Source organism: Streptomyces sp. NPDC005820, from assembly GCF_040630255.1.
Lineage (GTDB): Bacteria > Actinomycetota > Actinomycetes > Streptomycetales > Streptomycetaceae > Streptomyces.
The window spans coordinates 1-56,134 of the sequence record NZ_JBEXXE010000030.1 but is presented as its reverse complement, the minus strand read 5'-3'; the positions used below and the strand labels follow the sequence as shown (position 1 = coordinate 56,134).

General features: G+C 71.9%; 53 protein-coding genes and 1 pseudogene (1 of these 54 cut by a window edge). 33 read left to right on the top strand and 21 right to left on the bottom strand.

The window, feature by feature from the left end; translation table 11 throughout:
* Nucleotides 1-1,266, bottom strand: the 5' portion of a protein-coding gene (locus ABZ464_RS32480; protein ID WP_359282823.1) for a PH domain-containing protein. Its footprint begins 78 nt before the window's first position; 1,266 of the gene's 1,344 nt are visible here — the first part of the coding sequence; its start codon is at nt 1,264-1,266; its stop codon lies off the left edge, out of view.
* Nucleotides 1,263-1,787: a PH domain-containing protein gene (locus ABZ464_RS32475; RefSeq protein WP_359282820.1), complete on the bottom strand. Its 525-nt coding sequence runs from the start codon at nt 1,785-1,787 to the stop codon at nt 1,263-1,265. Before ABZ464_RS32475 ends, ABZ464_RS32480 begins: the two co-directional genes overlap by 4 nt.
* Nucleotides 1,788-1,819: 32 nt before the next feature.
* Here ABZ464_RS32475 and ABZ464_RS32470 point away from each other — a divergent pair, with 32 nt between their 5' ends.
* Nucleotides 1,820-2,971, top strand: a complete 1,152-nt coding sequence (locus ABZ464_RS32470; RefSeq protein ID WP_359282817.1) for an NADH-quinone oxidoreductase subunit D — start codon at nt 1,820-1,822, stop codon at nt 2,969-2,971.
* Between the two features lie 3 nt (nt 2,972-2,974).
* Here ABZ464_RS32470 and ABZ464_RS32465 read toward each other — a convergent pair whose 3' ends face one another.
* Complete coding sequence (locus ABZ464_RS32465) at nt 2,975-4,021, bottom strand: SAM-dependent methyltransferase (RefSeq protein ID WP_359282814.1); 1,047 nt, start codon at nt 4,019-4,021, stop codon at nt 2,975-2,977.
* A 118-nt stretch (nt 4,022-4,139) separates the two neighbouring features.
* Between ABZ464_RS32465 and ABZ464_RS32460 the strand changes: the two genes are divergently transcribed.
* Both ABZ464_RS32460 and ABZ464_RS32455 read left to right on the top strand, forming a co-directional pair.
* Nucleotides 4,140-5,342 carry a sensor histidine kinase gene (locus ABZ464_RS32460; protein WP_359282811.1) on the top strand — a complete coding sequence of 401 codons (1,203 nt, stop codon included), beginning with the start codon at nt 4,140-4,142 and terminating at the stop codon, nt 5,340-5,342.
* Nucleotides 5,343-5,429: 87 nt separating this feature from the next.
* Nucleotides 5,430-6,101, top strand: coding sequence for a response regulator transcription factor (locus tag ABZ464_RS32455; protein WP_359282809.1), 672 nt, complete (start codon nt 5,430-5,432; stop codon nt 6,099-6,101).
* Nucleotides 6,102-6,119: 18 nt separating this feature from the next.
* Here ABZ464_RS32455 and ABZ464_RS32450 read toward each other — a convergent pair whose 3' ends face one another.
* From ABZ464_RS32450 to ABZ464_RS32440, 3 genes are all read right to left on the bottom strand, one after another.
* Nucleotides 6,120-7,226 carry a DUF5937 family protein gene (locus ABZ464_RS32450; protein WP_359282806.1) on the bottom strand — a complete coding sequence of 369 codons (1,107 nt, stop codon included), beginning with the start codon at nt 7,224-7,226 and terminating at the stop codon, nt 6,120-6,122.
* Between the two features lie 123 nt (nt 7,227-7,349).
* Nucleotides 7,350-8,336, bottom strand: coding sequence for an aldo/keto reductase (locus tag ABZ464_RS32445; protein ID WP_359282804.1), 987 nt, complete (start codon nt 8,334-8,336; stop codon nt 7,350-7,352).
* A 31-nt stretch (nt 8,337-8,367) separates the two neighbouring features.
* The gene (locus ABZ464_RS32440; RefSeq protein WP_359282802.1) at nt 8,368-9,129 is read right to left on the bottom strand and encodes an alpha/beta fold hydrolase; all 762 of its coding nucleotides are present in this window, start codon (nt 9,127-9,129) and stop codon (nt 8,368-8,370) included.
* A 283-nt stretch (nt 9,130-9,412) separates the two neighbouring features.
* On the opposite strand from ABZ464_RS32440, the pseudogene ABZ464_RS32435 reads away from it, so the two are divergent.
* The 11 genes and pseudogenes from ABZ464_RS32435 to ABZ464_RS32385 all read left to right on the top strand — a co-directional run.
* Nucleotides 9,413-9,628, top strand: a pseudogene (locus tag ABZ464_RS32435) (hypothetical protein); the annotation flags it as partial.
* 57 nt (nt 9,629-9,685) lie between these two features.
* Nucleotides 9,686-10,633: a DUF2520 domain-containing protein gene (locus ABZ464_RS32430; RefSeq protein ID WP_359282800.1), complete on the top strand. Its 948-nt coding sequence runs from the start codon at nt 9,686-9,688 to the stop codon at nt 10,631-10,633.
* On the top strand, nt 10,630-11,631 hold the full coding sequence (gene panC, locus ABZ464_RS32425) for a pantoate--beta-alanine ligase (protein ID WP_359282798.1): 1,002 nt from the start codon (nt 10,630-10,632) through the stop codon (nt 11,629-11,631). The genes ABZ464_RS32430 and panC overlap by 4 nt, the downstream gene beginning before the upstream one ends.
* Nucleotides 11,628-13,343 (top strand): L-aspartate oxidase, encoded by a 1,716-nt coding sequence (locus ABZ464_RS32420; protein ID WP_359282795.1) that lies wholly within the window; start codon nt 11,628-11,630, stop codon nt 13,341-13,343. The genes panC and ABZ464_RS32420 overlap by 4 nt, the downstream gene beginning before the upstream one ends.
* Nucleotides 13,344-13,348: 5 nt before the next feature.
* Nucleotides 13,349-14,335, top strand: coding sequence for a carboxylating nicotinate-nucleotide diphosphorylase (gene nadC / locus ABZ464_RS32415; protein WP_359282792.1), 987 nt, complete (start codon nt 13,349-13,351; stop codon nt 14,333-14,335).
* Nucleotides 14,336-14,351: 16 nt separating this feature from the next.
* Nucleotides 14,352-15,149 (top strand): type III pantothenate kinase, encoded by a 798-nt coding sequence (locus ABZ464_RS32410; protein WP_359282790.1) that lies wholly within the window; start codon nt 14,352-14,354, stop codon nt 15,147-15,149.
* Between the two features lie 131 nt (nt 15,150-15,280).
* Nucleotides 15,281-16,009 (top strand): hypothetical protein, encoded by a 729-nt coding sequence (locus tag ABZ464_RS32405; protein ID WP_359282954.1) that lies wholly within the window; start codon nt 15,281-15,283, stop codon nt 16,007-16,009.
* A gap of 79 nt (nt 16,010-16,088) precedes the next feature.
* Nucleotides 16,089-16,268, top strand: coding sequence for a hypothetical protein (locus ABZ464_RS32400; protein WP_359282788.1), 180 nt, complete (start codon nt 16,089-16,091; stop codon nt 16,266-16,268).
* 127 nt (nt 16,269-16,395) lie between these two features.
* Nucleotides 16,396-16,839 carry a BlaI/MecI/CopY family transcriptional regulator gene (locus tag ABZ464_RS32395; RefSeq protein ID WP_359282785.1) on the top strand — a complete coding sequence of 148 codons (444 nt, stop codon included), beginning with the start codon at nt 16,396-16,398 and terminating at the stop codon, nt 16,837-16,839.
* 9 nt (nt 16,840-16,848) lie between these two features.
* Nucleotides 16,849-17,406: an amino-acid N-acetyltransferase gene (locus ABZ464_RS32390; RefSeq protein ID WP_359282782.1), complete on the top strand. Its 558-nt coding sequence runs from the start codon at nt 16,849-16,851 to the stop codon at nt 17,404-17,406.
* Nucleotides 17,407-17,631: 225 nt separating this feature from the next.
* Nucleotides 17,632-17,967 carry an Lsr2 family protein gene (locus ABZ464_RS32385; protein WP_359282779.1) on the top strand — a complete coding sequence of 112 codons (336 nt, stop codon included), beginning with the start codon at nt 17,632-17,634 and terminating at the stop codon, nt 17,965-17,967.
* On the opposite strand, the gene ABZ464_RS32380 is transcribed toward ABZ464_RS32385, so the two are convergent.
* On the bottom strand, nt 17,946-18,560 hold the full coding sequence (locus ABZ464_RS32380) for an SCO3374 family protein (RefSeq protein WP_359282777.1): 615 nt from the start codon (nt 18,558-18,560) through the stop codon (nt 17,946-17,948). The genes ABZ464_RS32385 and ABZ464_RS32380 overlap by 22 nt on opposite strands.
* Before the next feature lie 430 nt (nt 18,561-18,990).
* Between ABZ464_RS32380 and ABZ464_RS32375 the strand changes: the two genes are divergently transcribed.
* Entirely contained in the window at nt 18,991-21,516 is a 2,526-nt protein-coding gene (locus ABZ464_RS32375; RefSeq protein ID WP_359282774.1) for an ATP-dependent Clp protease ATP-binding subunit, read from the top strand.
* A 74-nt stretch (nt 21,517-21,590) separates the two neighbouring features.
* On the opposite strand, the gene ABZ464_RS32370 is transcribed toward ABZ464_RS32375, so the two are convergent.
* Nucleotides 21,591-22,223 carry an HAD family acid phosphatase gene (locus ABZ464_RS32370; protein ID WP_359282772.1) on the bottom strand — a complete coding sequence of 211 codons (633 nt, stop codon included), beginning with the start codon at nt 22,221-22,223 and terminating at the stop codon, nt 21,591-21,593.
* Nucleotides 22,224-22,756: 533 nt separating this feature from the next.
* On the opposite strand from ABZ464_RS32370, the gene ABZ464_RS32365 reads away from it, so the two are divergent.
* The gene (locus ABZ464_RS32365) at nt 22,757-23,329 is read left to right on the top strand and encodes a M23 family metallopeptidase (protein WP_359282770.1); all 573 of its coding nucleotides are present in this window, start codon (nt 22,757-22,759) and stop codon (nt 23,327-23,329) included.
* Between the two features lie 13 nt (nt 23,330-23,342).
* On the opposite strand, the gene ABZ464_RS32360 is transcribed toward ABZ464_RS32365, so the two are convergent.
* A complete protein-coding gene (locus tag ABZ464_RS32360) occupies nt 23,343-23,930 on the bottom strand; it encodes a TetR/AcrR family transcriptional regulator (RefSeq protein ID WP_340377001.1) in 588 nt (195 codons plus the stop codon).
* A gap of 135 nt (nt 23,931-24,065) precedes the next feature.
* On the opposite strand from ABZ464_RS32360, the gene ABZ464_RS32355 reads away from it, so the two are divergent.
* From ABZ464_RS32355 to ABZ464_RS32340, 4 genes are all read left to right on the top strand, one after another.
* On the top strand, nt 24,066-25,640 hold the full coding sequence (locus ABZ464_RS32355) for an MDR family MFS transporter (protein WP_359282767.1): 1,575 nt from the start codon (nt 24,066-24,068) through the stop codon (nt 25,638-25,640).
* A 96-nt stretch (nt 25,641-25,736) separates the two neighbouring features.
* Nucleotides 25,737-26,156, top strand: a complete 420-nt coding sequence (locus ABZ464_RS32350) for a helix-turn-helix transcriptional regulator (protein ID WP_359282764.1) — start codon at nt 25,737-25,739, stop codon at nt 26,154-26,156.
* A 70-nt stretch (nt 26,157-26,226) separates the two neighbouring features.
* Nucleotides 26,227-26,661 carry a VOC family protein gene (locus ABZ464_RS32345; RefSeq protein ID WP_359282761.1) on the top strand — a complete coding sequence of 145 codons (435 nt, stop codon included), beginning with the start codon at nt 26,227-26,229 and terminating at the stop codon, nt 26,659-26,661.
* Nucleotides 26,658-27,545 carry a class I SAM-dependent methyltransferase gene (locus tag ABZ464_RS32340; protein WP_359282759.1) on the top strand — a complete coding sequence of 296 codons (888 nt, stop codon included), beginning with the start codon at nt 26,658-26,660 and terminating at the stop codon, nt 27,543-27,545. The genes ABZ464_RS32345 and ABZ464_RS32340 overlap by 4 nt, the downstream gene beginning before the upstream one ends.
* Nucleotides 27,546-27,611: 66 nt before the next feature.
* On the opposite strand, the gene cseC is transcribed toward ABZ464_RS32340, so the two are convergent.
* The 5 genes from cseC to ABZ464_RS32315 all read right to left on the bottom strand — a co-directional run bounded on the left by cseC (nt 27,612) and on the right by ABZ464_RS32315 (nt 32,310).
* A complete protein-coding gene (gene cseC / locus ABZ464_RS32335; RefSeq protein WP_359282757.1) occupies nt 27,612-28,946 on the bottom strand; it encodes a two-component system sensor histidine kinase CseC in 1,335 nt (444 codons plus the stop codon).
* A 22-nt stretch (nt 28,947-28,968) separates the two neighbouring features.
* Nucleotides 28,969-29,667, bottom strand: coding sequence for a two-component system response regulator CseB (gene cseB, locus ABZ464_RS32330; RefSeq protein ID WP_359282755.1), 699 nt, complete (start codon nt 29,665-29,667; stop codon nt 28,969-28,971).
* A 202-nt stretch (nt 29,668-29,869) separates the two neighbouring features.
* Complete coding sequence (locus ABZ464_RS32325; RefSeq protein WP_359282752.1) at nt 29,870-30,556, bottom strand: hypothetical protein; 687 nt, start codon at nt 30,554-30,556, stop codon at nt 29,870-29,872.
* Complete coding sequence (locus tag ABZ464_RS32320; protein ID WP_055631904.1) at nt 30,541-31,083, bottom strand: SigE family RNA polymerase sigma factor; 543 nt, start codon at nt 31,081-31,083, stop codon at nt 30,541-30,543. The genes ABZ464_RS32325 and ABZ464_RS32320 overlap by 16 nt, the downstream gene beginning before the upstream one ends.
* A 303-nt stretch (nt 31,084-31,386) precedes the next feature.
* Complete coding sequence (locus ABZ464_RS32315; RefSeq protein WP_359282748.1) at nt 31,387-32,310, bottom strand: A/G-specific adenine glycosylase; 924 nt, start codon at nt 32,308-32,310, stop codon at nt 31,387-31,389.
* A 249-nt stretch (nt 32,311-32,559) separates the two neighbouring features.
* Here ABZ464_RS32315 and ABZ464_RS32310 point away from each other — a divergent pair, with 249 nt between their 5' ends.
* On the top strand, nt 32,560-33,381 hold the full coding sequence (locus ABZ464_RS32310; RefSeq protein WP_359282745.1) for a hypothetical protein: 822 nt from the start codon (nt 32,560-32,562) through the stop codon (nt 33,379-33,381).
* 463 nt (nt 33,382-33,844) lie between these two features.
* Here ABZ464_RS32310 and disA read toward each other — a convergent pair whose 3' ends face one another.
* Together disA and radA are read right to left on the bottom strand one after the other, a co-directional pair.
* A complete protein-coding gene (disA, locus tag ABZ464_RS32305; protein ID WP_359282742.1) occupies nt 33,845-34,969 on the bottom strand; it encodes a DNA integrity scanning diadenylate cyclase DisA in 1,125 nt (374 codons plus the stop codon).
* A gap of 81 nt (nt 34,970-35,050) precedes the next feature.
* A complete protein-coding gene (gene radA, locus ABZ464_RS32300) occupies nt 35,051-36,460 on the bottom strand; it encodes a DNA repair protein RadA (protein ID WP_359282739.1) in 1,410 nt (469 codons plus the stop codon).
* A 259-nt stretch (nt 36,461-36,719) separates the two neighbouring features.
* Between radA and ABZ464_RS32295 the strand changes: the two genes are divergently transcribed.
* Nucleotides 36,720-38,468, top strand: a complete 1,749-nt coding sequence (locus tag ABZ464_RS32295; RefSeq protein WP_359282735.1) for a hypothetical protein — start codon at nt 36,720-36,722, stop codon at nt 38,466-38,468.
* A gap of 6 nt (nt 38,469-38,474) precedes the next feature.
* Here the strand turns inward: ABZ464_RS32295 and ABZ464_RS32290 are convergent, their stop codons facing one another.
* The gene (locus ABZ464_RS32290) at nt 38,475-39,299 is read right to left on the bottom strand and encodes a hypothetical protein (RefSeq protein ID WP_359282732.1); all 825 of its coding nucleotides are present in this window, start codon (nt 39,297-39,299) and stop codon (nt 38,475-38,477) included.
* Between the two features lie 71 nt (nt 39,300-39,370).
* On the opposite strand from ABZ464_RS32290, the gene ABZ464_RS32285 reads away from it, so the two are divergent.
* From ABZ464_RS32285 to ilvD, 4 genes are all read left to right on the top strand, one after another.
* Nucleotides 39,371-40,303 (top strand): Ppx/GppA phosphatase family protein, encoded by a 933-nt coding sequence (locus ABZ464_RS32285; protein WP_359282730.1) that lies wholly within the window; start codon nt 39,371-39,373, stop codon nt 40,301-40,303.
* A gap of 149 nt (nt 40,304-40,452) precedes the next feature.
* Entirely contained in the window at nt 40,453-41,277 is an 825-nt protein-coding gene (locus ABZ464_RS32280) for a sugar phosphate isomerase/epimerase (protein WP_359282727.1), read from the top strand.
* Nucleotides 41,274-41,939 carry a TetR family transcriptional regulator gene (locus ABZ464_RS32275; RefSeq protein WP_359282724.1) on the top strand — a complete coding sequence of 222 codons (666 nt, stop codon included), beginning with the start codon at nt 41,274-41,276 and terminating at the stop codon, nt 41,937-41,939. Before ABZ464_RS32280 ends, ABZ464_RS32275 begins: the two co-directional genes overlap by 4 nt.
* A gap of 138 nt (nt 41,940-42,077) precedes the next feature.
* The gene (ilvD, locus tag ABZ464_RS32270) at nt 42,078-43,931 is read left to right on the top strand and encodes a dihydroxy-acid dehydratase (protein WP_359282721.1); all 1,854 of its coding nucleotides are present in this window, start codon (nt 42,078-42,080) and stop codon (nt 43,929-43,931) included.
* A 112-nt stretch (nt 43,932-44,043) separates the two neighbouring features.
* Here ilvD and ABZ464_RS32265 read toward each other — a convergent pair whose 3' ends face one another.
* A complete protein-coding gene (locus ABZ464_RS32265) occupies nt 44,044-46,347 on the bottom strand; it encodes a serine/threonine-protein kinase (protein ID WP_359282718.1) in 2,304 nt (767 codons plus the stop codon).
* Between the two features lie 181 nt (nt 46,348-46,528).
* Between ABZ464_RS32265 and ABZ464_RS32260 the strand changes: the two genes are divergently transcribed.
* From ABZ464_RS32260 to ABZ464_RS32250, 3 genes are all read left to right on the top strand, one after another.
* Nucleotides 46,529-46,852, top strand: a complete 324-nt coding sequence (locus ABZ464_RS32260; RefSeq protein WP_359282715.1) for an SH3 domain-containing protein — start codon at nt 46,529-46,531, stop codon at nt 46,850-46,852.
* A 50-nt stretch (nt 46,853-46,902) separates the two neighbouring features.
* Nucleotides 46,903-47,466: an EamA/RhaT family transporter gene (locus ABZ464_RS32255; RefSeq protein WP_359282712.1), complete on the top strand. Its 564-nt coding sequence runs from the start codon at nt 46,903-46,905 to the stop codon at nt 47,464-47,466.
* Between the two features lie 232 nt (nt 47,467-47,698).
* Nucleotides 47,699-48,487, top strand: a complete 789-nt coding sequence (locus tag ABZ464_RS32250) for a class I SAM-dependent methyltransferase (protein WP_359282710.1) — start codon at nt 47,699-47,701, stop codon at nt 48,485-48,487.
* 168 nt (nt 48,488-48,655) lie between these two features.
* Here the strand turns inward: ABZ464_RS32250 and ABZ464_RS32245 are convergent, their stop codons facing one another.
* Nucleotides 48,656-50,119, bottom strand: a complete 1,464-nt coding sequence (locus ABZ464_RS32245) for a SulP family inorganic anion transporter (RefSeq protein ID WP_359282707.1) — start codon at nt 50,117-50,119, stop codon at nt 48,656-48,658.
* A 251-nt stretch (nt 50,120-50,370) separates the two neighbouring features.
* Here ABZ464_RS32245 and ABZ464_RS32240 point away from each other — a divergent pair, with 251 nt between their 5' ends.
* The 3 genes from ABZ464_RS32240 (at nt 50,371) to proC (ending at nt 52,865) form a co-directional block, all read left to right on the top strand.
* A complete protein-coding gene (locus tag ABZ464_RS32240; RefSeq protein WP_359282705.1) occupies nt 50,371-51,183 on the top strand; it encodes an ABC transporter ATP-binding protein in 813 nt (270 codons plus the stop codon).
* Nucleotides 51,180-51,947, top strand: a complete 768-nt coding sequence (locus ABZ464_RS32235; RefSeq protein WP_359282703.1) for an ABC transporter permease — start codon at nt 51,180-51,182, stop codon at nt 51,945-51,947. Before ABZ464_RS32240 ends, ABZ464_RS32235 begins: the two co-directional genes overlap by 4 nt.
* A 105-nt stretch (nt 51,948-52,052) precedes the next feature.
* The gene (gene proC, locus ABZ464_RS32230; RefSeq protein ID WP_359282702.1) at nt 52,053-52,865 is read left to right on the top strand and encodes a pyrroline-5-carboxylate reductase; all 813 of its coding nucleotides are present in this window, start codon (nt 52,053-52,055) and stop codon (nt 52,863-52,865) included.
* Nucleotides 52,866-52,885: 20 nt separating this feature from the next.
* Here proC and ABZ464_RS32225 read toward each other — a convergent pair whose 3' ends face one another.
* Nucleotides 52,886-53,470, bottom strand: coding sequence for a cysteine hydrolase family protein (locus ABZ464_RS32225; protein ID WP_359282699.1), 585 nt, complete (start codon nt 53,468-53,470; stop codon nt 52,886-52,888).
* A 75-nt stretch (nt 53,471-53,545) separates the two neighbouring features.
* Here ABZ464_RS32225 and ABZ464_RS32220 point away from each other — a divergent pair, with 75 nt between their 5' ends.
* A complete protein-coding gene (locus tag ABZ464_RS32220; protein WP_359282697.1) occupies nt 53,546-54,559 on the top strand; it encodes a helix-turn-helix domain-containing protein in 1,014 nt (337 codons plus the stop codon).
* Here the strand turns inward: ABZ464_RS32220 and trpS are convergent.
* Nucleotides 54,481-55,524 (bottom strand): tryptophan--tRNA ligase, encoded by a 1,044-nt coding sequence (trpS, locus tag ABZ464_RS32215; protein ID WP_359282696.1) that lies wholly within the window; start codon nt 55,522-55,524, stop codon nt 54,481-54,483. The genes ABZ464_RS32220 and trpS overlap by 79 nt on opposite strands.
* Nucleotides 55,525-56,134 lie beyond the last annotated feature (610 nt).

The following is a 56,134-nucleotide window of genomic DNA, read 5'->3' as shown; positions in this document are numbered from 1 at the left end:
GGCCTCCTGAGCGTCCCTCAGGCGGGCGGTGACGGTCTTGTCGGCCCCCGTGTCCACATGGACGGCGGCGAGCCGCCACAGGCGCTGCCAGGGGCCCTGCGTCAGCCGTACGCTCTGGACCTTGGCGTGGGGCACGAGGGCGAGGCGGCGGTGCAGCAGCCCGTGCCGACTGGCGAACACGGCGTCGGTGACGGCGATCCCGTAACCCCGCCACCACAGCGGCACGCACCGCCCGGCCCGGCGCGGCGGGCGTGCCAGCGAGGCCGCCGCCGGCACGGTCACGCCGGGCAGCACGCGCGCGACGACGGCCTCCGCGACCGCGCGCGGGGCGACCGGCACGAGCACGGAGTTGGCCGAGCCCGCCACGTCCAGTTCGACGCGCACCCAGTCGCGGCGCCGCCACAGCAGCGGCTGCACGATCCGCACGGTCTGCACCCGCCCCGGCGGCACCGTCTCGTGCGTCCGGTCCAGCAGGCCGCGGTCGATGCGCAGTCCGTCCGGCGACTCGGCGACCGTCCAGTCGTACTCGCCGACGAACCGCCCGGCGCTGCGCGCGCCCGCCGCGCCGAGCAGCGGCAGACCGGTCGCGAGGACCGTCACCACGCTGTGCGTGACCAGCCACAGGACGGGCGGCACGACCAGGGCGGCGGCGACCGCGCCCCAGGCCGAACCGGTCAGCACCAGCGCGATCACCAGCTCGCGCGCCGGGACGCGCAGCAGCTCGCGCGCCGGCGCCTCGCCCACCTCGCGCGCCGTCTCGGGGGCGAAACCCGCCGCCCGCGCGAGCAGTTCGGCCCGCAACGCGCGTGCCTCGTCCTCGCCGAGGAAGGCCAGTTCGTCCTTCTTCTCGGCGCCGACGACGTCGAGCCGCAGTTTCGCCACGCCCGCCATCCGGGCGAGCAGGGGCTGGGTCACGTCGATCGCCTGGATGCGCTCCAGCCGGATGTGCGCGGTGCGCCGGAACAGCAGCCCGGTGCGGATGCGCAGTTCGCCGTCGGTCACCGCGAAGTGGGTGAACCACCAGCTCAGGAAGCCGTACGCGGCGGACGCCGGGACCAGGACGGCGAGCGCGATCAGCAGGGTCGTCGTGGTCAGCCGGGTGAGCTGCTCCTGCGCCTGGTTGGGGTCGTGCACCGCCCAGCCGACGAGCACCGCGACCGGGGCCCAGGCGCGCCGGAACGGGGTGACGGGGTGCAGCCGGCGCTCGGCGACGGCCGGCCGCACCGCCGCCCCGGGGACGTCGTCCTCGACGCCCTGGGCGGTCACAGGCCCGCCGATCGGGCCTCGCCGAGTTCGGTGAGCCGGTCGCGCAGCCGTTCCGCCTCGGCCGGGTCGAGACCCGGGATGGTCGCGTCGGTGGCGGCGGCCGCGGTGTGCAGCTGGACGCTGGCGAGCCCGAAGTGCCGTTCGACGGGTCCGGAGGTCACCTCGACGAGCTGCATGCGCCCGTACGGCACGACGGTCTCCTCGCGCCACAGCACGCCCCGGCTGATCAGCAGGTCGTCGGCGCGCTCGGCGTACCGCCAGGAGCGCCAGTTGCGGCCGAGGAGCACCCAGCCCCAGCCGATACCGGCCACCGGCAGCAGCGCGAAACCGGCCCACGCGGGGCCGACGCACAGTCCGAGCACCAGCCCGACGGCGACGGCCGCGAGCCCGAGCCACACCACCAGCGACAGCCGCCGCATCCGCAGCAGCCCCGGCGGCAGCCCGTTCCACACCGGACCGGCCCCCACGGTCCCCGCTGCGGCCTCGCTCGTCCTGGCGCCCCCTGGGCTCCCCGTTTCCATACCGCCAGCGTACGTAGGGGAGACTGGATCCCATGACTCCTACGACGGAGACCACGGTCGGGATCGGCGGCGCCGCGGAGAGCACCGACATGGTGCTCAACATCGGCCCCCAGCATCCCTCCACGCACGGCGTGCTGCGGCTGAAGCTGGTGCTGGACGGCGAGCGCATCCGGCACGCCGAGCCGGTGATCGGCTATATGCACCGCGGCGCGGAGAAGCTGTTCGAGGCGCGCGACTACCGGCAGATCGTCATGCTGGCCAACCGCCACGACTGGCTGTCGGCGTTCTCGAACGAGCTGGGCGTGGTCCTCGCGGTGGAGCGGATGCTCGGCATGGAGGTCCCCGTGCGGGCGGTGTGGACGCGCACGCTGCTCGCGGAGCTGAACCGGGTGCTGAACCACCTGATGTTCCTGGGGTCGTACCCGCTGGAGCTGGGCGGCATCACACCGGTCTTCTACGCGTTCCGCGAGCGCGAGGTCCTCCAGAACGTGATGGAGGAGGTCTCCGGCGGGCGGATGCACTACATGTTCAACCGCGTCGGCGGCCTCAAGGAGGACCTGCCGGCCGGCTGGGCGTCCCGCGCGCGTGGCGCCGTCGCCGCCGTCCGCTCGCGCATGGACGTCTTCGACGACCTCGTCCTCGGCAACGAGATCTTCCGGGGGCGCACCCGCGCGGTGGGCGTGCTCTCGCCGGAGGCCGTGCACGCGTACGGCGTGAGCGGGCCGATCGCGCGCGCCTCGGGCGTCGACTTCGACCTGCGCCGCGACGAGCCCTATCTCGCGTACGGGGAGCTGCAGGACGTCCTGAAGGTGGTGACCCGCGAGGAGGGCGACTGTCTCGCCCGCTTCGAGTGCCTTCTGGCGCAGACCCACAACGCGCTCGACCTCGCGGACGCCTGTCTGGACCGGCTGGCCGAGCTGCCGCCCGGCCCGATCAACCAGCGGCTCCCCAAGGTCCTCAAGGCGCCCGAGGGGCACACGTACGCGTGGACCGAGAACCCCCTCGGCATCAACGGCTACTACCTCGTCAGCAAGGGCGAGAAGACGCCGTACCGCCTGAAGCTGCGCTCGGCCTCCTACAACAACATCCAGGCCCTCACCGAGCTGCTGCCCGGCACCCTGGTCGCGGACATGGTGGCCATCCTGGGGTCGATGTTCTTCGTGGTCGGGGACATCGACAAGTAGGGCTCAGCGGAGTGGGTCGGGAATTCCAACCGGCTGGAGCAGCCAGCCGAAGTCACCGAGTCCGCCCGGGGCGGTGAGTTCGGCGGCCTCCCCGGCGGAGGCCAGGGCGCGGACGTACGCGGCGGGGTCGGTGGAGGCGAGCGCGAGCGGGGGGCGTGCGCCCGCGAGGCCCAGGGCGTGCAGGGCGGCGCGCTGAGTGAGCAGCCGCGCGCCGGGACCCCCCACGACCGCCCCGGCCTGCGCGCACGCGTCCAGCGCCACATGCGCCGTGATGTCGCACGCCCCGTCCGGCACGGGTGCCGTCTCGCGGCCCTCCCGGAATCCGGTGAGCGTGCCGAACGGGGGGCGGGCGTCCGCCGTGTGGGCGTAGTCCACGGCCACCGCGAGCCCGCGCGCCACGGACGAGACGGCCGACGCCCAGGCCGTGTCCCGGGGCAGCCCGATCTCCGCCCGCAGCCCCTGCTTGAGCCCCTGCTCGTCCGGCAGCGGCCACCAGCGCGCCAGCCACCGCGCCGCCGCGCCCGACACCGGCTCCCCGAGCCGTTCGGCGCCGTCCCGCCGTACGAGGACCAGCCGGGGCACGCCCGCGGAGTCCACCTCCGCCACCTCCACGGGCACGTTGTCGAGCCACTCGTTGGCGAACAGCAGCCCGGTGATCCCGGGCGGGGGTGCGGGGAGCCACTCGATCCGGGGATCCAGGGCTTGCGGGCGGTCGGCGCGTTCGACGGCGTACGCGCGCGTGCGGGCCGCCACCTCGGCGGGGAGCGTGGCGAGCACGCCGGTGACGAGTTCGCCCCGGCCGGCGGCCATGTCGACGAAGTCGAGCCGCTCGGGCCGCCCCAGCGCCTCGTCGACCCGGCACAGCAGCCGGGCGACGGCCCGGGCGAAGAGGGGCGAGGCGTGCACCGACGTACGGAAGTGCCCGGCGGGGCCCTCGGGCCGCCGGTAGAAGCCGCCCGCGCCGTACAGCGCGTCCTCGGCCGCCGCCCGCCACCCCCGCCAGTCGCCGGAGTCGCTGGAGCCGCCGGAGTCGCTCACTTCGTGCGTCATCCGGTCAGACTAGGCGTACAGGTGATCACGGCCTCCACCTTGCGGAGTATGCGCGCCGGGACCGGATCGGTCCTCCGGTTGACCCCCGCACACACGGCGCTTCCCTACGCTGGGTTACGTGCAGCGCCTCTATGACTTCCTCCGCAGACACCCGACCGGGGTGGACGGCTTCTGGGCCGTCGTCCTGTTCGGGATCACCGCGGCTGCCGGAACCGCGGGCCAGGACCGGGGCGGCACCGACTCCATGGCGCTGCTCGTGCCTGTCACCTTCCTCCTGTGCCTGGTCATCGCGCTGCGTCGGCTCATGCCCGAGAAGATGCTGGTGCTGGCCGCCCTGCTCGGGCTGGCCCAGCTGGTGCTGAACGTCGGGGTCACGGCCGCCGACTTCTCCCTGCTGGTGATCGTCTACACCGTCGCGGCCACCGGCGCCCGCTGGTCCTCCCGGCTCGCCCTGGTCATGGCCCTGAGCGCGGCCACCCTGGCGCAGCTGCGCTGGCCGCACCCGCACGCGAGCGTGCCGGGCCAGGTCGCGGTCATCGTCTTCCAGACCGTGCCGTTCGCCCTCGCCTGGGTGCTCGGCGACTCGATCCGCACCCGGCGCGCGTACTTCGCGGAGCTGGAGGAGCGCAACGCCCGGCTGGAGAAGGAGCGCGAGGCGCAGGCCAAGGTCGCGGTCGCCGCCGAGCGCGCCCGGATCGCCCGGGAGCTGCACGACGTCGTCGCGCACAACGTCTCGGTGATGGTGGTGCAGGCCGACGGCGCCGCGTACGTCCTCGACGCCGCGCCCGACCAGGCGAAGAAGGCACTGGAGACGATCTCCTCCACCGGCCGGCAGGCCCTCGCCGAGATGCGCCGCCTGCTGGGCGTGCTGCGCACCGGGGAGCACCAGGAGGTCGGGGAGTACGTCCCGCAGCCGGACGTGGAGCAGATCGAGGACCTCGTCCAGCAGTGCCGCGGTTCGGGGCTGCCGGTCGACTTCAAGATCGAGGGCACCCCGCGGCCGCTGCCCAGCGGCGTCGAGCTCACCGCGTACCGGATCGTGCAGGAGGCGCTGACGAACACGCGCAAGCACGGTGGGCCGAACGCGGGCGCGAGCGTGCGGCTGGTCTACTTCGACGACGGTCTCGGGCTGCTCGTCGAGGACGACGGCAAGGGCGCCCCGCACGAGCTGTACGAGGAGGGCGGCGCCGACGGACAGGGGCACGGCCTGATCGGCATGCGGGAGCGGGTCGGCATGGTCGGCGGCACGCTGGACGCGGGCCCGCGTCCGGGCGGAGGATTCCGCATCAGCGTCCTGCTCCCGCTCAAACCGGCGCATTGACGCCGACGCACGCCCCTCGTTGACACCTGTCACGCCCCCACCCCCCTATTCAGAAGACACGATTCAGAAGACACGGAAGAGGACCCGATGGCGATCCGCGTGATGCTCGTCGACGACCAGGTGCTGCTGCGCACCGGTTTCCGGATGGTGCTCGCCGCCCAGCCGGACATGGAGGTCGTGGCGGAGGCGGGCGACGGCGTCGAGGCCCTCCAGGTGGTGCGGTCCACGGCCGTCGACGTCGTCCTGATGGACGTCCGTATGCCGAAGCTCGACGGGGTGGAGGCCACCCGGCGGATCTGCGCGGAGCCCGACCCGCCGAAGGTGCTGATCCTGACCACCTTCGACCTCGACGAGTACGCGTTCTCCGGGCTGAAGGCGGGCGCCTCCGGCTTCATGCTGAAGGATGTGCCGCCCGGGGAGCTGCTCGCCGCGATCCGCTCCGTGCACAGCGGCGACGCGGTGGTCGCGCCCTCCACCACACGCCGTCTCCTCGACCGGTTCGCGCCGATGCTGCCCAGCGCCGGCAAGGAGCCCCAGCACAAGGAGCTGGAGCGGCTCACCGACCGTGAGCGCGAGGTGATGGTGCTGGTCGCGCAGGGGCTCTCCAACGGGGAGATCGCCGCCCGGCTGGTGCTGTCCGAGGCGACCGTGAAGACCCATGTCGGCCGCATCCTGACCAAGCTGGGGCTGCGGGACCGGGTGCAGGTGGTGGTGCTGGCCTACGAGACGGGGCTGGTGCGGGCCGGCGGACACGGCTGACGCACGCCGGTCCGCCCGTCAGCGCAGGAGACCCTCCAGGAAGTCGCTGCCCAGCCGGGCCACCACCGTCACGTCCAGCTGGTGCAGGACGTACCGGCCGCGGCGGCGGGTGGTGATGAGGGAGGCCTTCTTGAGGACGCCGAGGTGGCGGGATATCTCGGGGGCCGTCATGCCCAGGGACTGGGCCACCTCGGTCGTGGTGTAGGCGCTGCGGGCCAGCAGCCGGCAGATCCGCATCCGGACGGGGTGGGAGAGCGCGGTGATGCGCAGCGTCAGCTGCTCGACGGAGGGCGGCGAGGCCAGCTCGGGGGAGCCGACCGGGTAGTGCAGGACGGGCTGCCAGCCGTACCGGTGCAGGACCATCAGATGCGGCCAGCCGAGGCTCGTCGGGATGAGGAGGAGCCCGCCGTCCGCCGTGGCGGTGCGGCCGTGGGCCATCTTGTCCACGGAGATCTGCGCGGCGCCCTCGTCCAGCGACACGGTGGAGGACACCGAGGCGAGCGCCTCCGCCAGGCCCTTGCGGCGCAGCAGGTCGGTCTTGTGGCGGGCGTCGGCGGCGAGCGGGTGGCTCACCCGGGCCCAGACGTCGGCGAAGAACGCCTCCTCGCAGTCCCGCAGGAACTGCCGCAGCCAGGCGCGCACACCGGGCGGGTCGTCGAGCAGCCGCCGGGTGAAGTGCACCTGCCGGGGACCGCGGGAGGCGGCCAGGTCCAGGGCGCGGCGGTGCTGGGCCGGGTCGGCGAGGACATCGAGGCCCGGCGCGTCGTACCCGGGGGTGCACATGAACTCCGTCGCGGCGTTCACGAACTGTTCGTCCGTCAGTTTGTCGAGGAGGTCCAGTTCCTCGGTGAGCGTGGCGCCGGGCAGGGTGTCGCGGCCCGGGAGGCCGGCGTACGGCAGGAAGAGGTCGGAGAACGTCGTCCGCCACAGGAAGTCGGCCTCGCACATCCGGTCGGCCAGATGGGGGTCCAGGCGGGCGGTGACGCCGGTGACCCAGCCCTGCAGACCGGGGTGGTGGCCGGGCTCGGAGAGCGCGTGCAGGGCCATGCCGAGCTCGGCCAGGGGCGAGGGCACGACGGCGACCCGCTCCGGCCGCAGCCCCGTGATGTCGATGCGGACGCTCATGCCTTCATGGTGCACCCCGCCACTGACAGCCCGGCTCCCGATTGACGACAGCCGTCAATCGGGAGGGAACAGAGGCCCGCGGGCGGGGGCGGAGACGGTCTCAGCGCACGCCGTCCGACGTCCTCAGTGCACGCCGTCCAGCTTCGCGCGCTGCTCCGCCGTCAGCTCCAGGTCGACCGCCGCCAGGCTGTCGTTCAGCTGTTCGATCGAGGAAGCGCCGACCAGCGGCAGGATCGGGATGTCGCCGCCGAGCAGCCAGGCCAGGACCACCTGGTTGACGCTCGCGCCGGTCTCCTCGGCCACCTCGCGCACCGCCCGGAGACGGGGCTGGGTGCCCGCGTGCTCGAAGCCCGGGCCGAGCGGCTTGTCGTCGCGGACGTACGCCCCCGACAGCAGCGGGGAGTAGGCGACCTGGGTGAGGGAGGGGTGGGCGCGGACATAGCTGAGCAGGTCCGCGCCGACCAGGCCCTGGTTGCCGTCGGGCGAGCGCAGGCTCGGGATGTCGGTGCGCTGGCGGAGGTAGCTGTGGTGGTGCTGGAGGACCTCGTAGCCGGGCAGGCCGGCCGCCCTGGCGAGGGTGCGGGCGGCCTCGATCCGCCAGGCCCAGTGGTTGCTCGCGCCGAGCAGACCGGCGACGCCGTCGGCGACGACCTCGCCGAAGCCCTGGACGGTCTCCTCCAGGGGCGTCTTCTCGTCCATGATGTGCGCGTACAGCAGGTGGATGCGCTCGATGCCGAGGCGCTCCCTGCTGCGCTCGGCGGACTCGCGGATGGTCTTGGCCGACAGTCCCTCGACGTCCAGGCTGAAACCGCGCGACGGGGCGTTCGGGCGGGCGCCGAGTTTGGTGGCGAAGGTGATCTCGTCGCCGATGCCCCGGCTGCGGATCCAGCGGCCGAGCAGCTCCTCGCTCTCGCCGCCCTGAGTGCCGTTGACCCAGAAGGCATAGTTGTCGGACGTGTCGACGAAGGTGCCACCCGCCTCGACGTAACGGTCGAGAAGGGCGAAGGAGGTCGCTTCGTCGGTCACCGTCCCGAAGTGCATGGAGCCGAGGCTCAGGACACTCACCTCACGGCGGGTGGCCGGGTCGCTGCCGATGACGCGGTATTTCATGAGGGTCCTCTTCGGGATTCCGGGAAATCGGTCACGGATTTAATGATTCCGGGGCACTGGAAATGCCGTCGGCGATGTTCCGTACGACGGCTTCGATATGCGGCACCAGAAAGAAATGGCCGCCCGCGAAGGTGTGGAGGGCGAACGCGTCGGTCGTGTGGGTGGCCCAGGCCCGGGCCATGGGGGCGTCCACGCGCGGGTCCTCGTCCCCGATGAACGCCGTGACGGGGCAGTCGAGCGGGGGTGCGCCCCGGTAGCGGTACGTCTCCGTGGCGCGGTAGTCGCTGCGTACCGCGGGCAGGATCACCGCGAGCAGCTCGGGACTGTCCAGCATCCGGGGGTCCGTGCCGCCGAGGCGTCTCATGTCGGCGATCAGCTCCTCGTCGCTCGCCCGGTGTGCCGAGCCGGGCGTGGGCACCGAGGGCGCGCGCCGCCCCGACACGAACAGGGCGCGCGGACGGGCCCCGGCGGCCCGCAGCCGGCTGCCCACCTCGAACGCGAGCGTGGCGCCCATGCTGTGCCCGAACAGGGCGTACGGCTCCTCGGCCCACTCGGCGAGTTCGGCGGCGACGGTGTCGGCCAGCTCGTGCAGATCCTCGACACAGGGCTCGTGGAACCGCTCCTGGCGGCCCGGATACTGCACGACGAGCACCTCGGCCCGGGGCGCGAGCCGTGCCGAGAACGGATGGAAGAAGGCGGCGTTGCCACCGGCGTGCGGAAACACGAACAGCCGCACGGCGCCCGGCGCGGCGGCATGGAAACTCCGGAGCCACGGAGTGCCGGGCGCCTTCACGCCCGCCTCGCGTCATGGACTTTCAAGGGGCGTCCTTTCGTCCGGAGGAGGTCGCGAGCCAACGTACACGACAGGTGTCGGGCGAAGATCTCGGGTGAAGATGTCGGGGAAAGATGCCGGGGAAATATTATCGGTCCTATTCGGCGGTGAATTCATTTTTGGCCATCCATTTGTTCGCGGACTTTTCTCGCCGCACGGTGCTCACGGCTCCGGTGTCGCGGTGACCGCCCGGCCGGTGTGTGACGCTGGTCTCGCCGGGGCCCCGGCGGAGTTCCGGCAATCCGTCCCCGGCATCCCCGTCGGTCCCGGCGGGGATTCCTTCGAGCTCGGCGGAAACTCCCTGTTCGCCGTCCGTGCCGGCGCCGCCCCGCGTGCCCGCGGAGCGCCGTCCGCACCGGCGCGCGCCCTCCCAGGGACACCCACGGACCGGGCCCGCACCGGCTGCCGGCGCAGCCTCACCGCGAGACGACCGGGCCGCCCCGAACCCCAATCGCGTTAACATGACGAGAAATCGTCCGGTACCCCGCGCGGACTGGAACGGGAAGGCCGCCCTCGCGTGAGTGCATTTCAACAACCAGACCCCAGGGACCGCCCCGCGCGGCTCACCGTCGGCGTCGTCGGCGCCGGCCGGGTGGGACCCGCCCTCGCCGCGTCCCTCCAGCTCGCCGGACACCGCCCGGTGGCCGTCTCCGGAGTCTCCGACGCCTCCCGGCGGCGGGCCGCGCTGCTGCTGCCCGACGTACCGCTGCTGCCGCCCGCCGAAGTCCTGCGCCACGCCGACCTGGTGCTGCTCACCGTCCCCGACGACACCCTGCCCGGCCTGGTGCAGGGGCTCGCCGAGACCGGCGCCGTACGGCCCGGGCAGCTCCTCGTGCACACCTCCGGCCGCTACGGCGCGAAGGTCCTCGAACCCGCCCTGCGCGCGGGCGCCCTGCCGCTGGCCCTGCACCCGGCGATGACCTTCACCGGCACGCCCGTGGACGTCCAGCGCCTCGCCGGCTGCTCCTTCGGCGTCACCGCCCCCGACGAGCTGCGGCTGGCCGCCGAAGCCCTCGTCATCGAGATGGGCGGCGAACCCGAGTGGATCGCCGAGGAGAACCGCCCGCTCTACCACGCGGCCCTCGCCCTGGGCGCCAACCACCTGGTCACCCTGGTCGCCCAGTCCATGGAGCTGCTGCGCACGGCCGGCGTCGAGGCCCCCGACCGGATGCTCGGCCCGCTCCTCGGCGCCGCCCTCGACAACGCGCTGCGCTCCGGTGACGCCGCCCTCACCGGCCCCGTCGCCCGCGGTGACGCCGGCACGGTCGCCGCGCACGTCGCCGAGCTGCGCCGGCACGCCCCGCAGACCGTCGCCGGGTATCTGGCGATGGCCCGGGCGACCGCCGACCGCGCCCTCGCGCACGGACTGCTCAAGCCGGAACTGGCCGAGGACCTCCTCGGCGTCCTCGCGGGCCGGGCCGACGGCGCCCCGGGCACCCACGGCACCGAAGGAGACGCCGGATGACCACCACCCTCCTGCGCACCGCCGCCGAACTGCACGCACGCGCGCGTACCGGCCGCCGGGCCGTCGTGATGACGATGGGCGCCCTGCACGAGGGCCACGCCACCCTGATCCGCACCGCCCGCGAACTCGCCGGGCCGCACGGCGAGGTCGTCGTCACCGTCTTCGTCAACCCGCTCCAGTTCGGCGAGGGCGAGGACCTCGACCGCTATCCGCGCACCCTGGACGCCGACCTCAAGATCGCCGAGGAGGCGGGCGCGGACGCCGTGTTCGCCCCGGCCGCGGACGAGGTGTACCCGGGTGGCGAGCCCCAGGTCCGGGTCAGCGCCGGTCCGATGGGGGAGCGTCTTGAGGGCGCCTCGCGCCCCGGCCACTTCGACGGCGTGCTCACCGTCGTCGCCAAGCTGCTCCACCTCACCCGGCCCGACGTGGCGCTGTACGGCCAGAAGGACGCCCAGCAGCTCGCCCTGATCCGCCGGATGGTCCGCGACCTGAACTTCGGCATCGAGATCGTCGGCGTCCCCACCGTCCGCGAGGACGACGGGCTCGCCCTGTCCAGCCGCAACCGCTATCTGTCCGCCAAGGAGCGGCGCACCGCGCTCGCGCTGTCGGCGGCCCTGTTCGCCGGGAGCGACCGGCACGCCGCCCAGGAGGCGTTGCTGGCCCGCGCACGGGAGGTGCCCGCCACGCACGCGCGTGCCGAGGCGCTCAGCGCGCTCGGAGAGTCGCGCGCGGCAGCCGACGCGCACGCCGTCGCGCAGGCCGTCCCCGGCGGTCCGTCCGCCGTCCGCGCGGCCGCCCTGCTGGTCCTCGACGAGGCCGCGCACCTGGACCCGCCGCTGGCACTGGACTACCTCGCACTCGTCGACCCCTCCGACTTCACGGAGATCGGGGACGACTTCACCGGCGAGGCCGTGCTCGCCGTCGCCGCCCGGGTCGGGACGACCCGGCTGATCGACAACCTCCCCCTCACCTTCGGAACCTTCGGAGCCGCCTCGTGACCAGCACAGGCATACGACTGCACGCGCCCGCCCCGGGCTGGTCGATCTCCGCGGACGTGGTGGTCGTCGGCTCCGGCGTGGCGGGGCTCACCGCGGCCCTGCGCTGCGAGGCCGCCGGCCTGAACACCGTCGTCGTCACCAAGGCCCGCCTCGACGACGGCTCCACCCGCTGGGCGCAGGGCGGCATCGCCGCGGCCCTCGGCGAGGGCGACACCCCCGAACAGCACCTGGACGACACGCTGGTCGCGGGCGCGGGCCTGTGCGACGAGGACGCCGTCCGGATCCTCGTGACCGAGGGCCCGGACGCCGTACGGCGGCTGATCGAGACCGGCGCGCACTTCGACGAGTCCGCCGAGGGCAACCTGGAACTCACCCGTGAGGGCGGCCACCACCGGCGCCGGATCGCCCACGCGGGCGGCGACGCGACCGGCGCGGAGATCTCCCGCGCGCTCGTCGAGGCGGCCCGCGCGCGGGGCGTACGGACCATCGAGAACGCCCTCGTCCTGGATCTGCTCACCGACGCCGACGGCCGGACGGCGGGCGTCAGCCTGCACGTCATGGGCGAGGGCCAGCACGACGGCGTGGGCGCCGTGCACGCCCCGGCGGTCGTCCTCGCCACCGGCGGCATGGGCCAGGTGTTCTCCGCGACCACCAACCCGTCCGTGTCGACCGGCGACGGCGTGGCGCTCGCGCTGCGGGCCGGCGCGGAGGTCAGCGACCTCGAATTCGTGCAGTTCCACCCGACCGTGCTGTTCCTCGGCCCGGACGCGGAGGGCCAGCAGCCGCTGGTCTCCGAGGCCGTACGCGGCGAGGGCGCCCACCTGGTGGACGCGGACGGCGTGCGCTTCATGGTGGGGCAGCACGAACTCGCCGAGCTGGCGCCCCGGGACATCGTCGCCAAGGGCATCATGCGCCGGATGCAGGAGCAGGACGCCGAGCACATGTTCCTCGACGCCCGCCACTTCGGCGCCGAGATGTGGGAGCACCGCTTCCCGACGATCCTCGCCGCCTGCCGCGCCCACGGCATCGACCCCGTCCACGACCCCATCCCGATAGCCCCGGCGGCCCACTACGCCTCCGGCGGCATCCGCACCGACTCCCGGGGCCGGACGACCGTCCCGGGCCTGTACGCGTGCGGCGAGGTCGCCTGCACCGGCGTGCACGGCGCGAACCGGCTCGCGTCCAACTCCCTCCTGGAGGGCCTGGTCTACGCCGAGCGGATCGTTGCCGACATCGCCGACAGCCACGCCGGCGACGGTCTGCACGCGCGCGTGCCCGCCCCGGTGGAGCACCCGCAGAAGCCGGCCCATCCGCTGCTCGGCGCCGAGGCCCGGTTCGCGATCCAGCGGATCATGACGGAGGGCGCCGGGGTGCTGCGCTCCGCCGAGTCCCTCGCCAAGGCCGCCGACCAGCTGCAGCGCCTGCACGCCGAGGCCCGCGACGCCCTCGACGAGAACGGCAAGACCGCCGAGCCCGGCGTCGACACCTGGGAGGCCACCAACCTCCTGTGCGTGGCCCGCGTCCTGGTCGCCGCCGCCGCGCTGCGCGAGGAGACGCGCGGCTGCCACTGGCGCGAGGACCACGCCGAGCGCGACGACTCGGCATGGCGCCGCCACATCGTCGTACGGCTGAATCCGGACCGGTCCCTCGCCGTACACACCACCGATACCGCAGACTTCCCCCCGACCCGGCAGCACCAGCAGGAGCAGTGACACACGTGAGCACCGACGACCTCCCCCTCGCCCCGACCGGCGGCTGCGGCGACGGCTGCGCCTGCGGCGCAGAGGGCGACCTCGGCGACGAGGAATACCTGGAGTGCGGTCTCGACCCCGCGCTCGCCCAGCTCCTGGCCGAGGCCGGGCTCGACCCGGTCGAGGTCGAGGACATCGCCAACGTGGCCATCCAGGAGGACCTGGCGCACGGCGTGGACGTGACGACCGTCGCGACCATCCCCGAGGAGGCGGTGGCCACCGCCGACTTCACCGCGCGCGAGGCGGGCGTGGTCGCCGGCCTCCGGGTCGCCGAGGCGGTCGTCTCGGTCGTCTGCACCGACGAGTTCGAGGTCGAGCGGCACGTCGAGGACGGCGACCGCGTGGAGGCGGGCCAGAAGCTGCTGTCGGTGACGACCCGCACGCGCGACCTGCTGACCGCCGAGCGCAGCGCGCTGAACCTGCTGTGCCGGCTCTCCGGCATCGCGACCGCCACGCGCGCGTGGGCGGACACCCTGGAGGGCACGAAGGCGCGCGTGCGGGATACCCGCAAGACCACGCCGGGCCTGCGCTCGCTGGAGAAGTTCGCGGTCCGCGCGGGCGGTGGCGTCAACCACCGCATGTCGCTGTCGGACGCGGCCCTCGTCAAGGACAACCACGTGGTCGCGGCGGGCGGCGTCGCCCAGGCCTTCACGGCCGTACGGGAGACCTTCCCGGACGTGCCGATCGAGGTCGAGGTGGACACCCTGCACCAGCTGCGCGAGGTCGTGGACGCGGGCGCCGACCTGATCCTGCTGGACAACTTCACCCCGGGCGAGTGCGCGGAGGCGGTGGGCATCGTCGGCGGACGCGCCCTGCTGGAGGCCTCGGGCCGGCTGACCCTGGGGAACGCCAAGGCCTACGCCGACACCGGCGTCGACTTCCTGGCCGTCGGCGCCCTGACCCACTCCTCGCCGATCCTGGACATCGGTCTGGATCTGCGGGACGCGGAGTAGGGAGCGGGTACCGGTCATGCTGCTGACGATCGACGTGGGGAACACGCACACGGTGCTCGGCCTGTTCGACGGTGAGGAGATCGTCGAGCACTGGCGGATCTCGACCGACGCCCGCCGTACGGCCGACGAACTCGCCGTCCTGCTGCAGGGCCTGATGGGCATGCACCCGCTGCTCGGCGTGGAGCTGGGCGACGGCATCGACGGCATCGCGATCTGCGCGACCGTCCCCTCGGTGCTGCACGAACTGCGCGAGGTGACCCGCCGCTACTACGGCGACGTCCCCGCGGTCCTCGTCGAACCGGGCGTCAAGACCGGGGTGCCGATCCTCTTCGACAACCCCAAGGAGGTCGGCGCCGACCGCATCATCAACGCGGTCGCCGCGAACGAGCTCTACGGCGGCCCGGCGATCGTCGTCGACTTCGGCACCGCGACGACGTTCGACGCGGTCAGCGCGCGCGGGGAGTACGTCGGCGGGGTCATCGCCCCCGGCATCGAGATCTCGGTGGAGGCCCTCGGCGTCAAGGCGGCCCAGCTGCGCAAGATCGAGGTGGCCCGGCCGCGGAGCGTGATCGGCAAGAACACCGTCGAGGCCATGCAGTCCGGCATCGTCTACGGCTTCGCGGGCCAGGTCGACGGCGTGGTCACCCGCATGGCCCGGGAGCTGGCGGAGGACCCCGACGACGTCACGGTGATCGCGACGGGCGGGCTCGCCCCCATGGTCCTCGGGGAGTCGGCGGTGATCGACGAGCACGAGCCGTGGCTGACGCTGATCGGGCTGCGGCTGGTGTACGAGCGGAACGTCTCGCGCATGTGAGCTGCGTCTTCCCCCGCGTTCCCGGACCGCGTCGGGGGATTCGCACGCGCCACACCCGCCCCTTATGTCGAATTTGTCCGATTAGCGCGTATCGTCGCCGCATGCCCACGCCATACGGATCCCGCGGCGGCATGGCGTTCGGCGCGGAGGAGCTGCGTGTGCTCCGCCGCGCCCTCGCCCTCGCCCTCCACCCCGGTCCCGCCAGCGCCGAGGACGTCCAGGACTGCCATCGCCTAGCCGAGTCCCTCGACGAGGCGCTGCGCGAGGCCGCCCGGTTGCGGGCCTTCCTGGTGGCCGACCTCGGCCGGTACCGCGCAGCCCTGCCCGGCGCCGCCGCCGGCTACCTCACGCTCCTGGCGGAGGTCCTCGCCACGGGTTACCGCCCCGACGTCGAGGACCTCGCCGCCCTGCGCACCCTGCGGCACGATCCCGTGGCCGCCGCCCTCCTGGACCGCTGCCAGGTCCTCGCCGAACAGGACGTACGGGCCCGCCTCGCCCGCCGCACGCCCCGCCAGGCCTCCCCTGCCGTCCCGACGGTCCCGGCGTCCCGTACGCGCCTTCTCGCCCTTCCCGGGGGCCGTTCCGCCGAGGCCGACGGAGTCCGGGTCGCCGCCGCCGACGACGACCCGCGCGACGATCCGCGCGAGGAACCCCGCAAGAAGCCCGCCGAGCGGCCCGCCGGGGAGCCCGCCGAGAAGCCCGCCGCGCCCGCCCCCGGTCCTGTGAAGCGCCCCGCGTCCGAGCCCGCCCGCCGTCCCGTCCCCACCCCGGGCGAGGTCTTCCCCCGCCGCAGGCCCACCCCGCCCCCGCCGCCCGCCGAGCCGGAGCAGGAGCAGCGGCGGAGACTGGCGGTCGGCTGAGACGCACGCACGCGCGTGCCGGGGCGCGTCGACCCGACCCCGGCCCGATGTCCCGTTCCTCCGTGGCTACCCTGGATCCATGGACTATGTCTCCGCGCTGGTGCCCCCCGTCGTCATGGCCGTGTTCTTCATCGGTGTGATCAGGGTGATCGTGAAGACCCAGGGAGGCGCCAACAAGGCCAAGGAGGACGCGGCCGTCGACGCCGCCCTCGCGCGCACGCAGAGCGCCCGTCAGGCCTCCGCCGGCACCGACGCCTGACCTGCCTGCCCCTGCCTGACCAGGCGTACGGCTCTCCCCGGAGTCGTACGCCCTTTTTGTGCAGGTCTGATAGGTAAAGCGCCCGTCCGGCACGCGATTGCCGCGATCTCCCACTATTGTGCTGAGAGTGCCTCGCCCATTGGGAGAACTCGAAGACGCGGTCATGACGCGGGTGTGGAAGTGGAACCGCCCGGTGACCGTTCGGGAAGTCCTGGAAGACCTTCAGCGGGAACGGTCCATCGCCTACACCACGGTGATGACCGTTTTGGACAATCTCCATCAGAAGGGCTGGGTGCGCCGCGAGGCCGAAGGCCGGGCCTATCGATATGAGGCGGTCTCCACCCGCGCCGCCTACGCCGCCGCCCTCATGAACGACGCCTGGGCGCAGAGCGACAACCCCGCCGCCGCCCTCGTCGCCTTCTTCGGGATGATGAGCGACGAACAGCGACAGGCCCTGCGCGACGCCGTACGCATCGTCCAAGGTCCGGAAACATCCGAGGCATCCGAAGCCGCATCTGCGGGCAGTGCCGGGGAGAACCCCGCCTCGGCGTCCGAGGGCGGCGGGCGATAGCGTCCGCACATGTCCGCAGAGAGCCCCGCCGCCGAGAACCCCGAGAACCCCGAAGTCGGCGCTAAAGCCATCACCGTCCGGCGGGCCCGGACCGGCGATGTGCCCGCCGTGCGCCGACTCCTTGACGCGTACGTCCGCGGCGGCATCCTGCTCGACAAAGCGACGGTGACCCTTTACGAGGACATCCAGGAGTTCTGGGTCGCCGAACGCGACGACAACGCCGAGGTCGTCGGCTGCGGCGCGCTGCACGTGATGTGGGAAGACCTCGCTGAAGTGCGCACTCTCGCCGTGAAGCCCGGCCTGAAGGGCTCCGGTGTGGGCCACCGGTTGTTGGAGAAGTTGCTGGACACCGCGCGCTGGCTCGGTGTTCGCCGCGTTTTCTGCCTGACCTTCGAAGTGGACTTCTTCGGCAAGCACGGCTTCGTGGAGATCGGTGAGACGCCCGTCGACACCGATGTCTACGCGGAGCTGATGCGTTCCTATGACGAGGGCGTAGCGGAGTTCCTCGGACTCGAACGAGTGAAACCGAACACCTTGGGCAACAGCCGGATGCTTCTGCATCTGTGATCGGGGCCGTCCATTCCGACGGACCGGCCTTGCCCGGTGCCCTATGTCCGAAACGCGCACGTTTCCGGGCGAGCGGCGGGCTGTCGGCCTCTCCCAGGGGTTTGTGTTTTTCCAGCAAAAGCGGTTTGCTTTCCGACGTACTGCAGTACTGCATATAACAGGGCGCGGCTAAACGGCGGACGCCGCGGACCCCCGTCCCTCACGTTATCGATGAAAGGAAATCCGGTGGCACAGAAGGTTCAGGTCCTTCTTGTCGACGACCTCGACGGCGGCGAGGCGGACGAGACCGTGACGTTCGCGCTGGACGGCAAGACCTACGAGATCGACCTCACGACCGCCAATGCGGACAAGCTGCGCGGGCTTCTCGAGGCCTACGTGAAGGGTGGCCGTCGTACCGGAGGCCGTGCCTCGGGCGGGCGTGGAAAGGCGCGTGCCGCGGCCGGCAGCAGCCAGGACACCGCTCAGATCCGCGCGTGGGCGAAGGAGAACGGTTTCGAGGTCAACGACCGTGGCCGTGTTCCCGCGACCATTCGCGAGGCTTACGAGAAGGCCAACGGCTGAGCGGCGAGCCGCCCCAGCCGGACACGGTGACAGTGCACTGCCAGCGTGTCCACCAACCGCACCAGATCGGGGGCGTCCTTCGCGCCCCCCAGGGCCGACACCGTCGGCAGCGAGGTCTCGACCTCGCACCCCGCCACGGGGGGCCGCAGCCAGACGGCGGCCCCCTGCACCGGCCCATGGCGCCCGCAGTCCGGCACGAGCCCCGCGGGCACCGGCGCTTCCATGAGGGAGCCCTCGCCGATCGCCGTCAGATCCAGCGGCACCGCGCCCCACTCCAGCCACTCGAGGATCCCCAGCAGTTCCCCGGCGCTCCCGGCGGCCACCAGGAGCCGCATCCGGCCGCCCGTCCCCCCGTGCACAGCCACCGGGAAGCCCGGCGCCAGGCGGTCCAGCGCCGCGTGACCCGCCTCCGCGGGCACCTCCAGGACGTCGAAGCGGTCGCCCACCGAAAGTCGTACCGGTTCCCCGGGCACCGTCGCCCACCCCAGTTCGTTCTCGTACCAGCCGCGGACCCGCCCGTCCGGGCCGGCGCCCTCAGGGCCGGTGCCGGCGGGGTCGAGCGGCCGACGGGGAAGAGGGACGGAGCGAACCATGCCGAGTAGAACCATCCGAAGAGCCCCGGAGTTACGCTGGGTGTCGCCATTGTTGCGCACGGTGGCGAACGGGGGTGCGCGCAAGGGGCTCGGGAGGCGCAAGGTTGTTCGCCCGTAGCTGAGGGAAAGGGTGCGCACGGCATGGACTGTCAGTCCCGGCGGGTAAGACTTCCCTAGTGGGAGGGGGCGACACGCAGGAAAGGACGTCTCACGTTCGCCATCGGCGTACTGATGGTGAGGGTAACTGCCTGGCCTGCGGGAACATCGTCTCGCACCATCGGGTTGGAGCAGATGTCGGCGTTCGGGGTCAGGAGGCCATCGACGGTGTCGGCAGTTGGAATGAGCGGTCCCTGCTTGCGGGACTAAGCTGCGGTAGGACAGGGAGGGGAAGTTCCCCCCACTGCCTGACCGCTCTGAGGAGCGATTAACGATGTTCGAGAGGTTCACCGACCGCGCGCGGCGGGTTGTCGTCCTGGCTCAGGAAGAAGCCCGGATGCTCAACCACAACTACATCGGCACCGAGCACATCCTCCTGGGCCTGATCCACGAGGGTGAGGGTGTCGCCGCCAAGGCCCTTGAGAGCCTCGGGATTTCGCTCGAGGCGGTCCGCCAGCAGGTGGAGGAGATCATCGGCCAGGGCCAGCAGGCCCCGTCCGGGCACATCCCCTTCACCCCCCGTGCCAAGAAGGTCCTGGAGCTGTCGCTCCGCGAGGCCCTTCAGCTGGGTCACAACTACATCGGCACGGAGCACATCCTGCTCGGCCTGATCCGCGAGGGCGAGGGCGTCGCCGCCCAGGTCCTCGTCAAGCTGGGCGCAGATCTCAACCGGGTGCGGCAGCAGGTCATCCAGCTGCTCTCCGGTTACCAGGGCAAGGAGACCGCCACCGCCGGCGGGCCTGCCGAGGGCACCCCCTCGACGTCCCTGGTCCTCGACCAGTTCGGCCGGAACCTCACCCAGGCCGCTCGTGAGTCCAAGCTCGACCCGGTCATCGGGCGCGAGAAGGAGATCGAGCGGGTCATGCAGGTGCTGTCCCGCCGTACCAAGAACAACCCGGTCCTGATCGGTGAGCCCGGCGTCGGCAAGACCGCCGTCGTCGAGGGCCTCGCCCAGGCCATCGTCAAGGGCGAGGTGCCCGAGACCCTCAAGGACAAGCACCTCTACACCCTCGACCTCGGCGCGCTGGTCGCCGGCTCCCGCTACCGCGGTGACTTCGAGGAGCGCCTGAAGAAGGTGCTCAAGGAGATCCGCACCCGCGGCGACATCATCCTGTTCATCGACGAGCTCCACACGCTGGTCGGTGCGGGTGCCGCCGAGGGCGCCATCGACGCGGCCTCCATCCTGAAGCCGATGCTGGCCCGCGGTGAGCTGCAGACCATCGGCGCCACCACGCTCGACGAGTACCGCAAGCACCTGGAGAAGGACGCGGCCCTCGAGCGCCGCTTCCAGCCCATCCAGGTCGCCGAGCCGTCGCTGCCGCACACCATCGAGATCCTCAAGGGTCTGCGCGACCGGTACGAGGCGCACCACCGCGTCTCCATCACCGACGAGGCGCTGGTCCAGGCCGCCACCCTGGCCGACCGGTACATCTCGGACCGCTTCCTGCCGGACAAGGCGATCGACCTGATCGACGAGGCGGGTTCCCGGATGCGCATCCGCCGGATGACCGCTCCGCCGGACCTGCGCGAGTTCGACGAGAAGATCGCCGGCGTGCGCCGCGACAAGGAGTCCGCGATCGACTCGCAGGACTTCGAGAAGGCCGCGTCCCTGCGCGACAAGGAGAAGCAGCTCCTCGCCGCCAAGGCGAAGCGGGAGAAGGAGTGGAAGGCCGGCGACATGGACGTCGTCGCCGAGGTCGACGGCGAGCTGATCGCCGAGGTCCTCGCCACGGCCACCGGCATCCCGGTCTTCAAGCTCACGGAGGAGGAGTCGTCCCGCCTGCTGCGCATGGAGGACGAGCTCCACAAGCGGGTCATCGGCCAGGTCGACGCCGTCAAGGCGCTGTCCAAGGCGATCCGCCGTACCCGCGCCGGTCTGAAGGACCCGAAGCGTCCGGGTGGCTCGTTCATCTTCGCCGGCCCGTCCGGTGTCGGTAAGACCGAGCTGTCCAAGGCGCTCGCCGAGTTCCTCTTCGGTGACGAGGACGCGCTGATCTCCCTCGACATGTCGGAGTTCAGCGAGAAGCACACGGTCTCGCGGCTCTTCGGCTCCCCGCCCGGATACGTGGGGTACGAGGAGGGCGGCCAGCTGACCGAGAAGGTCCGCCGCAAGCCGTTCTCCGTCGTCCTCTTCGACGAGGTCGAGAAGGCCCACCCGGACATCTTCAACAGCCTGCTGCAGATCCTGGAGGACGGTCGTCTGACCGACTCCCAGGGCCGGGTCGTGGACTTCAAGAACACGGTCATCATCATGACGACCAACCTCGGCACCCGGGACATCTCCAAGGGCTTCAACCTGGGCTTCGCGGCCTCGGGCGACTCGAAGAGCAACTACGAGCGCATGAAGAACAAGGTGTCGGACGAGCTCAAGCAGCACTTCCGCCCCGAGTTCCTCAACCGCGTCGACGACGTGGTCGTCTTCCCGCAGCTCACGCAGGAGGACATCCTGCGGATCGTCGACCTGATGATCGGCAAGGTGGACGAGCGCCTGAAGGACCGGGACATGGGCATCGAGCTCTCCCAGTCCGCCAAGGAGCTGCTGTCCAAGAAGGGCTACGACCCGGTGCTGGGCGCGCGTCCGCTGCGTCGCACGATCCAGCGCGAGATCGAGGACACGCTCTCCGAGAAGATCCTCTTCGGCGAGCTGCGTCCCGGTCACATCGTGGTCGTGGACACCGAGGGCGAGGGTGAGACCAAGACCTTCACCTTCCGCGGCGAGGAGAAGTCGGCGCTGCCCGACGTCCCGCCGATCGAGCAGGCGGCCGGCGGTCCCGGCCCGAACCTGAGCAAGGAGGCGTAAGCCTCGACCCGAAAGGGGCCGGTGCTGATTCAGCACCGGCCCCTTTCGTATGCCCTGACGGCGGCTGTGCGGCCCTACGAGAGCTGCCCGTCGTAGTCCGGCAGCTTGTACGTCTTCTCGGCGTGGCCGCCCGACAGGTCGGTGGCGCTGTTGCCGATGTTCGCGATGATCGTGTAGCCCTTGTTCTCGATGTCGACGCGCTGGGCGGTCTTGTAGGCGGCGACGTCCTTGAAGAGGTCGAGCAGGCCGCGGACGTAGAGCCCGGAGACCTTGTAGCCGACATACTTGAGGTTGTAGTCGGTGAACGAGGCGATGATGCCCGGGCGGGCGGTGACGAAGAACAGCGAGACGCCGTGGTCCTGGGCGTACTTGGCGACGTCGAGGACCGGCTTGTTGGCCGGTTGCGGGTAGCTGAAGCCGAAGTCGGTCTCCAGGGTCGTGTTGTCGATGTCGAAGACGATCGCCTGCTTCTCGCCGGTCTTGGCGGCGGCGATGCGCTGCTTCAGATAGGGCAGAGCCGCGTCCATCACCGTCTGGCAGTCGGCCTGCCAGGTGGCGTAGTCGACGTCCTCCGCGGCGGCGGTGGCGACGGTGGAGGTGGTGGTGGCCGTAGCGGCCTGGGCGCCCGCCGGGACGGCCATGGCGGTGACGGCGGCCGTCGCCACGGCTGTCATGGCTATGCGGCGCTTCCAGGTGCCTGTGGTCATGTGAGGTCCTCTCGCGTCCTGGCCTGCCTGTGTCGTGGGCATGCTGTTCTGTGGGGATGGCCTGAGGGGAACCAGCGGGTTACCGGGGGGAACCTGCGGGTTACTGGACGGTAAGGGGCGGTGAGACTCCGCTCACAGACCCGTGCACAGTTCGTGACGGGGGTCACAAGTCCCCCACGCGACGGGCGAGTAGCCCCCGTCACATCCCGAAGTCCCTTGCGGCGGGCGGCCGGTGACAAGCGGCACAGGTCATCCATGGGCTACTAGGGCGGATAGTGGCAGCCCAAAATCAGGCAAAAGGGACATAGCTTCTGGAACCCCCGGGGGTTTCCGGGCCTCCGGCATGGATCGCCCCCAAATGGGGCGTCCCGGACCATCTGTCAAGAAGTCGGAAGTTTTGGGGTTAAGTACTAGCTTCCGTCGTACGTCACATGTTTGGGGGTCTATCGCCCTCGGGGTTACCAAGGGATGGCCCACCCGACAGGCGTTCCTGCGCCGGGTGGTCTTCCTGTCCCCGAACCCACGAGGTCTTCATGTTCCAGCGCGTCACGTCCCGTTCTTCCCGTACGTCCCTGCTCCGCACCCGCGTGGCCGTCGGGGCCGCCGCCCTGGGTGCCACGGTCGTGCTGGGAACCGGAGTGGCGTCCGCCGCCGCACCCGCCGCCAAGACGGCGGCCGTCTCCGCCAACGCCTGGGTCAAGCCGGTGGCGCACTACACCAAGTCCGCGACCTTCCACCAGGCCGGCGCCATGTGGCAGTCCACCCACAGCGGCCAGGACTTCGCCGTGCCGAGCGGCACCAAGGTCGTCGCCGCCCACGGCGGCACCGTGGTCAAGGCCGGCGGCAACGGCGCCGGTGACGGCCCGGCCTACGGCAACGCCGTCGTCATCAAGCACGCCAACGGGACCTACTCGCAGTACGCCCACCTGTCGCACATCGACGTGAAGGCCGGCCAGATAGTCAAGACCGGCCAGCGCATCGCCCTGTCCGGCAACACCGGCAACTCCAGCGGTCCCCACCTGCACTTCGAGATCCGCAAGACCGCCAACTACGGCTCCGCGATCGACCCGGTCGCCTTCCTGCGGGCCCACGGCCTGACCGTCTGACGGTGACGGGTGATCAGGCGCCCTGATGCGCCTGGGTCACGAGATCGACGGCGACCTCGAGGACGGCTGCGCGCTTGTCCTCCGGGTCGCCTTCGAGGTCCTGCAGGAAGAACATCCCGGCGTGCAGCGTGAAGATGGCGCTCACGCAGCGGACCTGGTCGGTGAGCGGGGCGTCCGGGTCGATGATGATGTCCCGCAGCCCGCGCATCCGGTCCTTGAACGAGTCGCCGATCTGCAGCTCCCGTACCGTCGCCTGGTTCTCCTGCATGAAGCGGAAGAGCGGGGTCGCCTCGGCGAGAGCCCGGCTGTAGCGCCGTACCAGCTCCTGCTTGGTCTCCAGCGTGTGCGGCTGGCTCGCGCCCCACTCGATCAGGTCTTCGATCGGTTTCGTCAGATCCGTGAAGATGCTGACGATGATCTCTTCCTTGGTCTTGAAGTGGTAGTACAGGGCCGCCTTCGTGACCTCGAGACGCTCCGCGATCTCGCGCAGGGAGGTCTTCTCGTAGCCCTGCTCGGCGAAGAGTTCGAGCGCGACGTCCTGGATGCGCTGGCGTGTGTTGCCGCGGCGCTGCTGCTTGGTCCCGTCCATGGTGCCGTCCATCCTCGTACTCCTCGTGCTCCCACGGAAACTTACTTGACGACCGGCTAGTGACAGGTCTACTTTCCTCAGTGTAGTGAACTAGCCGGGCGGCAAGTAAGTGGGCGGCCCGAGGCAGTGCCCAGGGGAGTGGAATAAATGCCGGACACGCAGACGGTCGAGACCGAACCGGAGAAACAACCCAGGAGCGTGCGGGTCGTCCTGCTCGCACTGATGATCACGATGATGCTCGCGATGCTCGACAACATGATCGTCGGCACCGCGATGCCGACGATCGTCGGCGACCTCGGGGGCCTGGAACACCTCTCCTGGGTCGTGACCGCCTACACCCTTGCGACCGCCGCGGCCACCCCTATCTGGGGCAAGCTCGGTGACATGTACGGGCGCAAGGGCGCCTTCATGGCCTCGATCGTGATCTTCCTGATCGGCTCCGCGCTCAGCGGCATGGCCCAGAACATGGGCGAGCTCATCGGCTTCCGCGCCGTGCAGGGTCTCGGCGCCGGCGGTCTGATGGTCGGCGTCATGGCGATCATCGGCGACCTGATCCCGCCCCGCGAACGCGGCAAGTACCAGGGCATGATGGCCGGCGTCATGGCGCTCGCGATGATCGGCGGCCCGCTCGTCGGCGGCACCATCACCGACAACTGGGGCTGGCGCTGGTCCTTCTACATCAACCTGCCGCTCGGTGTGATCGCCCTCGCCGCGATCAGCGCCGTCCTGCACCTGCCGAAGAAGCGGGCCAAGGCGGGCATCGACTACCTCGGTGTCGTGCTGCTGACCGTCGGCATCACCTCGATCGTCCTCGTCACCACCTGGGGCGGCACCGAGTACGCCTGGAGCTCCGCGCGGATCATGGAACTGATCGGGATCGGCGTCGCCTCCCTCATCGGGTTCGTGTTCTGGCAGACCAGGGCCGCCGAGCCGATCGTGCCGCTGCACATCTTCCGCAGCCGCAACTTCACCCTGATGTCCCTCATCGGCTTCATCACCGGCTTCGTGATGTTCGGCGCGACCCTGTTCCTGCCGCTCTACCAGCAGTCGGTGCAGGGCGCCTCCGCCACCAACTCCGGACTGCTGCTCCTGCCGATGCTCGGCGCGATGCTGGTGACCTCGATGGTCGCGGGCCGCATCACCACCAACACCGGCAAGTACAAGGTCTTCCCCATCGTCGGCAGCGTCCTGATGGTCGTCGGCCTGTACCTGCTGTCCACGATGGACACCGGCACCTCCCGCTTCACCTCCGGCGTCTTCATGGCCGTCGTCGGTCTCGGCATGGGCTGCCTGATGCAGATCACCATGCTGGTCGCGCAGAACAGCGTGGAGATGAAGGACATGGGCGTCGCCTCCTCCTCCACCACCCTGTTCCGTACGCTCGGCTCGTCCTTCGGTGTCGCGATCATGGGCGCGCTGTTCAACCACCGGGTCCAGGACGTCATGGCCGAGCGGGCCGGCGCCCTCGGCTCGAAGATCACCGAGCAGTCCGCGCAGCTGGACGCCGCCAGCCTGGCCAAGCTCCCCGCCGCGGCCCGCGAGGCCTACCAGCACGCGGTCTCCGCCGGTACGCACTCGGCGTTCCTGCTGGGCGCGGTGGTCGCGGTGGCCGCGCTGATCGCCGCCGTGTTCGTCAAGGAGGTTCCGCTCAAGGGCGCGGGGCCCCAGAAGGCGGGCGAGGAGCCGGTGGCGGTGGCTCCGCCGGTCGTCGAGGCGGTCTGAGCAGAACCTTTCGGCGAAGGCCCCGGGTGTCCGGCGGATTCAAAGGGCCTTCGCCATGTGCCACCCCGCCGGCCCCCGGGCTGCTGTACTGAACCCATGGACAAGACCCGGCAGCTGCGGCTGGCCAAGGACGCCATGGACCGCGACTGGGCCGACCCCGCGCTCGACCTGGACGCCGTGGCCGCGCACGCCGGGTACTCCCGCTACCACTTCGTACGGGCCTTCAAGGCGGCGTACGGCGAGACACCCGGCCAGTACCTCACCCACCGCCGGATCGAGCGCGCCGAGGAGATGCTCCGCAGCGCCGATCTGAGCGTCACCGAGATCTGCCACCTGGTCGGCTTCAGCAGCCTCGGCACCTTCTCCGCCCGCTTCAAGACCCGCACCGGCCTGACCCCCAGCGAGTACCGCACCCGGCACGTCGGCCGCGGGGCCGCCCTGATCCCCGGCTGCTACGCGATGCTGTGGGTCGGCGGCTTCCCCACCGGCAGGACCCCGCGGACACCGCAACTCTGAAGAAGCGCCCCGGACCCCGCCCCGCCTACGGTGACGGACAGAACACCTCACCGGACAGGAGAGCGGAGCCATGATCAAGGGCCTGGGCATCACCACCGTGTGGACCTTCGACCAGCAGCGCACCAAGGCCTTCTTCACCGAGAAACTCGACTTCGAGGTCCGCGACGACATCTCCATGGGGGACATGCGCTGGATCACCGTCGGAGCCAAGGACCAACCCGGCGTCGAGCTGGCCCTGATGAGCCTCGACGGACCCGGTCTCGACCCGGAGTCCTCCGCGGCGCTGAAGACACTCGTCGGCAAGGGCGTGATCGGCGCCGGTGCCTTCCGCACGGACGACTGCCGCGGCGACTACGAGACCTTCAGCGCACGGGGCGTCGAGTTCCTCCAGGAACCGAAGGAACGGCCCTATGGCATCGAGGCGATCTTCCGCGACGACAACGGCAACTGGTACTCGCTGACCCAGCGCAGCGAGGAACTCGACTTCTCCAAGGACTTCGGATGACCGGCACCGCCCTGGCAGCCACGGGCGGGACCGCCGGGGCAGACCACACCGCCGTCAGAGTGGCCCTGTGGCGCGCCCTGCACACCCTGGCCGACCCGCCGCCGCACGTCGTCGAGGACCAGATCGGGCTGTGGCTGGCCGACCCGGGCGACGGCTGGCGCGACCGGCCCGACATGGACGAGCACGCCACGCGCCGCACCCGGGCGTCCATCGTGGCCCGGGCCCGCTTCGTCGAGGACCTGGTCGTCGAGCAGGTCCTCGCCCTCGACGAAGCGGGGGGCGTGGACCAGTACGTCGTCCTCGGGGCCGGCCTCGACACCTTCGCCCAGCGCCGGCCCGAGGTCGCCGCCCATGGACTGACGGTCTTCGAGGTCGACCGGCCCGGCCCCCAGGCCTGGAAACGGCAGCGCCTCCTGGACCTCGGCCTCGGCGTCCCCGACTGGCTGCGGCTCGTCCCGGTCGACTTCGAGGGCGACTGGTGGGGGCGGCTGCTCGCGGCCGGACTCGACCCGACCCGGCCCGCCGTCGTGGCTTCCACCGGCGTCACCATGTACCTCACCCGGGAGGCCGTCGAAGAGACCTTCCGGCTCGTCGCCGGCCTCGCCCCGGGTTCGACCTTCGTCACGACCTTCCTGCGCCCGCCGGAGGACGTCGAGCCGGAGGAACAGGCACAGCTCCGGATCGCGATGAACGGCGCCCGCGCGGCCGGAACCCCCTTCCTCAGCTTCTTCACCCCACCCCGGATCCTCGCCCTGGCCCACGACACCGGCTTCACCGAGGCACGCCATGTGCCGGCGGCGGACCTGGAACGGCGGTACTTCGCGGGCAGGACGGACGGGCTGCGACCGTCGAGGGGCGAGGAGCTGCTGGTCGCCGTCGTCTGAGGGCACCCCCCTGACCATCGCGGCGGGCCGGCCCCCGTACCGGCCGGCCGCCACGGCTTCGGCCCGCTACGGCATCATCGGGTAGCTTCCCGTGTTCGTCGGCGCGTGTTCGGGCAGCCACAGGACCGCCACCGCGCCCTCGGCCGGTATGTGTTCCGGCGCTCCGGCGGGGCGGACATTGCGGAAGGTGAGGCGGGCGCCGAGGACCCGGGCCTGGCCCGCCGCGATGGTCAGACCGAGGCCGTGGCCGTGGCCCGCCCGGTCGGCGCTGCCGGTGCGGAACCGGCGCGGGCCCTCGGCCAGCAGGTCCTCGGGGAACCCGCGCCCATGGTCGCGGACCCGGATCACCCGGCCCTCGACGGTGACCTCGATGGGGGTCTTGCCGTGCTTGGCGGCGTTGGCGAGGAGGTTGAACAGGACCCGCTCCAGACGGCGGGGGTCGGTCGTGACCATCGACTCATGGACGACCCGCACCTCGACCTCCGGATCCTTGGCCGCCACCCGCCGCGCGACGAACTCGCCCAGCAGGAGGTCCTGCAGTTCCGCGCGCTCCGAGGCGCTGTCCAGACGGGCCACCTCCAGGACGTCCTCCACGAGCGTGCGCATGGCCTTCGCCCGGTCCAGGACCAGCTCGGTGGGCCGGCCCGGCGGCAGCAGCTCGGCCGCGGTCAGCAGTCCGGTGACCGGGGTGCGCAACTCGTGCGCGATATCGGCGGTGACCCGCCGCTCGGCCTCCAGCCGCTGCTGCAGCGCGTCCGCCATGGCGTCCACCGCGCTCGCGAGGTCGTCGGTCTCGTCCCGTACGACCCCGCCGATCGCGTCCCGCACCCGGACGTCGGACTCGCCCTTGGCGACCTGGTTGGCCGCGGCCGCCGCCTTGCGCAGCCGGCGCGAGAGCTGCCCGCCGATGAGCACCCCGAGCGCGCTGCCGCCGAACACGACCGCGATCGAGCCGATCACCAGCGCCTGGTCGAGGTCGTTGAGGATGTCGGTGCTCCGGTCGGTGAAACGGGTGTGCAGGGACATCACCCGCCCGTCCTTGAGCGGCACGGCCGCCCAGATGTCAGGTGTGCCCCCCGCACGGTCGGACACGTACGTCACCCGGCGGCCCTGGGCGACCTTCTCCCGCACCTCCGACGGCAGCCGGGAGTCGTCGATCTTGATCTGCGGGAAGTTCGGCCGCCCGGTCATCTCGAAGTTGTGCTGGGCGATCTGGATGCGCTCGTCCGCGAGGTCGCGCGCGTTGTCCAGCATCGACACCCGGGCCGCGTTGTGCACGACGAGGCTGAGCGCGATCGCCACCAGTGCGCCGACCAGCGCGATCGCCGCGCTCAGCTTCCACCGCAGACCCGTACGGATGCCCGCGCCCTGCGCGCGGTCCGGAACCAGCTGCCGGATCATCCCCCTCACACCCCCCGCCCGCTCAGGCCTTCAACTTGTAGCCGAAGCCACGGACCGTCTCGATGCGGTCCTGGCCGATCTTCGTCCGCAGCCGCTGCACATGGACGTCCACCACCCGGGTGTCCCCGCCCCAGCCGTAGTCCCAGACGCGCTCCAGGAGTTTGTCCCGGGACAGGACCGTGCCCGGGGCGGAGGAGAACTCCAGCAGCAGCCGCATCTCGGTCGGCGTCAGGGCCACCGGCCGGCCGGCCCTGCGCACCTCCATGCCCTCGGTGTCGACCTCCAGGTCGCCGAAGGTCAGCACCCCGCCCGCGGGCGCGGCGTCCTCCACCCGGTCCCCGCCGCCCGCGTGCCCGAAGCGGCGCAGCACCGCGCGGATCCGGGCGACCAGGACGGCGCCGTCGAACGGCTTGGTCACATAGTCGTCGGCGCCGGCCTCCAGGCCCAGGACGACATCGATGGAGTCGGCCCGCGCCGACAGCATGATCACGGGCACGGTGGACTCGTCCCGGATGCGCCGGCACAGGCTGACCCCGTCCAGGCCGGGCACCATGACGTCCAGCAGGGCGATGTCGGGGCGGTCGGCCCGGAAGGCGTCCAGGCCGGACAGGCCGTCGGGCATCGCGGTGACCACGAAGCCGTCCCGCTCCAGGGCGAGCTGGGTGGCCTCGCGGATGACGTCGTCGTCCTCGACGAACAGGACGTGGGTCTGGTCTGCCATCCCGGTGCTCTCAGTCCTCGTGTTCGGTGCTGCGTGGGTCCGACTGCCGTATGACCGCCGTATGACTGCCTGGGCGCCCCTTGAGGGGACGCAGGAGGCTTCCGCCGCGTTCACTCCCGGTGCGCCCACTCATTGATCGGATCGGGCGGCCCGATCGGTTCACGGGTTCCGGAGATTTTTGCAGCCCGGCCGACATCGCTGGTCAGCCGCTCTCGGGCACCGGCGTCGGCTCCTCGTCCACGGGGCTGTTGTACTCGTTGTGGATGGTGAACTCCTTGACGAAGCGGTCCGCGGTCGTCCAGCGGTAGGTGATCACGTTCTCGCCGGACGGACTGGAGACGGAGTCGCCCTTCGCGTACACCTGTTTGGTCACCACCAGGTCGCCGCGGTCTATCTCCGCGTAGACCGGGGGCTCCTCGGTCTTGAAGACGTTCTCGTACCGGCCGTCCTTCTCCCGGTACACGTACGAGCCGACGCCGACCGCGTCGCCGCAGGTCAGCACGTTCACGACGAGGTCCGTGACGGGGCCGCCGGTCAGGTCGCCGTAGGAGACGTCGACCGGGTACTCGTCGCCGACGCACGGCTTCAGCTGGCCCTTGACCTCCGCCGAGACCTCGGGGTCGGCCTTGACGAGCTGGATCGCGTCCACCCGGGAGGGGGTGGCGGTGGGCGCGGCCGAGGGTGTCATCGTCGCGGCGCCGGCCACCGCGTCCGCGTGCGCGGGGCCCTCGTCACGGGTGCCGGTGCCGCCGGTGGCGCACGCGGACACGAAAAGGGCGAGGGCGGCGAGCACGGTCACCGCCGTGATCGCCGCCTGGAAGGTGCCTCGGGCCGCTGTGGGCCCTGCCTGGGCCGGTGTCGGCCCGGCCTCGGTCAGGCCGCCGCGCAACGCTCCCGCTCCTCACGCTCCAGCGCGCGTGCGTCCAGATCGCGGGCTTCCAGCTCCTCGCGGAGCCGGGCGAGCGCCCGGTGCAGCGTGCTCTTGACCGTTCCCGCGGACATACCGAGGGCGGCGGCCGTCTCCTCCGTGGACATCTGCTCCCAGTGTCGCAGCACCACGACGCTCCGCTGCTTCGGAGCGAGCACCTTCATCGCGTCCATCAGCAGGGCGCGGTCCGCGTGCTGTTCGGTGGAGTCGTCGATGCAGGCGTCCGGGAGCTGCTCGGTGGGGACTTCCTCCAGCTTGCGGGCCCGCCACCACTCGGTCCGGGTGTTGATCATGACCCGGCGCAGATAGGCGTCCGCGAGCCGCTTGTCCGCGATGCCCTCCCAGCGGCCGTACGTCCGCGCCAGCGCCGTCTGCAGCAGGTCCTGTGCGTCGACCGGGTCCGGGACCAGCCGGCGGGCGCTGCGCAGCAGCGCGTCCTGCCGGGTGCGGACGTACTCCTCGAACTCGAGCACCTCGCCCTGCGCCATGGTCAACCCCTCCGTCTACCCCGTGTGCGGCTCACGGTCGTCCGCCGGATCTCCGCGTGTGATCGTTCGCCGTCGTGCCCTCGGTGGGCACGCAAATGAAGTTACGGAGCTGTTGTCACGGGGCTGTGCGGAGCAGCCTGCGGCTAGCGCGCGGCTGTCCGTCGGTTGTGTAACGGACCAGGGTTCTGGGTAAGGAAGCGGGCCGAAGAATAGGTGTATGGGTGGATTTATCCGGCCGCTGAATGTGACAGACGCCGGGGCGGGGGCTGTGACGAAGCCCGTTGTCTGTGAAGTGACCGTGCGTCAGGTGAGCGGCAGCCGGTACAGACCGTCCGGGAGCGGCTCCACGAGTCCGTCCGCCACGAGCCCGTCCAGGGCCCGCGCGCGCTGCACCGGCTCGTGCCACACCCGGTCCAGCGCCGACTGCGGCACGGGCGCGTGCGCCTCCCGCAGAACGGCGAGCAGCTTGCCGCGCACCTGCCGGTCCGTACCGGCGTACGTCTGTCCGCGGCGCGGCGGGCCCTCGTGCTCCGGCTTGCCCGCCAGCCGCCAGGCGCACTGTGCCGCGATCGGGCAGCGCACACACGTCTCGTTCTTCGCGGTGCACACCAGCGCGCCCAGCTCCATGGACGCGGCGGCCCAGCGGGCGGCGACCCGCTCGTCCTCCGGCAGCAGGGCACGGGCCAGCTTGCGCTCGGCGGCCGTGGTCGCGTTCGGCGGGTACCGCACCCCCGTGACGGCCCGCGCGAGGACCCGGCGCACGTTGGTGTCCAGTACGGCGTGCCGCTGCCCGTACGCGAAGGAGGCGACGGCGGCGGCCGTGTACTCCCCGATGCCGGGCAGCGCGAGCAGCTGCGCGTGGTCCGACGGTACGTCGCCCCCGTGCCGTTCCGTTATGGCCACCGCCGCTCCGTGCAGCCGCAGGGCGCGGCGCGGGTAGCCGAGCCGCCCCCACGCGCGCACGGCCTCGCCGGGGGCCTCCGCGGCCAGGTCGGCGGGGCGCGGCCAGCGGGCGAGCCACTGCTCGTAGACCGGCAGGACGCGGCTGACCGGCGTCTGCTGGAGCATGAACTCGCTGACCATCACACCCCACGCCCCGGCCTCGGGGTGCCGCCAGGGCAGGTCGCGGGCGTTGTCCTCGAACCAATCGATGACGGGGGAGTGCAGGTCCGCGCCGGCGGTGTCGTCGGCGGGGCTGCGGTGCGGGGGCTTCGTGGGCGCAGTCATGGCTCTTCCGATCCTGCCATGGGCGATGGGGCACACGTGCGTACCGCCACTCGTCCGGGTGGTCGGGTCACGCGCGTGCGCCCCGGTTGTGGCCAGAGGTGCGGGCGGCGCCCCTGCAAAGGGCCGGGGCTGTGCGCTGGGTGAAGTCGGGGGCAGGGCTGCGGAGTCCGGAATGATGATCCGGAAAAGTTGTACTCCGGGCGGCGGGTGCGACCGGTTAACGCGGCGATCTCTCGTACAGTTTGCGCCGTGGGATCTCTGCGCAATCCGATCGGGCCGCTTCCCTCCTCCATCTACTGGCGCCGGAGGGTCGTACTGCTGTCTGTGATCGCCCTGTTGGCGCTGCTCGTCACCTGGATCGTCACCTCGGGCGGGGGCGGCGGCGGCAACGACGCCAAGGGGTCCGGCGCCAAGAATCCCGCGTCCTCGATCACGCCGGGGCCGTCCGGCTCGGGGCCCGCGATCAGCCAGGCGCCGGGCGGGCGGGACGAGTCGAGCGGGGGCGCCACCGACGGCTCGGACTCCGGCTCCGGGTCCGGCTCGGACAGCGGTTCGGGCGGCGACGGCTCCGGGTCCGACGGCTCCGGCTCGGTCGCGGGGGGCGGCGGCACCGACGACGGGGCCAACGGCAGCGGTTCGAGCACGACGCTCCCGGCCGGCACCACCCTGCCCAACTGCACCGCCAGCGTGGTCAAGTTGACCCTGCGCAGTGTCCGCAACTCCTACTCGCCCGATGAGACGCCCACGTTCGAGCTCATCGCGAAGAACTCCTCCGGCAGCGACTGCAAGGTCGACCTCGGACCGAAGACGGCGGTGCTGACGATCACGCAGGCGGGGAGCGAGGACGACTACTGGTCGTCGGCCGACTGCCCGAAGGTGTCCGGGGGCCTGCTGTACCGGGTGCCGGCCGGCGGGAACTTCACCTACACGCTGAAGTGGGACCGCAAGCCGAGTGCCGCCGAGTGCGCGACGCCTCCGGCGGGCGTGGCCGGAACGGGGACCTATCTGGTGGAGGCGAAGGCTCCGGGATTCGCCACCGCACAGACCTCGTTCGTACTCGCGGCCGACTAGGAGGACCATCCGCGGCCGACTGGGACGACTCGCGGCGACTGGGACTACTCGCGGCGCCTCGGACGACTCGCGGCCGACTGGGAGCACCTGCGGTCCACCACGGGCACCCGGGGCGACTGGGACCACCTGCGGCCGACTGGACCACCTGCGGCCGACTGGGAGCACCTGCGGTCAACCCGGAGTACCCACAGTCGACCACGGGCACCCACGGCGACTGGGACCACCCGCGGTCGATCAGGACCACTCGCGGCCACTGGGACGACTCGCGGCCGACCACGGGCACCCGCGGCGACTGGAAGCACCCGCGGTCGATCAGGACCACTCGCTGCGACTGGGACGACTCGCGGTCGACTAGGAGCACTCGCGGCGACTGGGACCACCGTCGGTCGACCAGGACTACTCGCGGCGACTGGGACCACCCCGTTCGACCAGGACCACTCGCGGTCGGTCGGGAGCACCCGCGTCAGACGTAGCGCTCCAGGATCGACGACTCCGCCAGCCTCGACAGGCCCTCGCGGACGCTGCGGGCCCGGGCCTCGCCCACGCCGTCGACCGTCTGGAGGTCGTCGACGCTGGCGGCGAGGAGTTTCTGGAGGCCGCCGAAGTGCTCCACCAGGCGGTCGATGATGGCGCCGGGCAGCCGGGGGACCTTGGCGAGGAGGCGGAAGCCGCGCGGGGAGACCGCCGAGTCGAGGGCCTCCGGGGAGCCGGTGTAGCCCAACGCACGGGCCACCGTCGACAGTTCGAGCAACTCGGCGTGGGTGAGGGCGTTCAGCTCGGACAGCGCCTCGTCGACCGTGCGGGAGCGCTTGGCGGTGGGCTCGGGGACGTAGTCCCGGACCACCAGCTCGCGCTCCGGCTCCACGCCCGCGATCAGCTCGTCGAGCTGGAGGGCCAGCAGCCGCCCGTCGGTGCCCAGTTCGACCACGTACTCGGCGATCTCGGTGGCGATACGGCGCACCATCTCCAGGCGCTGGGCCACCGCGGAGACGTCCCGGACCGTCACGAGGTCCTCGATCTCCAGCGCCGACAGCGTGCCCGCGACCTCGTCCAGGCGGAGCTTGTAGCGCTCCAGGGTGGCGAGGGCCTGGTTGGCGCGGGACAGGATCGCGGCCGAGTCCTCCAGGACACGGCGCTGGCCGTCGACGTACAGGGCGATCAGCCGCATCGACTGGGAGACCGAGACGACCGGGAAGCCGACCTGCTTGGAGACGCGGTCCGCCGTGCGGTGCCGGGTGCCCGTCTCCTCCGTGGGGATCGTGGGGTCCGGGACCAGCTGGACGCCCGCGCGCAGGATCTTCGACAGGTCGGAGGAGACCACGATGCCGCCGTCGAGCTTGCACAGCTCCCGCAGCCGGGTCGCGGTGAACTCGACGTCCAGGACGAACCCGCCCGTGGACATCGTCTCGACGGTCTTGTCGGAGCCGAGCACGATGAGCCCGCCGGTGTTGCCGCGGAGCACCCGCTCGAGCCCGTCGCGCAGGGCCGTGCCCGGAGCCACCGCGCTCAGCGCGGCACGCATGAGGCTCTCGGTACGGGAACTCCCACCGGACTTTCCGGGAGCTGCCGCCCGGTCGTTGGCTGCCACTGCACTCCTCCGGTCGCAGGTTCTTCGGGCGCTCCCGTGCGCGTACTCGGTTCGTACGGACGGGCGAGACCAGGGCAAAGTCTACCGGCGCTCCTCCGCCTCCTGTGGGGCCTCTCGGCGACGGGACCTCGGCAGGACCCGCAGCGCGTCCCCCATGTCGGCGACTTCGAGCACCTTCATACCGGCCGGGATCTTGCCGGGATCGCCCGGTACGAGCGCGTGCGTGAAGCCCAGCCGGTGTGCTTCGGCCAGCCTGCGCTGCACGCCCGTGACCCGTCTGACCTCGCCCGCGAGACCGACCTCGCCGATCGCGACCAGGTTCTTCGGCAGGGGGGTGTCGCTCGCCGCGGAGGCCAGGGCAAGGGCGATCGCCAGGTCCGCCGCGGGCTCGGAGAGCTTCACCCCGCCGACCGTCGCCGAGTAGATGTCCCGCTTGCCGAGCGCGCTGATCCGGCCGCGCTGCTCCAGCACCGCGAGCATCATCGAGACCCGGGAGGTCTCCAGGCCGGAGGTGGTGCGCCGGGGTGAGGGGATCTGGGAGTCGACGGTGAGCGCCTGGACCTCGGCGACCAGGGGGCGGCGGCCCTCCAGGGTGACGGTCAGACAGGTACCGGGGACCGGTTCGGCACGTCTGGTCAGGAAAAGTCCACTGGGGTCGGCGAGGCCCGTGATGCCCTCGTCGTGCAGTTCGAAGCAGCCGACCTCGTCCGTCGCGCCGTAGCGGTTCTTCACGCCGCGCACCAGACGCAGGCGCGCGTGCCGGTCGCCCTCGAAGTGCAGGACGACGTCCACCAGGTGTTCCAGCAGGCGGGGGCCGGCGATCGCGCCGTCCTTCGTGACATGGCCCACCAGCAGCGTGGACATGCCGCGTTCCTTCGAGGCGCGGATCAGGGCGCCGGCGACCTCGCGCACCTGGGCCATGCCGCCGGGCGCCCCGTCGATCTCGGGGGAGGCGACCGTCTGCACCGAGTCGAGGATCAGCAGCGACGGCTTGACCGCGTCCAAGTGCCCGAGGACGGCGGCCAGATCGGTCTCGGCCGCCAGATACAGATGGTCGTCGATGGCGCCGATCCGGTCGGCGCGCAGCCGGACCTGGCTCGCCGACTCCTCACCGGTCACATAGAGGGTGCGGTGTTCGTCGCTGGCCGACTTGGCCGCCACGTCCAGCAGCAGGGTCGACTTGCCGACGCCGGGCTCGCCGGCGAGCAGCACCACCGCGCCGGGCACCAGACCGCCGCCGAGCACGCGGTCCAGCTCGGGCACGCCGGTCGTACGGGCGGTGGCCTGACGGCCGTCGACCTGGCCGATGGGCACGGCGGAGGTGGTGACGCGCCCCGGCGCCGTCGTACGGACCGCGGGCGTGCCGTACTCCTCGATCGTGCCCCAGGCCTGGCACTCGGCGCAGCGGCCGAGCCACTTGGCCGTCTGCCAGCCGCATTCGGTGCAGCGGTAGGACGGGCGGTCCTTGGTGGTCTTGGTACGGGCAGCCATGAGGAAACCGTAACCGCCGCCACCGACAGCCGGACCGGCCTGTGGACAACACCACGGTCCGCCTGTGGACAACCCGGCCGGCCCCGCCCGGGACACCTATGGAGAATCCGGACACCCCCTGCGATCCGGCCACCCCCCATCACGAACGAGCCACGGAACCCCCCATTCCTGTCCCCTTATGAGGGATCGTTTCACCCGTACGGATTAAAAGGACTCAAGGGACAAGAAGAGCCCGTTCCGCGCCGCCTACGGTCCACGGGTGATGAGCAGCAGCCCCGAAATCTCGACCCGCACGACCGGCGCACACCGGGCGCACCGGGAGGCGCGCGATCGCGCCGCGGGGCGCACGCTCGCGCAGCGCCCGCCCGCGCGCTACGAGCCGTATCTGGACGGACTGTTCACCTACTGCCTGTCCGCGCTGTGCGACCACGATGCGGCCACCGCCGCCCTCGGGGACGTCCTCGCGCTGGCCGAGCGGCGGGGACAGCGCATCCCGGAGGCCGGGGAGCGCAGAGCCTGGCTGTACGCGCTGGCCCGCTGGGCCTGCCTGCGCAAGCTGGCCGAGGCCAAGCAGAAACGTCAGGGCACCCATGCGTCCGGGCGCACCGCGGCGCACCGTCCGTCCGGCGCGCGCACCGGCGCACCCTCCGGCGCCCCCACCACCGAGAACCCGGACATCCCCGACGAGCTCCAGGAGGAGCGGCGCCGCGAACTCGCCCTGCTCGCCTGGCCGGAGGCCGCCGGCACCACCCCCGAGCAGCGCGAGGCGCTCGAACTCGCCGTACGCCACCACCTCGCCGCCCACGAGGTCGGCGCCGTCCTCGGCATGGACCACGCCGCCGCCCGCGAGCTGCTGGCCACGGCCGCCTGCGAGGTAGAGCGCACCCGCGCCGCCCTCGCCGTCGTGGAGACCGGCGGCTGTCCCGGAGTGGCCCGCCTCACCGGCGAGCACCAGCTGGTCCTCAGCGCCGCCCTGCGCCGCGAGCTCGTCCGGCACGTCGACGACTGCCCCCGCTGCCGCCGGGCCGCCGAGCGCGCCGTCCCCGGCCGCTGGCCCGGCGCCGGGGTCACCCCCGCCGAGCTGCCCGTCCTGGAGGCGCCCCGCCCGGCCCTGCACCTCGCCATGACGCACCTCACCCGCGCGCGGGGTGCCGCCGCGCCCCGTTTCGACCGGCGCGGCTTCCCGATGGACCCCAAGGACCGCGCCGCCCGCCGCGACCGTCTCCGCGCGCGTGCCGTCACGACCACCGTCGTCGCCACCGTCGTCGCGGCGCCCGTGCTCGCCCTGTGGGCGGCCTACCGCAGCGCCCCCACCGCGGACGCCGACAGCCGCTCGGTCGGAGCCGGCGAGGCGCACGGCCCCGGAAGCCCCGACGGCGGGGCGGCGGGCGGCTACGAGAACGCGGGGAACGCCAGCACCAGGCCCGCCACGGGCTTCGGCAAGGGCCCCAAGCCGGATGTGTCCGTGGAGGTCGTCAGCGTCTCCGGGCTCGGCGCCGCCGACGCGAAACGGCTGACCGTGAGCGCCGTCACCAGCGGCGACACCACCCTGATCACCCTCACCGCCGCCCGGGACGCCGACGGCCCCGTCGCCTGGTCCGCCGCCACCGGCGCCCCCTGGATCTACCTCAGCCGCTCCACCGGCAGCCTGTACCCCAGCGAGTCGGTGACGATCAAGGCGTACGTCGACCCCCTGCGCGAGCCGCCCGGCCACTGGCACGCACGCGTGGCGATCGCTCCGGCGGGCGCCGTCGTCACCATCGAGGGTTACGGCACCGCGTCCGGCCCCGCCCCCGGCACAGGAGAGGGCACCGGTCCGGGCACCCCGGCCCCGCCGACCTCGAAGCCCGACCCGGATCCCCCGACCCCGCCCGCCACGGACCCCACCCCGAGCGCCCCTCCGCCCTCCACCGACCCGCAGCCCACCCCCACCGACTCCCCGACCACCCCGGAGGGCTCGACCCCGCCACCGCCCGACGGCGGCACCACGAGCCCCGCCACCCCCTAGGGGGTGTCAGTCGACGGGATCCGCCGGATGCGGTGCCAGCAGCGGAAGCCGCGAGGCCAGCCGCTCCTCGCACAACTCGACGAGACGGTCGTAGCCGGCCTTGCCCATCAGCTCGGTCAGCTCCGCGCGGTACGACACGTACACCGGGTCGCCCGCGCCGTGCGCCGAGGTCGCCGAGGTGCACCACCAGTGCAGATCGTGACCGCCCGGACCCCAGCCGCGGCGGTCGTACTCGCCGATCGACACCTGCAGCACGCGCGTGTCGTCCGGCCGGTCGATCCAGTCGTACGTCCGCCGCACCGGAAGCTGCCAGCAGACGTCCGGCTTGGTCTCCAGGGGCTCGCGGCCCTCCTTGAGCGCCAGGATGTGCAGCGAGCAGCCCGCGCCACCGGCGAAGCCCGGACGGTTCTGGAAGATGCAGGAGCCCTGGTAGGGGCGGGTCTGACGGTCGCCGTCCTCGTCCTCCGCCACCCAGCCGTTCAGCACCCCCTCGGCGTGGTGCTGCCAGATGTCGGGGGTGAGCCGCGCCACATGCCCGGCGACCCGCTGCTCGTCGTCCTCGTCGGAGAAGTGGGCACCCAGCGTGCAGCACCCGTCGTCCGCGCGGCCGGCCTGGATGCCCTGGCAGCCACTGCCGAAGACGCAGTTCCAGCGAGAGGTCAGCCATGTCAGATCGCAGCGGAAGACCTGCTCGTCGTCCGCCGGATCCGGGAACTCCACCCACGCGCGTGCGAAGTCGAGCCCCTTCTCGTCCGCCGCTGCCGGCACCGGGTTCGCCCGCGAAGAACCGGCGGTTGTTTTGTCGGTCTTCGCCTTTTTCGTCTTTGGCACCCGTCCAGGGTAAGTCGCCGAAGGCCACTTCGGGGACGGCCCACGGCCTCACTGGCAGTAGCGTTCCCTACATGAGACTCGGTGTCCTCGACGTGGGATCGAACACGGTGCATCTGCTGGTGGTGGATGCACACCCCGGCGCGCGCCCGCTGCCCGCGCACTCGCACAAGGCCGAACTGCGCCTCGCCCAACTGCTCGACGGGGACGGCGCCATCGGCCCCGACGGCGTCGACAAACTGATCACGGTCGTCCACGAAGCGCTCCAGGCCGCCGAGGACAAGGGCGTCGAGGACCTCCTGCCGTTCGCGACCTCCGCCGTGCGCGAGGCCACCAACGCCGACGACGTCCTCGCGCGCGTGCAGGCCGAGACCGGCGTCGAGCTCCAGGTCCTCACCGGCTCCGAGGAGGCCCGGCTCACCTTTCTCGCCGCCCGCCGCTGGTTCGGCTGGTCGGCCGGCAAGCTGCTCGTCCTGGACATCGGCGGCGGCTCCCTGGAGATCGCCTACGGCATCGACGAGGAGCCCGACGCGGCCGCCTCCCTGCCGCTCGGCGCGGGCCGCCTCACTGCGGGCTGGCTGCCCGGCGACCCGCCCGCCGCCGAGGACATAAGGACGCTGCGCCGCCACGTCCGCGCACAGATCGCCCGGACGGTCGGCGAGTTCAGCCGCTTCGGCGCCCCCGACCACGTCGTCGCCACCTCCAAGACCTTCCGGCAGCTCGCCCGCATCGCCGGAGCCGCCCGCTCCACCGAGGGTCTCTACGTCCAGCGCGAACTCAAGCGCGAGTCCCTGGAGGCCTGGGTGCCCCGCCTGGCCGGCATGACCTACGCCCAGCGCGCGGAACTCCCCGGAGTCTCCGAGGGCCGGGCCAACCAGCTCCTCGCCGGCGCCCTCGTCGCCGAGGGCACGATGGACCTCTTCGGCGTCGAAACGGTGGAAATCTGCCCCTGGGCCCTGCGGGAGGGCGTGATCCTGCGGCGCCTGGATCACATGGGCTCGGTGTAGCCCCGAAAGGGGCACGGGGCTGTGTCCGACATGTGGCTCCGCCACGGGGCGCGACAAGCCGCAACGGCGCCGCACCCGCCCGTGGCATACCCCACAACGGCGAGCAGGCGCCCGGCACTCAGCCAACCGCACCCCGTAACCTGTCCCCCATGGCAGAGCCAGTCGTACGGATCCCGGACACGAAGGTCGCCCTGTCGACGGCGTCCGTGTACCCGGAGCCGACGGCGACGGCCTTCGAGATCGCCGCGCGCCTCGGATACGACGGCGTCGAGGTCATGGTCTGGAACGACCCCGTCAGCCAGGACATCGAGGCGCTGCGCAGGCTCAGCGACTACCACGGCGTCCCGATCCTCGCCGTGCACGCCCCGTGCCTGCTCATCACCCAGCGGGTCTGGTCCACCGACCCCTGGGTGAAGCTCCAGCGGGCCCGGGCCGCCGCCGAGAAGCTCGGCGCCACCACCGTCGTCGTCCACCCGCCCTTCCGCTGGCAGCGCCAGTACGCGCGGGACTTCGTCCAGGGCATCTGGCGGATGGCGCACGAGACGGACGTGCGGTTCGCCGTCGAGAACATGTACCCCTGGCGCTACCGCGACCGCGAGATGCTCGCGTACGCCCCCGACTGGGACGTCACCAAGGACGACTACCGGCACTTCACGATCGACCTCAGCCACGCCTCCACCGCCCGCACGGACGCCCTCCAGATGGTCGACCGCATGGGCGACCGCCTCGGCCACGTCCACCTCGCCGACGGCAACGGCTCGGCCAAGGACGAGCACCTGGTCCCCGGCCGCGGCGGGCAGCCCTGCGCCGAGCTGCTGGAGCGGCTCGCGCTGAGCGGCTTCGACGGCCATGTCGTCATCGAGGTCAACACCCGGCGTGCCATGTCCGGCGCCGAACGTGAGGCCGACCTCGCGGAGGCCCTCGCCTTCACCCGGCTGCACCTGGCGTCGGCGGCGAAGGTGCCCCGCCCGTGAGCGAGCCCGACGGGACCTCCCGGCGCCGCGGCCGACCCCCTCGTACGGCGGCGGCCGACGCCGGCGGGACCGCCCGCAGACGCGGCCGCCCCCCTCGTACCGAAGCGGCCGACACCCGCGACCGCATCCTGGCCGCCGCGCGGGAGGAGTTCTCCGAGCGGGGGTACGAGAAGACGTCCGTGCGCGGGATCGCCAAGGCGGCCGGGGTGGACTCCGCGCTCGTGCACCACTACTTCGGCACCAAGGAACAGATCTTCGAGACGGCGATCGAGGTCGCCTTCGCACCCGCGTTCGAAGCGCCCACGGCGATCGCCGAAGGGCCGCTGGAGGGCGTGGGGGAGCGGATGGCCCGGTTCGTCTTCGGCGTCTGGGAGAACCCCGCTACGCGCGCGCCCCTCCTCGCGATCGTGCGCTCGGCCGTCACCAACGACACCGCGGCGGCCGTCTTCCGCCGGCTGGTCGCCGCCCAGGTGCTGCGCCGGGTCGCCGCCCAGGTCGATCTGCCGGACGCCGAACTGCGCGCCGAGCTTGCGGCCGCGCAGCTGGTCGGATGCGCGATGCTGCGATACGTGATCAAGGTGGAGCCGCTCGCCTCGGCGGACGTCGAACTGATCATCGCGCGGGTCGCACCCGTCGTACAGGGACACCTCACCGCGCCCTGACACCGGCACCGGCCCCCCCGGCACCGAGACGCTCATCCCGCATTTCGGACACCTCGTCCCGCACCCTGGATGACCGGCGTACGCTCGTTAGGCAGTCAGAAGTCTCTCTGACGGAAGTCTCTCAAGGAGCGAGCGACGATGCCCGAGCTGAGGTCCCGCACAGTCACCCACGGCCGCAACATGGCGGGCGCCCGCGCCCTTATGCGCGCCTCCGGTGTACCCGGTGCGGACATCGGCCGGAAGCCGATCATCGCGGTGGCCAACAGCTTCACCGAGTTCGTGCCCGGCCACACACATCTGCAGCCGGTCGGCCGGATCGTCAGCGAGGCGATCACCGAGGCGGGCGGCATCCCGCGCGAGTTCAACACGATCGCCGTCGACGACGGCATCGCCATGGGCCACGGCGGCATGCTGTACTCCCTGCCCTCCCGCGACCTGATCGCCGACTCGGTCGAGTACATGGTCGAGGCCCACTGCGCCGACGCCCTGGTCTGCATCTCCAACTGCGACAAGATCACCCCGGGCATGCTCATGGCCGCCCTGCGGCTGAACATCCCCACGGTCTTCGTCTCCGGCGGCCCGATGGAGTCCGGCCGCGCCACGCTCGTCGACGGCACGGTCCGCACCCTCGACCTGGTCGACGCGATCTCCGACGCCGTGAACGACAAGATCTCGGACGAGGACATCCTCCGCATCGAGGAGAACGCCTGTCCGACCTGCGGCTCCTGTTCCGGCATGTTCACCGCCAACTCGATGAACTGCCTGACCGAGGCCATCGGCCTCTCCCTCCCCGGCAACGGCTCGGTGCTCGCCACCCACACCGCGCGCAAGCAGTTGTACGTCGACGCCGCGCGCACGGTCATGGACATCACCCGCCGCTACTACGAGCAGGACGACGAGACGGTCCTGCCGCTCAACGTCGCGACCTTCGCCGCGTTCGAGAACGCCATGGCGCTGGACATCGCGATGGGCGGCTCCACCAACACGATCCTGCACCTGCTGGCCGCCGCCCAGGAGGCGGGCGTCCGGTTCGGCCTGGAGGAGATCGACGCCGTCTCGCGCCGGGTGCCGTGCCTGGCGAAGGTCGCGCCCAACGTCGCCAAGAACCGCACGTACTACATGGAGGACGTGCACCGCGCCGGCGGCATCCCCGCCCTCCTCGGCGAACTGCACCGCGCGGGTCTGCTCAACGAGGACGTGCACGCCGTCCACAGCCCGTCCCTGGCGGACTGGCTGAAGACCTGGGACGTGCGCGGCGGCTCCCCGTCCGCCGAGGCCATGGAACTGTGGCACGCGGCGCCCGGCTGCGTCCGCTCCGCCGAGGCCTTCTCCCAGTCCGAGCGCTGGGAGGCCCTCGACGACGACGCCGAGGGCGGCTGCATCCGCTCCGCCGAGCACGCCTACTCCAAGGACGGCGGCCTCGCGGTGCTGCGCGGCAACCTCGCCGTCGACGGCTGCGTCGTCAAGACGGCCGGCGTCGACGAGTCGATCTGGACCTTCGAGGGCCCCGCGGTCGTCTGCGAGTCGCAGGAGGAGGCCGTCGAGAAGATCCTCAACAAGCAGGTCACCCACGGTGACGTCGTCGTCATCCGCTACGAGGGCCCCAAGGGCGGCCCCGGCATGCAGGAGATGCTCTACCCGACGTCCTTCCTCAAGGGCCGCGGCCTCGGCAAGACCTGCGCGCTGATCACCGACGGCCGCTTCTCCGGCGGCACCTCGGGCCTGTCCATCGGCCACGCGTCCCCGGAGGCGGCGTCCGGCGGCACCATCGCCCTCGTCCAGGACGGCGACCGCATCCGCATCGACATCCCGGGTCGCTCGATCGAGTTGCTCGTCGACGACGCGGAACTCGCCCGCCGCGCGCAGGCGTTGAACGGGGTGTACGCCCCGTCCGGCCGGGAGCGCAAGGTCTCCGCCGCGCTGAAGGCCTACGCCGCGATGGCCACCAGCGCCGACAAGGGCGCGGTGCGGGACGTGTCCAAGCTCGGCTGATCCTCAGCGCTTGATCCCCAGCGCTTGATTCCCGGCGCTTGATCCACAGCCTGTGGACGGAGGGGCCGCCTCGCGAGGGGCGGCCCCTTCGTGCCGTACCGACTGGTGTGGCTCACCAGCCGGCGGGATCCCGCCCGTCCACCGCGAACACACTCCCGTCGGGAGCGCCCGCGAAGACCCGGCCGTCGACCGGCAGCGGCGCCGGCAGCGAGCTCGCCACCCGGTCGGAGTTCCTGCCGAGCCGCGCCCGCGTCTGCCCGAGCAGCTTGCCGCTGCGGGCGTCCACGCCGAGGAGCCGCCCGTCCACCCCGGTGATGTACACATGCCCGTCGCCGACCGCCGGATCCGAACCGCGGTACAGGCCCGTCTCCAGGCTCCACAGCCGCTTGCCCGCCGTCATGTCGACGGCCTCCAGCGCCCCGGCGGTGGACATCAGGTAGACGACGTCGCCGTGCACCGTGGCCGCCGGGGCCTGCCGGGGCACGGGCAGCGCCACGCGGCGCGTCTTCCGGGTCTGCGGGTCGTAGCGCACCACGGCCCCGGTGTCCCCGGTCGTCCGGTCGGCCGAGAGGAAGAAGAGCGCCCCGTCATGGCTGCCGACCGCCTCCAGCGTGCCCTGCAGCCCCGCGCTCCACCGCACCTCGCCCGAGTCCGGGTCCACGGCGGTGACCTCGGTCGTCCCCGTGTCGGAGACGGCCGTCGCGTAGGCCAGCGGATCCCCGGTGAACGAGGAGAAGTACGGCACGCCCCGGTCGGTGACCGCGTGCCGCCACTTCGTCTCGCCCGACGCCGCGTCCACGGCGGTGACGGTCCCGTCGGCCGCGCTGAACAGCAGGGTGCCGCCCACCACCCGCAGCCCGGTGTGCGCGGGCATCGCCCGCCGCCAGCCGACCTTCCCCGTCTCCGGGGCGAGCGCCGCCAGGTGCGTCTCCTGTTCCGTCAGCGGCTGCACCAGCTCCCCGGCCAGCACCGGCGGACCGCTGCGCAGGGTGTCGGCGACGGAGCGCTTCCACAGCACGGTGCCGTCGGCCGGGTCGAGGGCGAAGACCACCCCGGGCTGCCCGCACAGCAGTTCGTCGGCCCCGTACGAGCACTGGGGTGTGCTCGGCGTCTCGGACACCGACTCGGCGTCCCACGCGTCGAACGCGGCCGTCGTGGTCCGCGGACTCGCCTCGTGCGCCGCCGGCTCGTCCCCCAACAGCTGCATCGAGGCGAACGCCCCACCGGCGAACAGCCCCAGCGCCGACGCCACGACCGCCGCGCGGCGCATCTTCCGCCGGGGGCCGGTGGACCGCGGGGAGGACTTCCCGCCGGCCTGCCCGCTCGACCCGCTCGACTTGTTCGGGTCGTTCGGGTCGTTCGGGTCGTTCGGGTGGGCGGGATCGGCCGGAGCGGGCGGGTCGGTGAGGTGGCCGGCCGATGCGAACGACGGGGACACGTCGGCCCGTTCGGCCCGTCCCGTCCGTCCGTCGGTGACGCCGCCGGCACCCGCGGCACCCGCGGCACCCGCGGCGTCGGCGGACACGGCCCCCGCAGGCCCCCCGTCCTCCGCCCGCTGCTCCGGTATGAACGCCTGCGTGTCGTACGACGCCGCCACCGACCGCAGTTCCCGCATCAGCTCGTCCGGCGTCGGCCGGTCCTCGGGCTCCTTGGCGAGACAGCGCACCACCAGCGGCGCGAGATTCCCCGGTACGCCCGTCAGGTCCGGCTCGTCGTGCACGACCTGGTAGGCGACGACATACGGGCTGTCGGAGTCGAACGGCCCCCGGCCCGTCGCCGCGTGCACCATCACCGAGCCCAGCGCGAAGACGTCGGCGGCCGGCCCGACCTCGCGCGGCCGCCGGAACTGCTCCGGCGCCATGAAGGGCGGTGTCCCGATCAACTTGCCGGTCTCGGTCCGCAGTTCGCTGTCCTTCGGCCGGGAGATCCCGAAGTCGATGACCTTCGGACCGTCCTCCGCGAGCAGGACGTTGCTCGGCTTGAGGTCCCGGTGCACGACGCCCACCCGGTGGATGTCGCGCAGTGCCTCCGCGAGCCCCGCCATCAGCCGCCGCAACTCGCCCGAACTCATCGGCCCGTTCCGCTTCACCTGCTCGGCGAGCGTCGAGCCGGGGATGAACAGGGTGGCCATCCAGGGCCGTTCGGCGTCCGGGTCGGCGTCCACCACGGGGGCGGTGAACGCGCCGCTCACTCTCCGCGCGGCCGCGACCTCCTGCCGGAAACGCCCCCTGAACTCGGGATCGCGTGCGTAATCGGCATGGACGACCTTCACCGCGACCTTCATCCCGGAGGTGCTGCGGGCCAGATGGACCACACCCATGCCGCCGGAACCCAGCCGTGACTCCAGGCGGTAGTGACCGGCGTACTCCGGAAGTTCCGCTTCCGCGCCCTGCCCGGTGTTGCGCTGTGGCGACATGGACCACCCCCGTGCTGTTCTCCGCGCGCGCGACGCACGGAGCCTAGTCGATGACTTCTACGGGACAGAGGCGGCTTGCTAGCCTCCGCGTACGAATCACGTACAGGTGTTTCATTGCGTGTTTCGGGGGAATGAAGGTGACCCCATGGCAGTCATGGGGTCCAACGGGGGAGGTTCTGTCATGTCTGTCGACCGTGTGGAAGAGGCCGAGAGCGCCGGTGAATCGGAGGCCGTCGCCACGGCGGCCGCAACGGCCGTCACCTACTACCCGATAGCCCCAGGCGTCCGGCTCAACGTCCGCAGCGGCCCCGGTACGGGCTACGGCGTCGTGCGCGTCCTGGCCGAGGGGTCCAAGGTGCCGATCTACTGCCAGACGCCCGGCACGACGGTCACCGGCCCGTACGGCACCTCGAACATCTGGGACAACATCGCCAGCGGAGAGTACGTCTCCGACTCCTACGTCCACACCGGCAGCGACGGCTACGTCGCCTCGCGCTGCTCCTGACCGCGGCACCCACCCGGAAGCCCGCCGCCGACCGGGGCCATAATCGTCCCGTGAGCGACGAAAACGGCACCCCGGACACCCCGGCGGGCTCCCGGGACACCCGGGACGTCCACGGCACGCAGGACCCGCCCGCCGACCGGCCGGTGGCCCCCGACGGCCCCCGCCCCGAGCCCCTGCGGTTCTTCGGCACCACCTGGGTGGAACACGACGGGGGCTACACCGCCCGCCGCTTCGCCGTCGCCGCCGGCGCGCTCGCCGCCACCGTCGCCTCCTGTCTCGTCCTGCGCTTCGCCTACGAGGGCCTGGCGATCGCCGAGACCGGCAGTTTCGTGACCCTGCTGGTCGTGGTCATGTTCACGGTCTGCAGTGCGCTCGCCTTCCGCACCACCTGGGACGGCTTCGCCAAGCGCCCCGACCCCGACCGCCAGGCCTCCCTCCGGGGCCTGCTGGCCATCGGCTTCGTCGGCTCCCTCGCCGCCTACTTCTTCCGCGCCCTCACCGAGGCCCCCGGCGAGAGACTCCACCGCGAGGAGTACGAGACGGCACTCAAGCAACACGAGAAGCGCTCCTCGCGCCGCACCGGCAACCCCTCGAAGAAGCGCCGCCGCACCTGAACGTCCGACCGGCCCCCCCGGCGTCCCAGTGCCATGAACCACATCAGCCGGCCGTACGCCGCCCTCCTCGAGTCCGCCCGCCCGCCCGGAGCTTCCCGCCCGGCTCGGGCCCCTGCGCGCCGAGAGCACCGCGCCCACGCTCATCCTGACCTCCGCCGACGGCGTCACCGTCCTCCTCCTCGGCGCGCAGAAAACCGCCGCCTGATCGCTCACCCCCCGTCACCATGGACGTATGACGGCCTCACCCGAATCCCGGATCCAGGCTCGCGCCCACTCCTTCAACGCCGCCGCGGCCCTGTACGCCGCGAACCGGCCCTCCTATCCACCCGCCCTCCTCGACGCGATCGAGACGCTCACCGGCCGCCCCCTCGCCGGTGCCCGGGTCGCGGACGTCGGCGCCGGCACCGGCCTGGCCACCGCCCTGCTGCACGCCCGCGGCGCCCGGGTCGTCGCCGTCGAACCGGGGGAGGGCATGGCGACGCAGTTCCGCCGCGGCCTCCCCGGCGTCCCGCTCGTCCGCGGCGACGGCAACCACCTCCCCCTCGCCACCGCCTCCCTCGACCTCCTCACCTACGCCCAGTCCTGGCACTGGACCGACCCGGCCCTCGCGGTCCCGGAGGCGCTGCGCGTCCTGCGGCCGGGCGGCGCGCTGGCCCTGTGGTGGAACACCAGCGCGGTCGACGTGCAGTGGATCGACGACCAGACCGACCGTATGCAGCGCCACTTCGGCATCGACCACGTCGTGCAGAAGAACGGCGACGGCAGCCGCGCCGCCCGCGCCGACCCCACCGGCGGCCTCGACTTCACCCACCGCACAGTCCGCTGGAGCCGCCGCGTCCCCCTCGACCTCCACCTGGCCAACCTCAGCAGCCACTCGGCGTTCCTGGTCCACGACGAGGAGAGCACCGCCGCCTTCCTCACCGAGGAACACCGCCACCTCCTCACCGCGTTCCCCGACGGCACGATCGAGGAGACGTACGACGTCGAACTCCTCCTCGCCACCACGCCCCACGAGGCCTGAGGGACCGTCCTTCGACCGGCCTGCGACTGGCCTTCGACCAGCTTCCGACCAGCCTCCGACCGGCCTGCGACTGGCTTCTGCCGGGGCCCCCGGCAGAAGCTCCCGCCGGGAGGGACCGTCCCGCCCGGCCAGGGCCGAAGGCCTCCCCCTCCCCCCGGTCAGCCCCCACTACGACGCCGGGCTTCCCGCCGCCACCTCCCCCTGTCGCCCCGTCGCCCGCCGCTCCCGCGCCGCGGCCCACCCCTCCAGGGCCGCCGCGCAGGCGTGGTCCACATGCCGCAGCCCGCCCAGCTCCAGCCGCACCTCCCGGTCGGCCGGCAGCGCGTCCAGCGCGTCCAGCAGTTTCGGCAGCCGCAGGAACGTCGCATGACCCAGCACCCGCACCACGATCCCGGCCTCCCCCCGGTCCTCGGTCTCCACATGCACGTGGCTGATCTCCCACGCCGTCTTCGCGACGGCGAGCGCCAGCCCGATCAGCACCCCCTCGAACAGGTTCGCCACGACGATCGCCACCGCCGTCACCCCGAGCACGAGCAGCTCCCCCCGATGCCCGCCCCACAGCTTGCGCACCTCGCGCACCGGCACGAGCTTGCACCCGGCGTGCACCAGCAGCCCGGCCAGCGCCGCCACCGGGATGACCCCCAGCACCCCGGGCACCACGGCCGTGAACACCAGCAGCCACACCCCGTGCAGCACCCGCGACGCCTTGGTCCGCGCCCCGGCCTGCACGTTCGCCGCGCTCCGCACGATCACCGCCGTCATCGGCAGCGCGCCCAGCACCCCGCACACCGCGTTGCCCGCGCCCTGCGCCATCAGCTCCCGGTCGTAGTCCGTCCTCCTCCCGTCATGCAGCCGGTCCACCGCCGCCGCGCTGAACAGCGACTCCGCCGACGCGATCAGCGCGAACGCCACGACGGTCCCGATCACCCCCACTTCCGTCAGCCGCCCGAGATCCGCCGCCTGCGGAACCCGTACGACCTCCCACAGCCCCTGCACCCGGACCCGCCGCACCTCCAGGTCGAACACCCAGGTCGCCGCCGACGCCAGCGCCACCGCCACCAACGGCGCCGGAACCAGCCGCGCCCCGCGCCGCCACCGCCCCCACAGCAGCACCACGACCATGGTGGCACCCCCCACTGACAACGCCACCGGATCCACCCGCCCGGGCAGCGCCACCAGCCCGGCGAGCTTCCCGAGCCCGCCCGGTGGCGCGGCCGCGTCCCCGAGGGCGTACACCTGACCGGCGACCAGTACCAGCCCGATCCCGGCGAGCATCCCCTGCACGACGGCCACGGACACGGCCCGGAACCACCGCCCGAGCCGCAGCGCCCCCAGCCCGAGCTGCACCAGCCCCGCCGCGAGCACGATCACCCCGAGCACCTCCAGCCCGTACGCGTGTACGGCCTCGAAGACCAGCACGGTGAGCCCGGCCGCCGGGCCGCTCACCTGGAGGCTGCTGCCGGGCAGCAGCCCGGCGACCAGCCCGCCCACGATTCCGGTGACCAGCCCCAGTTCGGCGGGCACACCCGAGGCCATGGCCACCCCCACGCACAGCGGCAGGGCGACGAGGAAGACGACAAGAGAAGCGCACAGATCGGCCTGACCGACCTTGCGCAGACGACGGGTCAGCACGGACAGCACCTCCGGTAGGGAACGGGAGATGCGTGGGCGCGCCGCACCGGGGGAGGGCGCGGCGTCATGAATTCCATTGTCGGTTACGGCGGTCTTCTGGGGCAGGGGTTCGTGCGCGGGACGCGTGCGGATCGAGGCGCAGGAAGCGGACCGTCCTCTTCCAATCCCACCCCCGCGCGCCTGCGCCGCCGTATGCACCCCACCCGCCCAGCCGCTTGACGGCCCGCCACCCCACGAGGATTATTCATCACATGATGAATTCTATGAACTCCGTCCCCGAGCCGCCCGGACCACCCGACACCAGCCCCGCCGTCACCGCCCACGACCTCACTGTCGCCCGCGGCCCCCGCACCGTCCTGCGCTCCCTCGACTTCACCGTCCCGCGCGGCCAGATCACCGGCCTCCTCGGCCCCTCCGGCTGCGGCAAGTCCACCCTGATGCGCGCCGTCGTCGGCACCCAGGCCAAGGTCACCGGCACCCTCGACGTACTCGGCCACCCCGCGGGCCACCCCACCCTCCGCACCCGCATCGGCTACGTCACCCAGGCCCCCTCCGTCTACGACGACCTGACCGTCCGCCAGAACCTCGACTACTTCGCCGCGATCCTCGACCCCGGCCGCGCCGCCGCCGACCGCCGCCGCGCCGACGTCACCCGGGCCATCGCCGACGTCGACCTCACCACCCACGCCGACGCCCTCGCCGGCAACCTCTCCGGCGGCCAGCGAGGCCGCGTCTCCCTCGCCGTCGCCCTCCTCGGCACCCCCGAACTCCTCGTCCTCGACGAACCCACCGTCGGACTCGACCCCGTCCTCCGCCGCGACCTGTGGACCCTCTTCCACCGCATCGCCGACACCCGCGGCGCCACCCTCCTCATCTCCTCCCACGTCATGGACGAAGCCGAGCGCTGCCACCGCCTGCTGCTGATGCGCGCCGGCGAGCTCCTCGCCGACGGCACCCCCGACTCCCTGCGCACCCGCACCGGCGCCGACACCGTCGAAGCCGCCTTCCTGCACCTGGTCGACCAGGCGGCCGACGCCGCCCGCGCGAAGGAGACCGCCCGATGACCACCGCCCCCGCCCCCGCCCGCGGCCTCAACGCCTCCCGCACCACCGCCACCGCCGCCCGCGTCCTGCGCCAGCTCCGCCACGACCCCCGCACGATCGCGCTGCTCCTCCTCATCCCCTGCCTGATGCTGGTCCTGCTGCGCTACGTCTTCGACGGCAGCCCGCGCACCTTCGACAGCATCGGCGCCTCCCTCCTCGGCATCTTCCCGCTGATCACGATGTTCCTCGTCACCTCCATCGCCACCCTGCGCGAACGCACCTCCGGCACCCTCGAACGCCTCCTCGCCATGCCCCTCGGCAAAGGCGACCTGATCGCCGGCTACGCCCTCGCCTTCGGCACCCTCGCGATCATCCAGTCCGCCCTCGCCACCGCCCTCTCCGTCTGGTTCCTCGACCTGGACGTCATCGGCTCCCCCTGGCTCCTGCTCCTCGTAGCCCTCCTGGACGCCCTCCTCGGCACCGCCCTCGGCCTCTTCGTCTCCGCCTTCGCCGCCTCCGAGTTCCAGGCCGTCCAGTTCATGCCGGCGGTGATCTTCCCCCAACTCCTCCTCTGCGGCCTCTTCGCCCCCCGCGACACCATGCACCCCGCCCTCGAAGCCCTCTCCGACGTCCTCCCCATGTCCTACGCGGTCGACGGCATGAACGAGGTCCTCACCCACACCGACATGACAGCGACCTTCGTACGCGACGCCCTGATCGTCGGCGGCTGCGCCCTCTTCGTCCTGGTCCTGGGCGCGGCGACCCTACGACGACGCACCGCATAGCCCCTCGGCACGCCGACGTCCCGCCACCCGGACACCGACCCGCACCTCCCCGCACCGGTGCGAGGATGGACCCCGGACGACGCACCCCCGGAGGGCACCCGCACCATGACCCAGAAAGTCGCAGTCCTCGGCACCGGCAAGATCGGCGAAGCCCTGCTCAGCGGAATGATCCGAGGCGGCTGGCCCCCGGCCGACCTCCTCGTCACCGCCCGCCGCCCCGAGCGCGCCGAGGAACTCCGCACCCGCTACGGCGTCACCCCGGTCACCAACGCGGAAGCCGCCAAGACCGCCGACACTCTGATCCTCACGGTAAAGCCGCAGGACATGGGCACCCTCCTCGACGAACTCGCCGGCCAGGTCCCCGCCGACCGCCTCATCATCAGCGGCGCCGCCGGCATCCCGACCTCCTTCTTCGAGGAGCGCCTCGCCCCCGGCACCCCCGTCGTCCGCGTCATGACGAACACCCCCGCCCTCGTCGACGAGGCCATGTCCGTCATCTCCGCCGGCAGCCACGCCACCGCCGACCACCTCGCCCACGCCGAGGAGATCTTCGGCGCCGTCGGCAAGACGCTCCGCGTCCCCGAGAACCAGCAGGACGCCTGCACCGCCCTCTCCGGCTCGGGCCCGGCCTACTTCTTCTACCTGGTCGAAGCCATGACCGACGCCGGCATCCTCCTCGGCCTGCCCCGCGACAAGGCCCACGACCTCATCGTGCAGTCCGCGATCGGCGCCGCGACCATGCTCCGCGACAGCGGCGAACACCCCGTCAAGCTCCGCGAGAACGTCACCTCCCCGGCCGGCACCACCATCAACGCCATCCGCGAACTCGAGAACCACGGCGTACGGGCCGCCCTCATCGCCGCCCTGGAGGCCGCCCGCGACCGCAGCCGCGAACTGGCCACCGGCAAGAAGGACTGACCCACCCGCCACGGGGGCGGTCACCCCGCCGCGTCCACCACCTCCCGGGTGGTCACCACACGCGCGAACCCGCCCCCGTGCAGCGACACCGCCGACGCCTGCGCCAGCTCCTCCGCACTCCTCCGCCAGCCGAACGGCCCCACCAGGTCGAACGTGTGCGTCGCGTCGTACGCCACCACCACGTCGTACCCGAGATTCCCGCCCATCCGGGCCGTCGTCTCCACACACATATTGGTCTGGATCCCGGCCAGCACGATCTGCGAGATCCCCGCGGCCCCCAGCCACGCCCCCAGATCCGGCGTCCCGAGAAAGGCCGAGTTCACGGTCTTCGTGACGAACAGCTCGGCACCGGCACCCTTGCCCCTCCTCTCCTCCACATACGACTTCAGCTCGTTCCCCTCGTACCCGAGCCGCAACGGCGACCCCGGCTTCACCGAGTCATGCCGCACGAACACGACCGGCCGCCCCGACGCCTGCCATACGTCGATGAGCGCGGCGATGTTGTCATCGGCCCCCGGATTGTTCCGCGGCCCCCAGAAGCCGGCCTCCTCGAAGCCCTTCTGCACGTCCACGACCACCAGCGCTGCGTTCTCCGCAATCTCCATGCCGACGATCCTGCCGCCGCCACCGACCCCGCCCCAGAGGTACAGAAGTCAGCGATCGATGGTTTACTGCCAGACATGGCCCCCGCCTACCGCGTCGCCCTCGTCGCCTTCCCCGGTATCCGCGCCTTCGACGTCTCCGTCATCACCGAGGTCTGGGGCGCCGACCGCACCGACCGCGGCGCCCCCGCCTTCGACCTCCGCCGCGTCGCCACCGACACCACCCCCGTCCCGATGCGCGGCGGACTCGCCCTGCACCCCGACCGCACCCTCACCTGGCTCACCCGCGCCGACCTGATCCTCGTCCCCGGCCTCGACGACCACCTCACCCCCGCACCCACCCCCGTCCTGGACGCACTCCGCCGCGCCCACGCACGCGGCACCACCCTCGCCGCACTCTGCGGCGGAGCCTTCACCCTCGCCCAGGCCGGCCTCCTCGACGGCCGCCGGGCGATCACCCACTGGAACCTCATCGACCTCCTCCGCGCCCACCACCCCCAGGTCACCGTCGTCCCCGACGCCCTCTTCATCGAGGACGACAACATCTGGACCGCCGCGGGCACGGCAGCCGGCATCGACCTCTGTCTGCACCTGGTCCGCCGCTCCCACGGAGCCGAAGCGGCCGCCACCATCGCCCGCTCGATGGTCACCGCCCCCTTCCGCACCGGCTCCCAGGCACAGTTCATCGAGCACCCCACCGCACCCGCCGACCGCGACGCCGACACGCTCGCCGCCGTACGCGAACACGCCCTGCGCCGACTGCACGAACCCCTCACCGTCGCCGACCTGGCGGCTCACGCGGGTATGTCCCCCCGCACCTTCGCCCGCCACTTCACCGCCGCCACCGGCACCACCCCCCTCAGCTGGCTCCTCGACCAGCGCATCGCCGCAGCCCAGAAACTCCTCGAACGCACCGACCTCCCCATACCCGAGGTCGCCCGCCGCGCCGGCTTCGGCAGCGAGGTCACGATGCGCCAGCACTTCGCCTCGCGCCTCGCCACCAGCCCACGCGCCTACCGAGCCGCGTTCAGCACCCCACCCGAAACGGGCTCCGCCTCAGCCACCGGCGGCAGCAACCCGATCGCGCGATAGGCGGCGTCCACTACCGGACGCGCCATCCCCCGTGCCTTATTCGCCCCATCCCGGAGCACCCCCTCGACATAAGCGGGATCCGCACACAACTCCTTGTGCCGGTCCCGCACCGGCCGCAACACCTCGACCACAGCCTCCGCCGCGGCCGCCTTCAAAGCGCCGTACGACTGATGAACGGCCGCCAGCTCCGCAGGGTTCCCGTCCGTGCAGGCCGCGAGGATCTCCAGCAGATTCGCGACCCCCGGCCGACCAGCCCGGTCGTAGACGACCTCCCGCCCGCTGTCCGTGACAGCCCGCATGATCTTCTTCCGCACCACGTCCGGCTCGTCGAGCAGATAGACGATCCCCGGCCCGGAGTCATCGCTCTTCCCCATCTTCGACCCCGGCGCCTGCAGGTTCATCACCCGAGCCGCCACCGCCGGCACCGTCGCCCTCGGCACCACGAACGTATGCCCGTACCGCTGGTTGAACCGCACCGCCAGATCCCGCGCCAGCTCCACATGCTGCGCCTGGTCGTCCCCCACCGGCACCTCGTCGGTCCCGTACGCCAGGATGTCCGCCGCCATCAGCACCGGATACGTCAGCAGCGACAGCCGCACGCTCCCCTCGCGCTCCCGCTCCTGCGCGGCCTTCACCTTGTACTGGATCATCCGCCGCATCTCGCCGTCGGTGGCCACGCACTCCATCAGGTACGACAGCCGCGCGTGCTCGTCGACATGGCTCTGTACGAAGAGGGTGCACAGCTCTGGATCCAGTCCCGCCGCCAGCAGCAGCGTCGCCGCCTGCCGGCTCAGCCGACGCACCCGCGCCGGATCGTGGTCCACGGTCAGCGCGTGCAGATCGACCACGCAGAACAACGCGTCCGAGCGGTGCTGGTCGACCTGGACCCACTGCCGCATGGCGCCCAGGTAGTTCCCCAAGGTCAGATGCCCGGTCGGCTTGATCCCGCTGAAGACCCTCGTCATCTCCGCTCCTCCTGCTGGACTTCTCCGGTCGAGGCCGCCGTCCCGGCGGGCCGACCCTCGGGAGTCCCGGAGGGGATACGAGAACGGCCGCCGAGGCGGCGGCCGTTGAACGCATACGTGAGCGCGGCCGCCGTCAGGCGGCCCACCAGAGCTGGGTGCACGTACGCGTGGTCATGACGCCCACAGTACGCCTCCAGGGGTGCCCAAGGGACGTGGGTTGACACGCCCCGGCCCGATACGTAGTGTTCTCCGAGTTGTCCGACGTGAGCGCCGACTCCGGTCGGTCCCCGGACAGCCATTCCGCAAGTACCAACCACTTCTCGGTGAGCAGTCGTCTCGTCTGCCGTCGCGTCATTGGCATGCGTATTCGCGAAATGAGGAATCCGCGTTCGAAAGGACACGGCCCCCGATTGGCTTCGGGAGCCGGGAATCCGCTAAAGTCTCACTCGTCGGAACGGCCGAAGGGCCGGGAAGACAACCCCGCTGACTGGGAATCAGACGCCGAAAGGATCTGGTAGAGTCGGAACCGCCGGAAAGGGAAACGCGAGAGCGAGAACCTGGAAAGCACCGAGGAAATCGGACACCGAAAAGGTCTGATAGAGTCGGAAAC

Excerpts from the sequence above, each read along its gene's own strand:
- ABZ464_RS32475 (WP_359282820.1), bottom strand. The coding sequence starts at position 1,787 with ATGGAAACGGGGAGCCCAGGGGGCGCCAGGACGAGCGAGGCCGCAGCG.
- ABZ464_RS32470 (WP_359282817.1), top strand. The coding sequence starts at position 1,820 with ATGACTCCTACGACGGAGACCACGGTCGGGATCGGCGGCGCCGCGGAG.
- ABZ464_RS32465 (WP_359282814.1), bottom strand. The coding sequence starts at position 4,021 with ATGACGCACGAAGTGAGCGACTCCGGCGGCTCCAGCGACTCCGGCGAC.
- ABZ464_RS32455 (WP_359282809.1), top strand. The coding sequence starts at position 5,430 with ATGGCGATCCGCGTGATGCTCGTCGACGACCAGGTGCTGCTGCGCACC.
- ABZ464_RS32450 (WP_359282806.1), bottom strand. The coding sequence starts at position 7,226 with ATGAGCGTCCGCATCGACATCACGGGGCTGCGGCCGGAGCGGGTCGCC.
- ABZ464_RS32445 (WP_359282804.1), bottom strand. The coding sequence starts at position 8,336 with ATGAAATACCGCGTCATCGGCAGCGACCCGGCCACCCGCCGTGAGGTG.
- panC (WP_359282798.1), top strand. The coding sequence starts at position 10,630 with ATGACCACCACCCTCCTGCGCACCGCCGCCGAACTGCACGCACGCGCG.
- ABZ464_RS32410 (WP_359282790.1), top strand. The coding sequence starts at position 14,352 with ATGCTGCTGACGATCGACGTGGGGAACACGCACACGGTGCTCGGCCTG.
- ABZ464_RS32405 (WP_359282954.1), top strand. The coding sequence starts at position 15,281 with ATGGCGTTCGGCGCGGAGGAGCTGCGTGTGCTCCGCCGCGCCCTCGCC.
- ABZ464_RS32400 (WP_359282788.1), top strand. The coding sequence starts at position 16,089 with ATGGACTATGTCTCCGCGCTGGTGCCCCCCGTCGTCATGGCCGTGTTC.
- ABZ464_RS32390 (WP_359282782.1), top strand. The coding sequence starts at position 16,849 with ATGTCCGCAGAGAGCCCCGCCGCCGAGAACCCCGAGAACCCCGAAGTC.
- ABZ464_RS32380 (WP_359282777.1), bottom strand. The coding sequence starts at position 18,560 with ATGGTTCGCTCCGTCCCTCTTCCCCGTCGGCCGCTCGACCCCGCCGGC.
- ABZ464_RS32375 (WP_359282774.1), top strand. The coding sequence starts at position 18,991 with ATGTTCGAGAGGTTCACCGACCGCGCGCGGCGGGTTGTCGTCCTGGCT.
- ABZ464_RS32370 (WP_359282772.1), bottom strand. The coding sequence starts at position 22,223 with ATGACCACAGGCACCTGGAAGCGCCGCATAGCCATGACAGCCGTGGCG.
- ABZ464_RS32365 (WP_359282770.1), top strand. The coding sequence starts at position 22,757 with ATGTTCCAGCGCGTCACGTCCCGTTCTTCCCGTACGTCCCTGCTCCGC.
- ABZ464_RS32360 (WP_340377001.1), bottom strand. The coding sequence starts at position 23,930 with ATGGACGGCACCATGGACGGGACCAAGCAGCAGCGCCGCGGCAACACA.
- ABZ464_RS32355 (WP_359282767.1), top strand. The coding sequence starts at position 24,066 with ATGCCGGACACGCAGACGGTCGAGACCGAACCGGAGAAACAACCCAGG.
- ABZ464_RS32350 (WP_359282764.1), top strand. The coding sequence starts at position 25,737 with ATGGACAAGACCCGGCAGCTGCGGCTGGCCAAGGACGCCATGGACCGC.
- ABZ464_RS32345 (WP_359282761.1), top strand. The coding sequence starts at position 26,227 with ATGATCAAGGGCCTGGGCATCACCACCGTGTGGACCTTCGACCAGCAG.
- ABZ464_RS32340 (WP_359282759.1), top strand. The coding sequence starts at position 26,658 with ATGACCGGCACCGCCCTGGCAGCCACGGGCGGGACCGCCGGGGCAGAC.
- cseC (WP_359282757.1), bottom strand. The coding sequence starts at position 28,946 with ATGATCCGGCAGCTGGTTCCGGACCGCGCGCAGGGCGCGGGCATCCGT.
- cseB (WP_359282755.1), bottom strand. The coding sequence starts at position 29,667 with ATGGCAGACCAGACCCACGTCCTGTTCGTCGAGGACGACGACGTCATC.
- ABZ464_RS32320 (WP_055631904.1), bottom strand. The coding sequence starts at position 31,083 with ATGGCGCAGGGCGAGGTGCTCGAGTTCGAGGAGTACGTCCGCACCCGG.
- ABZ464_RS32315 (WP_359282748.1), bottom strand. The coding sequence starts at position 32,310 with ATGACTGCGCCCACGAAGCCCCCGCACCGCAGCCCCGCCGACGACACC.
- radA (WP_359282739.1), bottom strand. The coding sequence starts at position 36,460 with ATGGCTGCCCGTACCAAGACCACCAAGGACCGCCCGTCCTACCGCTGC.
- ABZ464_RS32285 (WP_359282730.1), top strand. The coding sequence starts at position 39,371 with ATGAGACTCGGTGTCCTCGACGTGGGATCGAACACGGTGCATCTGCTG.
- ABZ464_RS32280 (WP_359282727.1), top strand. The coding sequence starts at position 40,453 with ATGGCAGAGCCAGTCGTACGGATCCCGGACACGAAGGTCGCCCTGTCG.
- ilvD (WP_359282721.1), top strand. The coding sequence starts at position 42,078 with ATGCCCGAGCTGAGGTCCCGCACAGTCACCCACGGCCGCAACATGGCG.
- ABZ464_RS32265 (WP_359282718.1), bottom strand. The coding sequence starts at position 46,347 with ATGTCGCCACAGCGCAACACCGGGCAGGGCGCGGAAGCGGAACTTCCG.
- ABZ464_RS32260 (WP_359282715.1), top strand. The coding sequence starts at position 46,529 with ATGTCTGTCGACCGTGTGGAAGAGGCCGAGAGCGCCGGTGAATCGGAG.
- ABZ464_RS32250 (WP_359282710.1), top strand. The coding sequence starts at position 47,699 with ATGACGGCCTCACCCGAATCCCGGATCCAGGCTCGCGCCCACTCCTTC.
- ABZ464_RS32240 (WP_359282705.1), top strand. The coding sequence starts at position 50,371 with ATGATGAATTCTATGAACTCCGTCCCCGAGCCGCCCGGACCACCCGAC.
- ABZ464_RS32235 (WP_359282703.1), top strand. The coding sequence starts at position 51,180 with ATGACCACCGCCCCCGCCCCCGCCCGCGGCCTCAACGCCTCCCGCACC.
- proC (WP_359282702.1), top strand. The coding sequence starts at position 52,053 with ATGACCCAGAAAGTCGCAGTCCTCGGCACCGGCAAGATCGGCGAAGCC.
- ABZ464_RS32225 (WP_359282699.1), bottom strand. The coding sequence starts at position 53,470 with ATGGAGATTGCGGAGAACGCAGCGCTGGTGGTCGTGGACGTGCAGAAG.
- ABZ464_RS32220 (WP_359282697.1), top strand. The coding sequence starts at position 53,546 with ATGGCCCCCGCCTACCGCGTCGCCCTCGTCGCCTTCCCCGGTATCCGC.
- trpS (WP_359282696.1), bottom strand. The coding sequence starts at position 55,524 with ATGACGAGGGTCTTCAGCGGGATCAAGCCGACCGGGCATCTGACCTTG.